Source organism: Bacillus cereus group sp. BfR-BA-01330 (assembly GCF_022663885.1).
GTDB lineage: Bacteria > Bacillota > Bacilli > Bacillales > Bacillaceae_G > Bacillus_A > Bacillus_A cereus.
Genome location: NZ_JAKUGK010000015.1, coordinates 1 through 57358 on the forward strand (window position 1 = coordinate 1; position 57358 = coordinate 57358).

The following is a 57358-nucleotide window of genomic DNA, read 5'->3' on the forward strand; positions in this document are numbered from 1 at the left end:
TTTGTCTAGCATCTAAAATAAAAATTGACGTTTCACGTTGTTTGTTTCGTTCAGTTTTCAAAGAACTACTTGGTCGCTCATTTGCGACTTCCTTATGTTAACATCTTCGTTAGTTAATGTCAACTAAGTTTTTCAATTTCTTTTTGTCGTTTTCTGCGTTTCCGCATCAGCGACGGTTATTAATTTAACATATACAAACTATTAACGTCAACACTTTTTAATAAAAAATTCTTTTTCTTACATAACGAATACATTCTTCTGTGTTAGCTACTCTCCGGAATAAACAGAAAATGATTTTATATCTTTCTTCCATAGCTTTTTTTACAACTTCATGAATACGCTCATCTTCAAAATCAAATAAAAGTTCCTCTAATTCTCTCTTCAATATGTATTCCATTTCTTTTCTCTCTTCTTTTGTCAACATCAGCCCAAGCAAACAATCACCTCAATAATTCCTTACGCAACAATAAACGTTCCGCTCATTTTCAATTATCACAATCCTATCATCCATTATATCCACTACTTACGATATTAATCCTTTGTTCTCTTTTTTATATTTCCAGCATATATGTAACTGAAAAGGATTGGACAAAGGGGCGTAATATTATGTTTTTCTTTTTTATTACGAGTAAGAGAAATTTTAAACACATTAGCTTAATAGTAATACTGTCCTTATTTACAGCATGGCTACTCTTTTTAAAAACATATTCACATGAATCTGCTTTTTCAACTGCTACAGGCCCTAAAGTAATTTACAAGGGAGACACCGCTAAAAAGCAAGTTGCATTTACGTTTGATATTAGTTGGGGAGACAAAAAAGCAATTCCAATCCTAGATACTCTTAAAGAAAGAGAAATTAAGAATGCAACCTTCTTCCTTTCTGCTGCATGGGCCGAAAGACACCCTGATATTGTAGAGCGCATCATGAAAGATGGACACGAAATCGGTAGTATGGGGTACAATTACACATCCTATACTTCTCTAGAGACAAATGAAATAAGACGAGACCTTTTACGAGCACAAGATGTTTTTACGAAACTTGGTGTAAAACAAGTCAAGCTGTTACGTCCACCTAGTGGCGAATTTAACAAAGCAACCCTTAAAATCGCAGAATCACTTGGATACACCGTCGTGCATTGGAGTAATAATTCAAACGATTGGAAAAACCCAGGTGTAAATAACATCGTTTCTACTGTTTCTAATAATTTGAAAGGTGGAGATATCGTCTTATTACACGCATCCGATTCTGCCCTTCAAACAAATAGAGCTTTACCGTTGCTCCTGCAAAAAATAAAAAGTGATGGATATGAGCAAATATCCGTATCACAACTTATTTCCAACACAAGTACGAAAAGTGAAGATGTGAAGTAGCTTCTTCCCTACTACTCTTCACGCATAAAAAGCTCTACTACCTTTCAAGAAGGTGGTAGAGCTTTTTTAATCATACCATTTACAACATTATAACTGCTGTTGTATAAAACCTCTCTATTAAGCTGATTTACTTGTTTTTCCGATTAAACGATGTAATACAAGTAATTGATATGCATTACATAACAATAGCGGTATAACCATTAAATATAACCAATCTGTATCATTAATCCGAAGCGCCGGTACCCATTCAAGAATCGTTACAACAACCATAAAGAACAGAGCTGGCACAAATGCTTTTTTATTTGTTTCTTTACTTTTTACATAAGCAACAATTGCTCCAAACACAAATAACATTCCAGCAACAAGTATATTATTCCCTAACGAGACTTCCCCATTTGCAATAAGTACAGATCTTAAATACACAAAATCAAATAATACGAATGCAATAAAGAAGAGCTGGACTGCATTCCATAAAGAAGATGAGCGAAACATCCCTAGTCCAAAACGGTGGATTGTTAAATATGCAAAGAATCCCATTTGACTTATAACACTAAAAATAAATCCTACACCCATCAGCCAGAAAGATACTGCTAAAATCTCCTTACCGTCGAAATTTTGAAAAAATTTATTGTACTTGTCCCACTCCAAAACAAAACCAATAATGACTGTGCTAATCCCACCAAGAAACAACGTCGTTAAAAATAGTCGTACCCACTTGCGGCTATTCACAACACATCCCCCATTATCCTTATATTTCTAATTAAATTGTATCAATGACAATTTCAAAAAGCTAGCCATGTTCATGTATAAATTCCTTAAAGATATTTATATTAAAAAGAGAGAACTGTGCTGAAAGGAGTTCCAACTTATGAAACGGATGCTATTCATTTTCGTTTCTTCTTTTCTACTTATCGCACTTGCAGCATGCGCACAAGGAAAAGAAACGAAATCCGAACTAGATTACGATCAAACAAAGAAAATGATTGTTGATATTTTAAAAACAGATCAAGGTAAGAAAGCTATTCAAGATGTATTAACTGATGAAAAAATGAAACAAGCACTCATACTAGATGAAACAGTAGTAAAGAAAACGATTGAAGATGCCATGGTATCCGATAAAGGGCAACAATTCTGGGAAAAGCTCTTTAAAGATCCTGAGTTCTCATCAAAATTTGCTAAAAGTATGGGGAAAGAACAAACTCAATTAATGAAAACCTTATTAAAAGACCCTGAATACCAAGCAGGCGTTATAGAAATTATGAAAAATCCTGAAGTAGAAAAAATGATGTTACAAACAATGAAGAGTAAAGAATACCGTCAATATCTACAACAAGTACTAACAGAAACTGCTGAAAGTCCACTCTTCCAAGCCAAGATGATTGATATCATTAGTAAAGGTGTGCAAAAAGCTGAAAAAGGCGGATCTGGTAAGAAAGAAGCAGGCGGTGACGGTGGTTCTCAAGGCGAGAAGAAGGAAGAACAGTAAAAAATAATAACTATAATAACGAGTGGACAATTTATATATTGTTCACTCGTTATTACTTTATCTTGCTATTAACACACAAAATGGCCCCCTCTAATTAAGCGAAAGGTTTACTAGCAACAAAAGCCTTATTGTTGTCAGTAACAGGTGAACCCCACTGATTAAAGTTTCACTTTATTTTTGTGTAACAGCTGTTTTATCAATTACTGTTTCAGCTATTTTACTATAAATAATACCCGTTGTATGTGTATCTTCATATACTGAAGGAGCAAAGTCTTCTTTATTCCAATCGGGTTGTTGCAGTGGAATACGACCAAGAACATTCGTTTGTAATTCGGTAGCTAACTTATCTCCCCCGCCTTTTCCAAATACATATTCTTTCTCACCAGTTACCTTACTTTCAAAATATGCCATATTCTCAACAACACCAAGAATACTATGTTCAGTGCGCAATGCCATCGCTCCAGCACGCGCTGCTACAAACGCAGCTGTTGGATGAGGCGTCGTTACAATAATCTCTTTGCAAGATGGCAACATTGAGTGCACATCTAACGCAACATCACCTGTGCCTGGTGGCAAATCTAGTACTAAATAATCTAAATCGCCCCATTCTACTTCTGTGAAGAAGTGGTTTAACATTTTCCCAAGCATAGGTCCTCTCCAAATAACTGGTGCATTATCCTCTACAAAGAAGCCCATTGAGATTACCTTTACACCTAAACGTTCCACCGGAATTATCTTGTCACCTCTTACGATAGGACGTTTTTCTATCCCCATCATGTCTGGCACACTAAAACCGTAAATGTCCGCATCAATAATACCAACTTTTTTTCCTAAACGAGCTAAAGCAACTGCAAGGTTAACGGAAACAGTTGATTTTCCCACGCCACCTTTTCCACTCGCTACTGCTAAGAATGTTGTTTTTGAATTAGGTGACAATAAAGATTCACTTTGCTCTTCTTCTTGTTCCGGTGCAAACTGAGCTAATTCCTCTTCTGTAAATTCTGCAAAACGAAGTCCAACTGTTGCTGCCCCAAGTTCTTTTACTAACTTTACAATTCCAGACTGCAACTGCATTTGTTCCGCTGTACCGGTTTTTACGATTGCAATTTTGACACTCACATGTTCCTTCTCTGGCTTGACTGTTACCTCTTTAATTGCACTTGTTTCTTTTAATGTTTTATGTAAAAACGGATCTACAATCCCTTCTAACGCTTCAACCACTTGCTCTTTCGTTACCATAATTAGCCCAGCCCCCTGTATGAAAAATAACGTAATGTTAATTGAATTTATCTCTGCTTATCCATGAAATAAATGCGTTTACATTTCCAGTATAACATATTTTCCGAAAACTTCGTTAACGAGAGAAGCTCAAAAAAATCCTCCTTATTCTGGAGGATTTCCTTTTTCCGTGAAATAACGTAATATACCACGGTATATTGCAGCTGCTACCTTTTGCTGATATTTCTCCGAATTTAACATATACCTTTCGTTCACATTCGATAAAAAGCCAGCTTCAATTAAAGCACCTGGTGTTTTAGAATACTTTAATAAATATACATGCGAAATTGTCTTAGCAGAACGATTCGTGTTCTCTAAACTTGTTCTCAATTCAGCCTGTATAAATTTTGCAGCACGTTCATTTTCAATCGAAGAGCGGTAATAGAACGTTTGTGCGCCTTTCGATCCACTACTAGTTAAAGCATTTAAATGAATACTTGCAAAAAAATCTACATCAGGTTTATTGATGATTTCTACACGTTTTTTTAAATCCTCTGCTTTACGTCTACTATATGACTTTGTATCTTTGTTAGCTAAATCATAATCTCCCTCACGCGTTAAAATAACTAGTGCACCTTGTTCTTGTAAATAGTCTTGTACCTTTTTTGTAATTTCAAGCGTAATATCCTTTTCTATAATATCCTTTCCACCAACAGCCCCTCCATCTGGTCCACCATGCCCAGCATCTAATACAATTACTTTCCCTGATAAGGGTAAATTCCAAGCTCGCCACGATTTTGTAATTTGAAATTCTTGCTTGACTAAAAAAAACAATACAACCGCAGCGAGTGCAAAAGAGATAATTCGAATTCTCTTCATACCTTTCCTCCTCCAGCTAGTCCCTCTAATTACTTATATGGGACAAGAGGAAAGTTTATGCTTGTCTTAATGAAGCTTTAATCGATATCTTCTTTCACCTTTTTCATACCCTTCTTGCCACCACAATCCTATAAACTGCTGACAAGATTCAAAAAGTAACTCCTCATCTTTCAACTTTATTTCTCGCATAGTCATACTCGTTAAAAATTGAAATAGCGTTTCAGTTAATTGTTGTTCTTCTTCTAAAGCTCTATATTTCACATCAAAAAACGATTCACCATAATAACCAAATTTACTGTATCTCGCTCCTAATAAATAAGATTCTATCCCTAATTCAATACAGTAATCTTCATACTGACGATGAAGCTCTTGCATTTGAAAGGCATCACGAATATTTGAACGCAATGTTTTTAATGATAATTCCCGCAACATCTTCCGCTCGTATTTTAACTGCTTTTCTTTTTGTTTTTCTTGTAAGCTGACAATGACATTCATAGTACATATAAACCTCCCTAATACGTATTAGTCTAAACTTCTAAAGAAGAAGCATACGCGCGGCGGTAGCACTAAAATATTCCAAGCTATAAAAATTGCAAAAGAGGAATGAAACATAAAAAAACCCCAACCAAAATGGTTGGGGTTTGTAGTTCGCAAAAATTAACGTTTTGAGAACTGAGGTGCACGACGTGCGCCTTTAAGACCGTATTTTTTACGCTCTTTCATACGTGCGTCACGAGTTAATAGACCTGCACGTTTTAGTGTTAGACGGTATTCTGGATCAGCTTTTAATAAAGCGCGAGAAATACCGTGACGAATAGCACCAGCTTGACCAGTGTATCCACCACCATTTACGTTTACAAGTACATCGTAGTTACCTAAAGTTTCTGTTGCAACTAGAGGTTGTTTCACTACTTCACGTAATGCAGCAAATGGGATATAGTTTTCAAAATCACGACCGTTAATGATAACGCGTCCTTCGCCTGGAACTAGGCGTACGCGCGCTACTGAACTCTTACGACGTCCAGTGCCATAGTATTGAACCTGTGCCAAAGTAAGCCCTCCTTTAATTAATTATCCGCGAAGTTCGTAAACTTCTGGTTTTTGTGCTTGGTGTGGATGCTCTGCTCCAGCATACACGTTAAGTTTCTTAGAAACTTGACGGCCTAAGCGTCCTTTTGGAAGCATGCCTTTAATTGCAAGCTCTAACATTTGTACAGGGTAGTTTGTACGCATTTCAAGAGCTGTTCTTTGCTTAAGTCCACCTGGGTGGTTAGTGTGACGGTAGTAAATTTTATCGTTTAATTTATTACCTGTTAAATGAATTTTCTCAGCGTTAATAATAATTACATGATCACCCGTGTCAACGTGTGGTGTAAATGTAGGTTTGTTTTTACCACGTAAAATGGATGCTACTTCACTAGCAAGGCGACCTAAAGTTTGACCTTCAGCATCAACCACATACCATTTACGCTCAACTTCGTTAGCTTTTGCCATAAAAGTCGTACGCATGTGTTTCCCTCCTCGTTATCTTTTCCATAGAAAAAATCTATTGTTTATCTTAAACACGATTTCCTTCCGGGGCTAATCGTGGTTTTAGAAACAATACCATATGTTATGATATACTTTTGAGTTTCTAATGTCAAGCAAATGTTACACCAGGATTAGTTGTTATAGTTTACCTCCCATAAGTAAAGCCCATGACCTGGAGCCATCTTTCCAGCAAACTGACGATTTTGTTTCGCTAAAATCTCTGGAATGCTATCAGGATCAAGCTTTCCTTGCCCTACGCTAAGTAACGTACCAACAATAATTCTGACCATATTATATAAAAATCCATTACCTACAAAACGAAAAATTATTTCATCATCTTGTTCAATTAACTCGATTTCATAAATTGTTCGCACTTTATCTTTTTTGTCAGTTTTTGCCGAACAAAAAGAAGTAAAATCATGCGTTCCAATAAAATAAGGAATTGCTTTTCTTATAGAGTTGATTTCGAGCGGGTATGGATATTGATATACGTAATTTCTACGGAATACATCCGCAGTCTTTGATAATAATACACGATAACGATATTCTTTTTTCTCAACACCGTAACGTGCATGAAATTCTTCTGTTTTTTTCTCTACTTGCCTAATAACAATATCATCTGGCAACATTGTGTTTAAAGCATTACTCCATTGCCACTCTTCAAGAGACAAAGGAGTATCAAAGTGTATTACTTGTCCTTTTGCATGAACTGTAGAATCTGTTCTACCAGATGCCTGAACACGAACAAGTTCTCCCTTATGCAATTTCTGCAATGCTTTTTCTATCTCCTGTTGAACAGTACGATGGTTCGGCTGAATTTGATAACCACAAAAATGCATGCCATCATATGCAACCGTACATTTTATTCTATCCATTTCTCTATTCTCCATTACGATCGCACCCATGCCAAAATACAAGCTAAACAAAATAAGCTGACAATCGTTACTGTATCGCTTGTTTTCCAGCGTAGTTGCCTAAATTTAGTACGTCCTTCACCACTTTGATATCCACGAGCTTCCATCGCAATGGCTAAGTCCTCTGCACGCTTAAAAGCACTGATAAACAGAGGAACGAGCAGTGAAATAATAGCTTTCATTCTATCTTTTATCGGTCCCCCGGCAAAATCAATACCACGTGACGCTTGTGCTTTCATTATTTTACTCGTTTCATCCATTAATGTCGGGATAAAACGAAGAGAAATTGACATCATTAATGCGATTTCATGAACAGGAACCTTTATACGCTTCAACGGCTTTAATAACGTCTCCAAACCATCTGTAATTTCAATAGGTGTCGTCGTTAACGTTAATAATGTCGTCATTAAAATAATAACGAAGAATCGTACAGAAATGTATATCCCTTGCTCTAATCCTTTTTCATATATCGAAAACCAACCAAGCTGGAATAGTACATCCCCCTCTTTATTTGTAAAAATATGCAGGAAAAATGTAAAAAGAAAAATCCATAAAATTGGTTTTAAGCCCGAAAGTACATAACGAATCGGCACTTTTGCAAAAAATAAAGCAATGAGTGCATATAAAAATAAAAATCCATATGAAATCGCATTATTTGCTAAGAAAACAACAAATACATATAAAAAGACAATCAGCAGCTTCGTACGTGGATCAAGTTGATGAATAAGTGAATTCCCCGGGATATATCTCCCAATAATCAACTGCTGCATGATTCATGACCACCTTTTCGTAACACCTGCACAACTTCATGAGTAAGATCCTCTAAAGATAAGGTAGCCTTTGGAATTGAAATACCAAACTTCTCTTCAATTGCACGTTTATACTTTAATGACATAGGAAGATCCACACCAATTTTCTCTAGTTCATCAGCATGTGAAAATACTTCCTCTGCACTTCCTTGCAAAAAGACCGTTCCTTTATGCATAACTACAATCTGCTCCGCATACTGAGCAGCATCCTCCATATTATGCGTTACAAGGATGACTGTAAGACCCTTCTCCTTGTGCAGCTTATAAAACATCTCCATAAGTTCGTTCTGCCCTTTTGGATCTAGTCCTGCTGTAGGTTCATCTAATACAAGCACTTCAGGTTCCATTGCCAGTACACCCGCTATAGCAACACGTCTCATTTGTCCACCACTTAATTCGAACGGAGAACGTGTTAACAGTTCTGGTTCTAGCCCTACAAGTTCCATTGCCTTTCTAGCCTTTTGCCTTGCTTCGTCTACAGATACTCCAAAATTAGTAGGGCCGAAACAAATATCTTTCTCCACAGTCTCTTCAAACAACTGATGTTCTGGAAATTGAAAGACAACCCCTACTTTTTTACGTAGTGGCTTTAGCTTTTTTTCTTTCTTTCCTGCCGAAATCAAATGTTCACCAATTTGAACTGTACCATTTGTCGGCTGCAATAAACCATTTAAATGTTGAATCATCGTCGACTTTCCTGAACCAGTATGACCGATAATGGCATAATAGCCCCCACTTGGAAACGACACGTCTACATCATAAAGTGCGCGTCTTTCAAATGGAGTTTTATATTGATAACGATGTTCTACTTTTTGGAATGTAATCTCCAAAGTTCGTTCACCAAGCTTTCCATTGTAAGATGCGTATTTTGCAAGAGAATTTCATTTCTTTTTAATAATTCTGCTATTTTCACCGAAAACGGTACATCTAAGCCAATTTCTTGGAGCATATGAGAGGATTTGAAAATTTTTTCTGGAGTCCCTTCCTCTAATATTTCTCCCTTATTTAAAATAATGACACGATCTGACTGTGCCGCTTCTTCTAAATCGTGCGTAATTGATAACACGGTAATACCTTTTTGAGTAACAAGTTGTCTAACCGTTTCTACTACTTCACGTCTCCCTTGAGGGTCTAACATTGACGTTGCTTCATCTAATATTAAAATAGATGGTTGAAGTGCTAAAACGCCTGCTATTGCCACTCGCTGCTTTTGCCCACCAGATAAGGAATGAGGCTCATCATTAAGAAAATCTTCCATACGGACAAGTTGCAAGGCCTGTTCTAATCTTTCAATCATTTGTTCTCTTGGCATTCCGATATTCTCCAAGCCAAATACAACATCATCTTGCACTGTCGTTCCAACAAATTGATTATCTGGATTTTGAAATACCATTCCAATTTGTTTTCGAACATCCCATACCGTTTCCTCTGATAAAACCATTGTATCATTTACTGTAATAGTCCCTGCTTCTGGCAAAAACAAACCATTCAATAATTTTGCAAGTGTAGACTTTCCTGAACCGTTTTGTCCAATAATAGATACCCATTCTCCCTCATATAAGGAAAATGAAACATCTTTTAATGCATAAGTGGCTGCCCCAGGATATTGAAATGATATATTTTCTATCCGAAGTTTCTCTTTTTTCAATAGAAGGCACCCTTTCCTTCGCCAAGTTAGCCTATTTTTATATTTAAAAAAAAGGGCCATGACCAGTTTCTTGAAAAGAACTGTCCTGCCCTTTTAATTATCATTATACTAACTCGATAATTACCATTGGTGCTGCGTCTCCGCGACGTGGACCAATTTTTGCAATACGAGTGTATCCGCCTTGGCGCTCAGCATAGCGTGGAGCTACATCAGCGAATAGTTTTTGAAGTGCATCTTGACCAGTCTCAGCGTTAGCTACTTCATTGCGAATGAAAGCTGCTGCTTGACGACGAGCATGAAGATCTCCGCGTTTACCTAAAGTGATCATTTTTTCCACTACAGAACGAAGTTCTTTTGCACGAGTTTCTGTCGTTTGGATGCGCTCGTTGATAATTAAATCAGTAGCTAAATCACGTAACATAGCTTTACGTTGCGCACTTGTACGGCCTAATTTTCTGTATGCCATTCGTAGTTCCCTCCTTTGTTGATGGGTTTAAATCCTCAGTCGTCTTTACGTAAACCTAAACCTAATTCCTCAAGTTTATGTTTAACTTCTTCTAAGGATTTACGTCCTAAGTTACGAACTTTCATCATATCTTCTTCTGTTTTGTTCGCAAGCTCTTGTACAGTATTAATTCCTGCACGTTTTAGGCAATTATAAGAACGAACAGAAAGGTCTAGTTCTTCGATAGTCATCTCAAGAACTTTCTCTTTTTGATCTTCTTCCTTCTCGACCATAATCTCAGCATTTTGTGCTTCATCAGTTAAACCAACAAAGATATTTAAATGCTCAGTTAAGATTTTGGCACCTAAAGAGATAGCTTCTTTTGGCCCGATGCTTCCATCCGTCCATACATCAAGCGTAAGCTTATCATAATTAGCCACTTGTCCGACACGTGTCTTTTCCACTTGGTAAGTCACACGTGATACTGGAGTATAAATAGAATCAATAGGAATTACTCCTATTGGTTGATCTTCGCTTTTATTTGCATCAGCTGGCGTATACCCACGGCCACGCTTTGCAGTTAAACGCACGCGGAAATGCGCATCTTTTGCTAACGTTGCAATGTGTAAATCTGGATTTAAGATTTCTACATCACTATCGTGAGTAATATCAGCAGCTGTGACAATACCTTCGCCCTGTACATCAATTTCCAACGTCTTCTCTTCTTCAGAGTAGATTTTAAGAGCTAACTTTTTCAAGTTTAAGATGATCGTCGTAACGTCTTCTACTACGCCCTCAACTGTTGAAAATTCATGTAATACGCCATCGATTTGGATAGCAGTAACAGCGGCACCAGGGAGTGAGGATAAAAGAATACGACGTAAGGAGTTACCCAAAGTAGTACCATATCCACGCTCAAGCGGTTCAATTACGAATTTACCATATTTAGCATCTTCGTTAAGTTCAACCGTTTCGATTTTCGGCTTTTCGATTTCAATCATTAACTAAACCCTCCTTCAAAACGTCGAAACCCCGGTTAAACAAAGGTATAACCCCTGTCTAACCGAAAGTCCCCCTTAGGCAGTTCCCGATTGTGCACAACAAGCGATGTTTCTGTACGAAATTTCTCGATAATGCATCATATCCATTATAGACAAAAGGGAAAATTCTATACAGAAAAATTACACACGACGACGTTTTGGTGGACGACATCCATTATGAGGAACTGGAGTAACATCTCTAATTGCTGTTACTTCTAGACCTGCAGCTTGAAGAGCACGAATTGCAGCTTCACGACCAGCACCAGGACCTTTAACAGTAACCTCTAAAGTTTTTAAACCGTGTTCCATTGCAGCTTTAGCAGCAGTTTCAGCAGCCATTTGCGCAGCGAATGGAGTAGATTTACGAGATCCACGGAAACCAAGTGCACCAGCACTAGACCAAGAAAGTGCGTTACCGTGAGTATCTGTAAGTGTTACGATTGTGTTGTTGAAAGTAGAACGAATATGAGCTATACCAGCTTCAATATTCTTTTTCACACGTTTTTTACGAGTGTTTGTTTTACGTGCCATTGTTAGTTCAACCTCCTTTACTTATTATTTCTTTTTATTTGCTACTGTACGACGTGGACCTTTACGTGTACGAGCATTGTTTTTAGAGTTTTGACCACGAACTGGTAAACCACGACGGTGACGAAGACCACGGTAAGAACCGATCTCCATTAGACGTTTGATGTTAAGAGATACTTCACGACGAAGGTCTCCCTCAACTTTAATACGATCGATGATATCACGGATACGTCCTAATTCGTCTTCCGTTAAATCACGAACTCGTGTTTCTTCAGAAATACCTGCTTCAGCAAGAATTTTTTCAGCAGTTGTGCGACCAATGCCGAATACGTAAGTTAAAGAAATAACAACGCGTTTGTCTCGAGGAATATCTACACCTGCGATACGTGCCATTACGAATGCACCTCCTTCTGATTAACCTTGTTTTTGTTTATGTTTAGGGTTTTCACAAATAACCATTACTTTTCCACGTCTACGAATAACTTTACATTTTTCGCAGATTGGTTTAACTGACGGTCTTACTTTCATGTCTCGAACCTCCTTAAAGATTACGGAGTGCTATATTATTTAAAACGGTACGTAATACGACCACGATTTAAATCGTACGGAGATAATTCTACCGTAACTTTGTCTCCTGGTAAAATACGAATGAAGTTCATACGGATTTTACCAGAAACGTGAGCCAATACGACATGCCCATTCTCTAATTCTACTTTGAACATAGCATTTGGCAACGTTTCAAGAACGGTACCTTCGACTTCAATTACATCATCTTTAGCCATTCAATAGTTCTCCCTTCTTCAAATCAGTAACATTTTACACTGCTCTGAAATCCCGGAGAGCCAGCTACTTATAAAGTGGTAAGGATTTCGTATCCTGCTTCTGTAAGAGCAATCGTGTGCTCAAAATGGGCACACCATTTACCATCTACCGTTACCACTGTCCAGTCATCAGATAGTGTTTTTACATATCGTCTTCCTTGATTCACCATCGGCTCAACACAGATGACCATTCCCGGCTTTAATCTAGGGCCTCTATTTGGTGGACCATAGTGCGGGATTTGAGGGTCCTCATGTAAGTCTTGCCCGATTCCGTGACCAACATACTCCCTAACGATCGAGAATCCATTCTCTTCAGCATGGGTTTGAACCGCATGTGAGATATTTGATAATCTCTCGCCTGGTTTTACTTGTTCTAGACCAAGATACAACGATTTTTCTGTGACATCAAGTAGCTTTTGAACAGATTCAGAAATGTTTCCAACTGGATACGTCCATGCAGAATCTCCATGGTACCCATTGTATTTCGCACCAATATCGATACTGATGATATCGCCCTCTTTGAGCTTGCGCTTCCCTGGAATTCCGTGTACAAGCTCTTCATTTACAGAAGCACATATGCTCCCCGGAAATCCGTTGTATCCTTTAAAAGATGGCGTAGCACCATATTTTTGAATCGTCTTTTCCGCTATTTGATCGAGCTCTTTCGTTGTAATTCCTGGAGTAATGTGCTGTTTCAACTCTTGATGAGTCAAAGCAACGATCCTGCCAGCTTCTCGCATGATTTCTATCTCGCGAGGAGTTTTGCAGATTATCATTACGCTAAGCCTCCGATGAGAACATCGATATCAGCAAATACTTTATTGATATCTTGCTCACCATTAATGCTTTGTAAGTAACCAAGCTCTTCGTAGAAATCAAGCAAAGGTTTTGTTTGCTTAATATTTACATCTAAACGATTTGCTACAGTTTCTTCATTGTCATCAGAGCGTTGATATAATTCGCCACCACATTTATCGCACACATCAGCTTTTGCTGGTGGATTGAATTCTAAGTGGTAAGTCGCACCGCACTCTTTACAAATGCGACGGCCTGTAAGGCGTTTTAATAACAACCCTGAATCCACATTAATGTTTAAAACATAGTCGATTTTTTTGCCAAGATCTTTCATAATTTCTTCAAGAGCTGATGCTTGTGCAACAGTTCGTGGGAAACCGTCTAGTAAGAAACCTCTTACGCAGTCGTCTTGACTTAAACGTTCACGAACGATTCCGATTGTAACTTCATCTGGAACAAGTGCACCTTTATCAATAAAAGATTTTGCTTGTAGACCCATTTCAGTTTCAGCCTTCATAGCTGCACGGAACATGTCTCCTGTTGAAATGTGAGGGATGTTATACTTGGCAACAATCTGTTCGGCTTGTGTACCTTTACCAGCACCAGGAAGCCCCATTAAAATTAAGTTCATCCTTGTTCCCCCTCAGAGTACATGAGCATGTAGGGAAGACAATTCTTCCCACTTACTCACTGCTTGATAAACCCTTTGTAATGGCGTTTTACCAGTTGGCTTTCTAGCTGCTTCATTGTTTCTAAAGCAACGCCGACAACGATTAACATACTCGTTCCACCGATCTGTGCAGATGGAGGAAGATTTCCCAATTTCGTAAAGATAACTGGTAAGATTGCAATCGCTGCTAGGAAAATTGATCCTACAAAGGTCAAACGATACAAGATTTTTGTTAGATATTGTTCCGTATTCTTACCCGGACGAATACCTGGAACATATCCACCTTGCTTGTTTAGATTCTCTGACATTTGCTCTGGATTAACCTGAACAAATGCATAGAAATATGTGAAGGCTACAATGAGCGCAACATATATGATCATTCCCACTGGGTGAGAATAGTTAAAGTTTGCAATAATCCACTGCGATACATCATGTTTCGGGAAGAACTGTGCAATAGTCGGAGGCGTAATTAAGAATGAAACAGCAAAAATTACTGGAATAACACCAGCACTATTTACCTTAAGCGGTAAATGTGTGTTTTGTGCTCCAGCATAACCACCATTTCCTCCTGTTACACGCTTCGCATATTGAATTGGGATCTTTCTAACAGCCTGTTGAATGAAAATAACACCCACAATAACTGCTAGCACAGCTAGTAAAATCAATGCAACTTTAACGATACTCATGAACAATTGATCTCCGATATTTTGAAACTGTTGCTGATACACTTGAGATATAACACTTGGGATCGCTGCGGCAATACCGCCAAAGATAAGGATGGAAATACCATTACCTACACCTTTAGCTGTAATCTGTTCACCTAACCACATTAAAAATGCAGTACCAGCAGTCAGTACCGTAGCAATGTATAAATAAGTGCTCCAACCTGGATTCAAAATTAATTGTCCACCTACCATACCGTTAAAACCGATTGACATACCAAACCCCTGAATAAACGCAAGAACAATTGTAAAGTAACGCGTGAATTGCGTTAATTTACGACGGCCCATTTCACCTTGCTTCGACCATTCCGAAAATTTAGGAACAACATCCATCTGCAATAATTGCACGATGATGGATGCTGTAATATACGGCATGATTCCCATCGCAAAGATGGAGAAGTTTTTCAAGGCTCCACCGCCAAATGTATTTAGAATACCTAAAGCATTTAATTGATCTTGTGCCTTCAGTACGTCTCCATTTGTAAATGGCACGGGGATAAACGTGCCAATCCTGAATACGATTAACATCGCTAAAGTGAATAATATTTTACGTCTTATCTCAGCAACGCGCATAAAGTTGGAGATTGTACGAAACATTAGATCACCTCAACTGATCCGCCAGCTGCTTCAATTGCTTCTTTAGCACTTGAAGAGAACTTGTGCGCTTTAACAGTTAGTTTTTTCTCTACTGCTCCGCTTGCAAGAACTTTAACACCGTCGTTTAACTTGCTGATAACGCCAGTTTCCAGCAATAATTCAGGTGTTACTTCTGTACCATCTTCAAAACGATTTAACGTTGATAAGTTTACAATAGCAAACTCTTTACGGTTAATGTTTGTGAAGCCGCGTTTTGGTAAACGACGGAATAATGGAGTTTGACCACCTTCGAAGCCAAGACGAACACCGCCGCCAGAACGTGCGTTTTGTCCTTTATGACCTTTACCAGCAGTTTTACCGTTACCAGAACCGATACCACGACCGACACGGTTACGTACTTTACGAGAACCTTCTGCAGGTTTTAATTCATGAAGTTTCATTCCCAGGCACCTCCTTATATTAATGAGTTATCCTTAAGCTTCTTTTACAGTTACAAGGTGAGAAACTTTGTTGATCATACCAAGAATAGCAGGAGTTTCTTCCTTAACTACAGTTGAATTCAACTTTTTAAGACCTAAAGCTTCTACCGTCGCACGTTGATCTTGTGGACGACCAATTACACTACGAGTGAGGGTAATTTCTAACTTTTTCGCCATTTGTTTTCCCTCCTTAACCTAGTAGCTCTTCTACAGATTTACCGCGTAATTTTGCAACATCTTCAGCGCGCTTAAGTTCGCTTAATCCGTTCACAGTAGCGCGAATCATGTTGATTGGTGTGTTAGAACCAAGAGATTTCGAAAGAATATCTTGTACACCAGCTAATTCAAGGACCGCACGAACAGGTCCACCAGCAATAACACCAGTACCCTCAGCAGCAGGTTTTAAGAATACTTCACCAGCGCCAAAATGACCGTTGATTGTGTGTGGAATTGTTGTACCAACTAATGGTACAGCGATTAAGTTTTTCTTAGCGTCTTCGATAGCTTTACGGATTGCGTCTGGTACCTCTTGTGCTTTACCAGTACCGAATCCAACATGACCGTTTTTATCGCCAACTACAACTAGTGCAGCAAAGCGGAAACGACGACCACCCTTAACAACTTTCGCGACACGATTTATCGTAACTACACGTTCTTCAAGTTCTAATTTACTTGGGTCAATGCGATGCATCAATTTTCCCTCCTTTGACCATTAAAATTGTAATCCAGCCTCACGAGCAGCTTCAGCTAGAGCTTTAACACGGCCATGGTATAAGTAACCACCGCGATCAAATACTACTTCTTTAACGCCTTTCTCTACAGCACGCTTAGCAACTGATTCTCCAACTTTCGTAGCAGCTTCAATATTGCTAGTACCGTTAAGAGCAAGGTCTTTATCAAGAGTAGATGCACTTACTAACGTTACACCATTCACATCATCAATAACTTGAGCGTAAATATGTTGGTTAGAACGGAACACGTTTAAACGTGGACGCTCTGCAGTACCAGTAAGTTTAGCACGTACACGTGCATGTCTTTTCTTACGAGTCGCATTTTTATCAGCTTTAGTGATCATTCTTGTCACTCCTTTCTCTCACCTAACGGGTTTACTTAGCAGTTTTACCTTCTTTACGACGAACAACTTCGCCTTCGTAACGAATACCTTTACCTTTGTAAGGCTCAGGAGCACGTACAGCACGGATGTTAGCAGCGAATTCGCCAACACGTTGCTTGTCGATACCTTTAATTACGATCTTAGTTGGTGCAGGTACTTCAACTTCAAGACCTGCTTCCGGAGTCATTTCTACTGGATGAGAATAACCTACGCTTAATACAAGTTTATCACCTTGTTTTTGAGCACGGTAACCAACACCGACTAATTCAAGTCCGCGTGCGAAACCTTCAGTTACACCTTCAACCATGTTTCCGATTAAAGCACGAGTTGTACCGTGTAATGCACGGTGTTCCTTCTGTTCAGATGGACGCTCAACTGTTAATGTATTCTCTTCAATTTTGATAAGCATATCAGCATTGAAAGTACGAGTTAATTCACCTTTAGGGCCTTTTACTGTTACAGTATTGTCTTCTGCAACTGTAATAGTAACACCTGCAGGGATTTCAAGAATCTTTTTACCAATACGAGACATGTGGTCACACCTCCGTTCGTTTTAAATATATATTACCAAACGTATGCTACTACTTCTCCACCAGTTTGTAATTGACGAGCGTCTTTGTCTGTCATTACTCCCTTAGATGTAGAAACAAGAGCGATACCTAATCCGTTAAGTACACGTGGTACTTCGTCAGCTTTAGCGTAAACGCGTAAGCCAGGTTTACTGATACGTTTTAATCCAGTGATTACACGTTCATTGTTTGCACCATATTTCAGGAAAATACGAAGGATACCTTGTTTGTTATCCTCGATGTATTCTACATCACGAATGAAACCTTCACGTTTTAAAAGTTCAGCGATCTCTTTTTTGATTTTAGAAGCAGGAACCTCTAATTTCTCATGACGTACCATGTTCGCATTACGGATGCGAGTAAGCATGTCTGCAATTGGATCTGTCATCACCATGTGTTTTACCTCCTTCCCATTTGTGGGTTTTACCAACTAGCTTTTTTAACACCAGGAATTTGACCTTTATATGCAAGTTCACGGAAACAAATACGGCAAAGTTTAAATTTGCGGTATACAGAATGCGGACGACCGCAGCGTTCGCAACGTGTATACTCTTGTACTTTAAACTTAGGAGTACGCTTTTGTTTCGCTATCATAGATTTTTTAGCCACGTTTTCGCCTCCTCTACTTAGCGTTGGCTTCCATTATTTTTGGAATGGCATACCGAATTGTGTTAAAAGTTCACGAGCTTCTTCATCAGTTTTCGCTGTAGTAACGATTACGATGTCCATACCGCGGACTTTGCTTACTTTATCATAATCAATCTCAGGGAAAATAAGTTGCTCTTTAACACCTAATGTATAGTTTCCACGACCATCGAATGATTTCTTAGAAACACCACGGAAATCACGTACACGTGGTAAAGAAACTGATACTAATTTGTCGAAGAACTCATACATTTGCTCGCCGCGTAAAGTTACTTTCGCACCGATTGGCATACCTTCACGAAGACGGAAACCAGCGATTGATTTTTTAGCACGAGTTACAACAGGTTTTTGACCTGTGATTTGTGTTAATTCTTCTACTGCGTTGTCTAACGCTTTTGAGTTAGATACCGCGTCACCAACACCAGTGTTGATTACGATCTTTTCGATTTTTGGTACCTGCATTACAGATTTATAGTTAAACTTGCTCACTAGAGCAGGAGTAATTTCCTTTTGGAACTTCTCTTTAAGGCGATTCAATGAAGTGACCTCCTTTCTTAAGAAAATTATTTATCTAATAATTCACCAGATTTTTTTGCAATACGAACTTTTTTACCATCTTCTACTTTGAAGCCTACGCGAGTAGGTTCACCTGTTTTCGGATCTAAAATCATAACGTTAGAAACGTGAATAGGTGCTTCTTTAGTAATAATTCCACCTTGTGGATTTAATTGAGATGGCTTAGAGTGCTTCTTAACGATATTGACACCCTCAACGATAACACGGTTTTGCTTTGGGAAAGCCACAAGGATAACGCCTTGTTTTCCTTTGTCTTTACCAGTGATTACCTGTACTTTATCACCTTTTTTTACATGCATCTTAATTCTGCACCTCCTTAGCAAGGCAATACCTTAAATTATAGAACTTCTGGAGCTAAAGAAACGATCTTCATGAAGTTGCTATCACGTAATTCACGAGCTACTGGTCCGAAGATACGAGTACCACGTGGGCTCTTATCGTCTTTAATGATAACCGCTGCGTTTTCATCAAATTTGATGTAAGAACCGTCCGGACGACGAGCTCCGCTCTTCGTACGTACTACTACTGCTTTAACAACGTCACCTTTTTTAACAACGCCACCTGGTGTTGCTTGTTTTACCGTAGCAACGATAATGTCACCAATGTTAGCATATTTACGACCAGAGCCGCCTAATACTTTAATTGTTAAAAGTTCACGTGCACCAGAGTTGTCAGCAACTTTCAAACGAGATTCTTGTTGGATCATGTTATGAAACCTCCCTTCGGACTAAAAATTCCGATTCGTCTATTTAGATAATAACCGCTTCTTCAACGATTTCAACTAAACGGAAACGCTTAGTAGCAGAAAGCGGGCGAGTTTCCATGATTTTAACGATATCGCCAAGTTTCGCTTGGTTTTGCTCATCATGGGCTTTGTACTTCTTAGAATACTTAACACGTTTTCCGTACAAGGAATGAGTTTTGTAAGTTTCAACTAAAACTGTAATCGTTTTGTCCATTTTGTCAGACACTACACGACCAGTATAAACTTTGCGTTGGTTACGTTCGCTCACTATGCAAACCTCCCCTCAATTTATCGATTAATTCCGATCTCTCTTTCACGAACTACAGTTTTCATACGAGCAATTGCTTTACGCACTTCACGAATGCGAGTTGGATTCTCTAATTGTCCTGTAGCAAGTTGGAAGCGAAGATTAAACAACTCTTCCTTTAAAGCTTTAACTTTTGTTTCGATTTCGGCAGTGGTTAATTCACGAATATCATTAGTTTTCATTAGATTCACCACCATTTTCTTCACGTTTTACGAATTTACATTTCACAGGTAACTTGTGAGCTGCAAGACGTAATGCTTCGCGTGCTACCTCTTCAGATACACCCGCGATTTCGAACATAATTTTCCCAGGTTTTACTACTGCTACCCAGCCTTCTGGTGCCCCTTTACCGGAACCCATACGTACTTCTAGAGGTTTTGCAGTGTAAGGTTTAGAAGGGAAAATTTTAATCCATACTTTACCGCCACGTTTCATGTAACGAGTCATTGCACGACGAGCAGCTTCGATTTGACGGTTTGTAATCCATGAAGCAGCTTGTGCTTGTAAACCGAATTCACCGAAAGCAATTTCAGTTCCACCTTTAGCACGACCACGCATTTTACCACGATGCTCTCTACGATATTTTACGCGTTTTGGCATTAACATATTATTTTCCTCCTTCCTCAGAAGCTTTCTTTTTTGTAGGAAGGACTTCTCCACGGTAGATCCATACTTTTACGCCTAATTTACCGTATGTTGTATCAGCTTCAACTGCTGCATAGTCAATATCAGCGCGAAGTGTATGAAGTGGAACAGTTCCTTCACTGTAAGATTCTGCACGAGCGATATCAGCTCCGCCAAGACGACCAGAAACCTGTGTTTTAATACCTTTAGCACCTGCACGCATAGCACGTTGAATAACTTGCTTTTGTGCACGACGGAATGATACACGGTTTTCTAATTGACGAGCGATGTTTTCGCCTACTAATTTAGCGTTAAGATCAGCTCTCTTAACTTCTAAAATGTTGATGTGTACACGCTTGCCTGTTAATTGGTTAAGAGCTTTACGAAGTGCTTCAACTTCAGTACCACCTTTACCAATTACCATACCAGGTTTTGCAGTGTGAATTGTAACATTTACACGATTTGCTGCACGTTCGATTTCTACTTTAGCAACAGCAGAATCTTTTAAGCGTACATTAATGTACTCACGGATTTTGATGTCTTCATGTAATAATGTAGCGTAATCTTTCTCAGCGAACCAACGAGATTCCCAGTCACGGATAACGCCGACACGAAGACCAATTGGATTAACCTTTTGACCCATCGATTATCCCTCCTTCTTTTCTGATACCACAACTGTGATGTGGCTTGTGCGTTTGTTAATTTGGCTTGCACGACCCATTGCACGTGGACGGAAACGTTTTAACGTTGGACCTTCGTCAACGAAAACTTTTTCTACAACTAGGTTGTTAATGTCCATCTCATAATTGTGCTCTGCATTTGCGATTGCAGATTTTAAAACTTTTTCTACAACTGGAGAAGCAGTTTTTGGTGTGTGGTTAAGGATAGCAATCGCTTCACCCACTTGCTTACCTCGGATTAAGTCTACTACTAAACGAACTTTACGAGGAGCAATACGAACTGTTCTCGCTACTGCTTTAGCTTGCATTGAAGTGCCTCCTCTCATTATCTTCTAGTTTTCTTATCGTCAGCAAGGTGACCTTTGTACGTACGAGTTGGTGCGAATTCACCTAACTTATGGCCAACCATATCCTCAGTGATGTACACAGGTACGTGTTTACGACCATCATATACAGCGATTGTGTGTCCGATGAACTGAGGGAAGATTGTTGAACGGCGAGACCAAGTTTTAACAACTTGTTTTTGCTCAGATGCAACTAATTTTTCCATTTTGCTCATTAAGTGATCATCGACAAATGGTCCTTTTTTTAAGCTACGAGCCATTTTGGTGCCTCCCTTCGTGATTGGCGTACGGTTCTAGAAATGAACCGTACTACAATCCCATTATTTTTTACGACGACGAACGATAAATTTGTCAGACGCTTTGTTTTTCTTACGAGTCTTGAATCCAAGAGTTGGTTTACCCCATGGAGACATTGGAGACTTACGTCCGATTGGAGAACGTCCTTCACCACCACCGTGTGGGTGATCAACAGGGTTCATTACAGAACCACGAACTGTTGGGCGTTTACCTAACCAGCGAGAGCGACCTGCTTTACCGATTTTGATAAGTTCGTGTTGTTCGTTACCTACTTGACCGATTGAAGCGCGACAAGCAGATAATACAAGACGTACTTCACCAGAAGTTAAACGTACAAGTACGTATTTACCTTCTTTACCAAGTACTTGAGCAGATGTACCAGCAGAACGAACTAATTGTCCGCCACGACCAGGCTTAAGCTCGATGTTATGAACAACAGTACCTACTGGAATGTTGATTAATGGTAATGCGTTACCGATTTTAATGTCAGCTTCTGGGCCAGACATAACTTCCATACCTACTTCTAAAGATTTAGGAGCAAGAATGTAACGTTTTTCACCGTCAACGTAGTTAATTAATGCGATATTCGCAGAGCGGTTTGGATCGTATTCGATCGTAGCAACGCGTCCTGGAATTCCATCTTTGTTACGCTTAAAGTCGATGATACGGTATTGACGCTTATGTCCGCCACCTTGATGACGTACAGTGATTTTACCTTGGTTATTACGACCAGCCTTCTTGCTTAAAGGAGCAAGTAATGACTTTTCGGGTCTATCAGTCGTGATTTCAGCGAAATCATTCGTAGTCATATTACGACGACCGTTAGTAGTTGGATTATACTTTTTGATTCCCATCTCAATTTCCCTCCTTCTTTAGTAAGAATTAAACGCCTTGGAAGATTTCGATTTCTTTGCTGTCAGCAGTTAGCTTAACGATTGCTTTACGACGACGGCTAGTAAAACCAGCGTGACGACCAACGCGTTTTGCTTTCGGCTTGTAGTTCATGATGTTCACTTTTTCTACTTTAACACCAAAGATCGCTTCAAGAGCATCTTTAACTTCTGTTTTATTAGATTTAACGTCCACATCGAACGTGTATTTTTTTTCAGCCATCATTTCCATAGAACGTTCAGTGATAACTGGGCGCTTAATGATATCACGAGGATCTCTCATTATGCAAGCACCTCCTCTACTTTTTCCACTGCCGCTTTTGTCATGATTAGCTTATCATGATGAAGCACGTCTAAAACGTTTACGCCATCAGCAGTGATTACTGTTACTCCAGGGATATTGCGAGCAGATAACTCTACAGATTCGTTTGCATCAGCAGTTACGATAAGAGCTTTCTTCTCAACAGTTAATCCTTTAAGTACTGCTAGCATGTCTTTTGTTTTTGGTGCATTTAACACTAGGTCTTCAAGAACTACAATGTTGTTCTCAACTACTTTAGTAGCTAATGCAGATTTGATTGCTAAACGACGAACTTTCTTAGGAAGTTTGTACGCATAGCTTCTTGGTGTAGGTCCGAATACCGTACCACCACCACGCCATTGAGGAGAGCGGATAGACCCTTGACGAGCACGTCCAGTTCCTTTTTGACGCCATGGTTTACGACCACCACCGCGAACTTCAGAGCGAGTTTTTACTTTGTGTGTACCTTGACGTAAAGATGCACGTTGCATCATTACAGCTTCGAAAAGTACAGCTTCATTTGGTTCGATACCGAAAATAGCTTCAGCTAATTCGATTTCACCAACCTGTGAACCAGTTTGGTTATATACAGTAACTTTTGGCATTGGAATTCCTCCTTCCTATTGTGAATTATTTGCTAACCTTCACAGCGCCTTGAACAACTACAAGAGATTTCTTAGCACCTGGAACGTTACCTTTTACTAGTAATAAGTTGCGCTCAGTGTCAACTTGAACGATTTCTAAGTTTTGGATAGTAACTTGGTCTCCACCCATACGTCCAGCAAGTTTTTTGCCTTTGAATACACGGTTCGGAGCAACTGGGCCCATTGAACCTGGACGACGGTGATAGCGAGAACCATGAGACATAGGTCCGCGAGATTGTCCGTGGCGTTTGATAACACCTTGGAAACCTTTACCTTTAGAAATTCCTGTTACATCAACGATTTCACCTGTAGCAAATACGTCAACTTTTACCTCTTGACCAACCTCTAATCCGTCCACGTCTGCATCGCGGATTTCGCGAATGAAGCGCTTAGGAGTTGTAGATGCTTTAGCAGTGTGGCCTTGTTCAGGTTTGTTAGTTAACTTTTCACGTTTATCTTCAAATCCTAACTGGATTGCATTGTAGCCATCAGTTTCAGTTGTTTTCTTTTGAAGAACAACGTTTGGATTAGCAGCGATAACTGTTACTGGGATTAACTCACCGTTCTCAGCAAATACTTGAGTCATACCGATCTTTCTTCCTAAGATTCCTTTGGTCATGAGTTACACCTCCTACATTTTTAAGTTATATAAATTATAGTTTGATTTCGATATCTACACCAGATGGTAAGTCTAAACGCATTAATGAATCTACTGTTTGTGGAGTAGGACTCACGATGTCGATTAGACGTTTGTGCGTGCGCATTTCGAATTGCTCACGAGAATCTTTGTACTTATGAACAGCACGAAGAATTGTGTAAACAGTTTTTTCAGTTGGTAATGGGATCGGACCAGAAACTGTTGCCCCAGAACGCTTAGCTGTTTCTACAATTTTCTCAGCTGACTGATCAAGAATACGGTGATCGTAAGCTTTTAAACGGATACGAATTTTTTCTTTTGCCATTATTTTCCCTCCTTCGTTCGCCTATTTCTAAAATAGACCTTCTCCATGGAAATTTCCCCACACCATGCCATGGCAAAGCGGCCGGGTGTGTCAGCAACCTTCCACTTCATCGCAGTCAAAGACCAACATTGTCTATTATACAATGTTATTCGTCTAGATGCAAGCATCTTTTTGTTTGCATCTGCTTTTCTCTACTTTTGCTATTATACATGGCACTTTAAAGAATTTCAAGTTTTCATCTAACAGAATTCATTTTACAGTTTCTGGATTATCTTTTGTCGTTTTTATAATACTATAGAAGAAACTCGTCAAAACAAAAAACACCCTCTTCTTCCTTATATAAACGCAAACAAAAAACCTAAGGGAAAATCCCTTAGGTTTTTTTATATCAGTTAAGATTACTCAACGATAGTAGCAACTACACCGTAACCTACTGTACGTCCACCTTCACGAATAGAGAATTTAGTTCCCTCTTCGATAGCGATTGGAGCGATAAGTTCGATAGTCATTTCGATGTTGTCACCAGGCATTACCATTTCAGTACCTTCTGGTAATTGGATGATACCAGTTACGTCAGTTGTACGGAAGTAGAACTGAGGACGGTAGTTAGCGAAGAATGGAGTGTGACGTCCACCTTCTTCTTTAGATAATACGAAAACTTCAGCTTTGAATTTAGCGTGAGCTTTTACAGAACCGCTTTTTGCAAGTACTTGTCCACGTTGGATGTCTTCACGAGCAACCCCACGAAGTAAAGCACCGATGTTGTCTCCAGCTTGAGCTTGGTCAAGAAGTTTACGGAACATCTCTACACCAGTTACAGTTGTAGAAGCATTTTCTTCAGCAAGACCGATGATTTCTACTACGTCACCAACTTTAACGATACCGCGCTCAACACGACCAGTAGCAACTGTACCACGACCTGTGATAGAGAATACGTCCTCTACAGGCATTAAGAATGGTTTGTCAGTTTCACGTTCTGGAGTTGGGATGTAAGCATCAACTTCAGCCATTAATTCAATGATTTTTGCTTCCCAATCAGCTTCTCCTTGAAGAGCTTTAAGAGCAGAACCTTTGATTACAGGAATGTCGTCGCCTGGGAATCCGTATTCAGATAATAGGTCGCGAACTTCCATTTCTACTAATTCTAATAATTCTTCGTCATCTACCATGTCGCATTTGTTTAAGAATACAACGATGTAAGGAACACCTACTTGACGAGAAAGAAGGATGTGCTCACGTGTTTGAGGCATTGGGCCATCAGCAGCAGATACTACTAAGATACCGCCGTCCATTTGAGCAGCACCAGTGATCATGTTTTTAACATAGTCAGCGTGACCTGGGCAGTCAACGTGTGCATAGTGACGAGTTTCAGTTTCGTACTCAACGTGTGCAGTTGAGATTGTGATACCGCGCTCTCTTTCTTCTGGAGCAGCATCGATTTGATCGTATCCGCGTGCTTCAGCACCACCAGCTTTTGCAAGAACTGTAGTGATCGCAGCAGTTAATGTAGTTTTACCATGGTCAACGTGGCCGATTGTACCGATGTTAACATGGGGTTTAGAACGTTCGAATTTAGCTTTAGCCATTCTAAATTCCTCCTTAGTTTATATAGGTTATTTTATATTTAGACTAGAAAGTGAAACTTACGTCCCACTTTCTAAGCTTACATAAGTAGTTATACTTGAACAATCGATAAAAATCAATTATTCACCTTTATTTTTTTTGATAATTTCTTCAGAAACAGACTTTGGTACTTCTTCATAGTGGTCAAACACCATAGAGAATGTTCCGCGTCCTTGAGTGTTAGAACGTAATGACGTTGCATAACCGAACATTTCAGAAAGTGGAACCATAGCGCGAACAACTTGTGCGTTACCGCGAGCTTCCATACCTTCTACACGTCCACGACGAGATGTTACGTCACCCATAATGTCACCCATGTACTCTTCAGGAATTACAACTTCAACTTTCATCATTGGCTCAAGAATTACTGGGCTACATTTAGAAACCGCAGCTTTAAGTGCCATAGATGCAGCGATTTTGAACGCCATCTCAGATGAATCGACATCATGGTAAGATCCGTCAACTAATGCAGCTTTAATGTCAACTAGTGGATAACCAGCTAGTACACCATTTTTAAGTGCATCTTCAAGACCTGCTCCAACAGCTGGGATGTATTCACGAGGAACTACACCACCGACGATCTTGTTTTCGAATTCGAATCCTTTACCTTCTTCGTTAGGTTCAAACTCAATCCAAACGTGACCGAATTGTCCACGACCACCAGATTGACGAGCGAACTTACCTTCAACTTTCGCAGCAGCGCGGAAAGTCTCACGGTATGCTACCTGAGGAGCACCAACGTTTGCTTCCACTTTGAATTCACGGCGCATACGGTCAACGATGATATCAAGGTGAAGTTCACCCATACCAGCGATGATAGTTTGGCCAGTTTCTTGGTCAGTGTGAGCACGGAATGTTGGATCTTCTTCAGAAAGCTTAGATAATGCTGTACCCATTTTATCTTGGTCAGCTTTAGATTTTGGTTCGATAGCTACAGAGATAACTGGCTCTGGGAATTCCATAGACTCAAGGATAACAAGGCTCTTCTCGTCACAAAGAGTATCACCAGTAGTAGTATCTTTTAAACCTACAGCAGCAGCGATATCACCAGCATAAACTGTTGAAATCTCTTCACGGCTGTTAGCGTGCATTTGTAGGATACGACCTACACGCTCACGCTTACCTTTAGTTGAGTTTTTCACGTATGATCCAGAGTTTAACACACCAGAGTACACACGGAAGAACGTTAACTTACCAACATAAGGGTCAGTCATGATTTTGAATGCTAAAGCTGCGAATGGTTCTTCATCGCTAGACTTACGTTCTACTTCTTCATCTGTATCCGGTAGAGTACCTTTAATAGCAGGTACATCTAGTGGAGATGGAAGGTAGTCGATAACTGCGTCTAACAGAATTTGAACACCTTTGTTTTTGAATGCAGAACCACAGATTACTGGGAAGAATTCTACAGAAGTTGTAGCCTTACGGATACCAGCTTTAAGCTCTTCTACAGTGATTTCTTCACCTTCTAGGTACTTCATCATCATTTCTTCATCAAGCTCAGCTACCGCTTCAATAAGTTTTCCACGGTATTCTTCAGCTAATTCTTTGTGCTCTTCAGGAATTTCAACACGTTGAATGTCTGTTCCTAAATCGTTACCGTACATGTAAGCACACTCTTCAACAAGGTCAATGATACCATTGAACTCATCTTCAGCACCGATTGGTAACTGAATTGGATGTGCGTTTGCTTGTAAACGATCGTGGATTGTTCCTACAGAGTATAAGAAATCTGCACCAATCTTATCCATTTTGTTAACGAATACGATACGAGGTACGCCGTAAGTAGTAGCCTGACGCCAAACAGTTTCTGTTTGTGGTTCTACACCAGATTGCGCATCAAGTACTGCTACAGCGCCATCAAGTACGCGTAAAGAACGTTCTACTTCTACTGTGAAATCTACGTGTCCTGGAGTATCAATGATGTTTACACGATGACCTTTCCATTGTGCTGTAGTTGCAGCAGAAGTAATTGTGATACCACGCTCTTGCTCTTGCTCCATCCAGTCCATCTGAGATGCACCTTCGTGAGTTTCACCGATTTTATGAATACGTCCTGTGTAGTACAGAATACGCTCAGTTGCTGTTGTTTTACCAGCATCGATGTGAGCCATGATACCAATATTACGAGTGTTTTCTAAAGAGAACTCTCTTGCCATTTGGTGTCTTGCTCCTTCCATATATGGATTGGATTTTTTTATTTTAAGTAGCAAAAAAGCCACTTTATATTGTTACACATGTCAGTATGTCCAGTACTCTCATTATGTAAAACGAGCGCCCGATGAAAGGGAGAGGCATTCTCCCTCTCCACACTTCCATAAGCGACAAATAAAGCGGTTTATGCTTACATTTATTTTACGTTGAATCCTACCAACGGTAATGAGCAAATGCTTTGTTAGCTTCTGCCATTTTATGAGTGTCTTCACGTTTCTTAACAGATGCACCAGCGTTGTTAGCTGCATCTAAGATTTCGTTAGCAAGACGCTCTTCCATAGTTTTTTCACCACGAAGACGAGCGTAGTTTACTAACCAACGAAGACCTAAAGTTGTACGGCGTTCTGGACGAACCTCAACTGGAACTTGGTAGTTAGCACCACCAACACGACGAGCGCGTACTTCAAGAACAGGCATGATGTTCTTAAGAGCTTGCTCGAATACTTCCATTGGCTCTTTACCAGTACGTTCGTTTACGATATCGAACGCATTATAAAGAATTGTTTGAGATTTACCTTTTTTACCGTCAACCATCATTTTGTTGATAAGGCGTGTTACTAGCTTCGAATTGTACATTGGATCTGGTAACACGTCACGTTTCGCAACAGGTCCTTTACGAGGCATATTGAGTTCCTCCTTTCATTTTAAAGTTATTATTTTTTAGCAGGTTTTGGTCTCTTAGTACCATATTTAGAACGTCCTTGCATACGTTTGTCAACACCAGCTGTGTCAAGCGCACCACGAACGATGTGGTAACGTACCCCCGGTAAATCCTTTACACGACCACCGCGAATTAATACTACGCTATGCTCTTGTAGGTTATGACCGATACCTGGGATGTAAGCTGTAACCTCGATACCGTTTGTTAAACGTACACGAGCGTATTTACGTAACGCTGAGTTAGGTTTCTTTGGAGTCATTGTACCAACACGAGTACATACACCACGTTTTTGAGGTGCAGAGATATCAGTTGATTTTTTCTTTAAAGAGTTAAAACCTTTGTTTAACGCAGGTGATTTAGATTTCCATACTTTATCAGTACGACCATTTCTCACTAATTGGTTAATAGTAGGCATTTGATTATCCTCCCTTCGCATGTTTGTATGACCACATATCCAGGTGGTTCATTATTAGTTGAAAACAAAGTTTTTGCAAGGAAGAGCAAATGCTCTCTCCTCACAAAAACAGTTTTAACTTATTATTCCTATTGCTGAAGCTCCCACTTGAATCCCCGAAGCTTTACCAAGCTTACGAACTGATTCAACTTTTGTTATGGGCACGTTATATTGCATTGCAATACGAATGATAGCATGGGTTAACCGCATGTCAGCATCCTCTGCGATGACAACTTCTTTAACTGTACCATTTTTGATTGCTTCCAATGTGCGTTTATGACCAACGACTACATTTTCAGCAGTTGATACTTTTTGATAAGACATATAAATATCCTCCAAAGCATCGTTCAGGAGCAACCTTGATTATAGTAACATTTTGACTCATACAATGTCAACTAAGATTAATTGTTTTTATACAAAATTTATGACGAAAAATTTTACTGTTCCACATAAACCTCATCGTTTTCTACGTTCATGTCATCTTGTGTTGTTTTTACAAGATCCACTTTGCGATAACGATTCATACCTGTTCCAGCAGGAACAAGTTTACCGATAATAACATTTTCTTTTAATCCTAGAAGTTCATCGCGTTTACCCTTAATTGCTGCATCAGTTAAGACACGAGTTGTTTCTTGGAACGATGCTGCAGATAAGAATGAATCTGTTTCAAGTGAAGCTTTTGTAATACCAAGTAGAACAGGTCTAGCTGTTGCTGGTTGCTTACCTTGCAGTAAGACCTTAGCATTCGCATCAGTAAACTGATGGATATCTAGTAATGTTCCTGGTAATACATCTGTTTCACCTGCATCACTTACACGAACTTTACGTAACATTTGACGTACCATTACCTCTACGTGTTTGTCACCAATTTCTACCCCTTGCATACGGTATACTTTTTGAACTTCACGTAATAAGTATTCTTGAACCGCCGTAATGTCCGTTACTTTTAGTAATTCTTTCGGATCAATAGAACCTTCTGTTAACTCTTTACCGTGGCTAATTGGCTGTCCTGGAGTTACTTTCAGACGAGCACCGTAAGGAATAGCATACGTACGAGCTTCAACTTCACCCTGTACAACTACTTCTTGGCGATCTTTAACGTCGTTGATCGCTGCGATAACACCGTCGATTTCACTGATAACTGCCTGACCTTTCGGATTACGAGCTTCGAAGATCTCTTGGATACGAGGTAAACCTTGAGTAATATCATCTCCGGCAACCCCACCTGTATGGAATGTACGCATCGTTAACTGTGTACCTGGCTCACCGATAGATTGAGCTGCGATAATACCTACCGCTTCTCCTACTTCTACGTCTGTTCCAGTTGCTAAGTTACGACCGTAACACTTCTTACATACACCGTGGCGAGTGTTACACGTAAACGCTGAACGAATGTTTACAGTTTCAACACCCGAATTTTCAACGATATGAGCGATATCTTCAGTAATTAATTGATTTTCAGCAACTAATACTTCACCTGTTTCAGGATGTTTTACAGTTTTTCTTGCAAAACGTCCAACAAGACGATCATATAATGACTCGATAACTTCATTACCCTCTTTAATCGCACCAATTAATAAACCGCGATCTGTTCCACAATCATCTTCACGAACGATTACATCTTGTGCAACGTCAACAAGACGACGTGTTAAGTAACCAGAATCGGCAGTTTTAAGTGCTGTATCGGCAAGACCTTTACGCGCACCATGCGTAGAGATGAAGTACTCAAGTACTGTTAAACCTTCACGGAAACTCGATTTGATTGGAAGTTCGATGATACGACCAGATGGATTGGCCATAAGACCACGCATACCAGCAAGCTGAGTAAAGTTAGATGCGTTACCACGGGCACCTGAGTCACTCATCATGAAGATTGGGTTGCGTTTATTCAAGGATTTCATCAGTTTTCCTTGGATAACATCTTTTGCATTACTCCAAATAGAGATAACGCGATCGTAACGTTCTTCTTCCGTGATTAAACCGCGACGGAATTGTTTAATTACATTATCTACTTTTGCTTGTGCTTCGTGGAGAATTTCATCTTTTTCGCCTAATACAAGAATGTCAGATACCCCAACTGTAATACCAGCTTTTGTAGAGTACTTGAATCCTAAGTTTTTCATACGGTCAAGCATGCGAGACGTTTCTGTAATTTGGAAACGTTTGAACACTTCCGCAATGATGTTACCAAGTATCTTCTTGCTAAATGGCGCCACTTCTTCGCGACTAGCAATAATTTCTTTAATGTTCGCACCTTTTTCAACGAAATATTTCGCTGGTGTTTCTTTTTCAAGGTTTGAATTTGTTGGTTCATTAATATAAGGGAACGACTCTGGTAAGATTTCGTTAAATATTAATTTACCAACTGTTGTTAATAGAAGCATACTCTTTTGCTCTTCAGTAAATGTTGCGTTGTTTACTGCACTTGCAGCTACTGCAACACGTGTATGAAGATGAACATATCCATTTTGATATGCAAGCAATGCTTCATTTGCATCTTTGAAGACCATACCTTCACCGATTGCACCTTCACGCTCAAGTGTTAAGTAATAGTTACCTAATACCATATCCTGAGATGGAGTAACAACTGGTTTACCGTCTTTCGGGTTCAAGATGTTTTGTGCCGCTAACATAAGAAGACGAGCTTCAGCTTGAGCTTCTGATGATAAAGGTACGTGAACGGCCATTTGGTCACCGTCAAAGTCCGCGTTGTATGCAGTACATACAAGTGGGTGAAGACGGATTGCGCGACCTTCTACTAATGTAGGTTCAAACGCCTGGATACCAAGACGGTGAAGTGTTGGTGCGCGGTTTAGAAGTACTGGATGTTCTTTAATCACAGACTCTAAAACGTCCCAAACTTCAGGTTGTACACGCTCGATTTTACGTTTCGCACTCTTAATGTTATGTGCTAATCCTTTTTCAACTAACTCTTTCATTACGAAAGGTTTGAACAGTTCAAGCGCCATTTCTTTTGGCAATCCACATTGATACATCTTTAAGTTCGGTCCTACAACGATTACAGAACGACCAGAGTAGTCAACACGTTTACCTAATAAGTTTTGACGGAAACGTCCTTGTTTACCTTTAAGCATGTGAGATAGTGATTTTAATGGACGGTTACCTGGCCCAGTAACTGGACGGCCACGACGACCATTATCGATTAATGCGTCTACAGCTTCTTGTAACATACGTTTTTCGTTTTGAACAATGATGCTTGGTGCACCTAAGTCCAATAGACGTTTTAAACGGTTGTTACGGTTAATTACACGACGGTATAAGTCGTTTAAGTCAGAAGTAGCAAAACGTCCACCGTCTAACTGTACCATTGGGCGTAGTTCTGGTGGGATTACTGGTAGAACATCTAAGATCATCCAAGACGGTTCATTTCCAGAGTTACGGAATGCTTCTAATACTTCTAGACGTTTAATAGCACGAGTACGGCGTTGTCCTTGTGCTGTTTTTAATTCTTCTTTTAAGAAGTCTACTTCTTTATCTAAATCGATGTCTTGTAGTAGCTTTTTAATTGCTTCTGCACCCATAGCAGCTTGGAATGTGCTACCATATCGATCACGATATGCACGGTATTCTTTTTCAGAAAGTAATTGCTTCTTATCAAGTGGTGTATCTCCACTTTCTGTTACAACATAAGAAGCGAAATAAATTACTTCTTCAAGCGCGCGAGGGGACATGTCTAAGACAAGTCCCATGCGGCTCGGGATACCTTTGAAATACCAAATATGAGATACAGGAGCAGCTAATTCGATATGACCCATACGTTCACGACGTACTTTTGCACGCGTTACTTCAACGCCACATCGATCACAAACTACACCTTTATAACGTACACGTTTGTATTTTCCGCAATGACATTCCCAGTCCTTTTGTGGTCCGAAAATACGCTCACAGAATAAGCCATCTTTTTCAGGCTTTAACGTACGATAGTTAATAGTTTCTGGTTTCTTAACTTCACCGTATGACCAAGAACGAATCTTGTCAGGTGAAGCAAGTCCAATCTTCATATATTCAAAGTTATTTACATCTATCAAGGGGCCTACCTCCCTTTTAGTCTACAGGTTATCCCAATTATTCCTTAGTTGTCTCAACTTCGACATTCAATTTATCTGCTGATTGATGATCATCGTCATCTTCTGTATCACGCATTTCAATTTCTGTATCGTCGCTAGACATCATTTTAACGTCCATACCTAAACTTTGCAGCTCTTTAATCAATACTTTGAATGATTCAGGAACGCCTGGTTCTGGAACATTTTCGCCTTTAACAATTGCTTCATAAGTCTTAACACGTCCAACAACATCATCAGACTTCACTGTTAAGATTTCTTGAAGAGTATAAGCAGCACCGTAAGCTTCAAGTGCCCAAACCTCCATCTCACCGAAACGCTGTCCACCGAACTGAGCTTTACCTCCAAGAGGTTGCTGCGTTACAAGTGAGTATGGTCCAGTAGAACGAGCATGAAGTTTATCGTCAACCATGTGCGCAAGTTTGATCATATACATGACACCAACAGATACGCGGTTATCGAATGGTTCACCAGTACGTCCGTCATACAGGATTGTTTTCGCGTCATTTGCCATACCAGCTTCTTCAATTGTGCCCCAAACATCTTCCTCACGAGCACCATCGAATACTGGTGTTGCAATGTGAATGCCAAGGTATCTTGCTGCCATACCAAGATGAAGCTCTAATACCTGACCGATATTCATACGAGATGGTACCCCTAATGGGTTTAACATGATATCGATTGGCGTACCGTCTGGTAGGTAAGGCATATCTTCTTCTGGTAAAATACGAGAAATAACACCTTTGTTACCGTGACGTCCGGCCATCTTGTCACCTTCAGAAATTTTACGTTTTTGAACGATATATGCACGTACAAGTTGATTCACGCCCGGTGGCAATTCATCGCCATCTTCACGGTTGAATACTTTTACGTCTAAGATAATACCGCCACCACCGTGTGGTACACGTAGTGATGTATCACGTACTTCACGCGCTTTTTCTCCAAAGATAGCATGTAATAGACGTTCTTCAGCTGTTAATTCTGTTACACCTTTAGGTGTTACTTTACCAACAAGTAAATCTCCATCTTTTACTTCAGCACCAACGCGAATGATACCGCGCTCGTCAAGGTTACGTAATGCGTCTTCCCCAACGTTTGGAATGTCGCGTGTAATTTCTTCTGGTCCAAGCTTCGTATCACGAGCTTCTGATTCATATTCTTCAATATGAATAGAAGTGTACACATCATCTTTTACAAGGCGCTCACTCATGATGATCGCATCCTCGTAGTTATAACCGTCCCAAGTCATGAAGCCAACAAGCACGTTACGTCCAAGTGCTAGTTCACCTAATTCCATAGAAGGACCATCCGCAAGGATTTCACCTTTTACAACTTCATTTCCAACACTTACGATTGGACGTTGGTTGTAACAAGTTCCTTGGTTAGAACGAATGAATTTTTGCATTTTGTAGCGATCTAAGTCGCCTTTTACTGTTTGACCGTCAACTTCTACATAGCGACGTACCCAAACTTCACGTGCTTCTACGCGCTCAACAACCCCAGGATGTTTACAGATTACTGCAGCACCTGAGTCTTTTGCTGATACGTACTCCATACCTGTACCTACAATCGGAGATTCCGGATTCATTAACGGAACCGCCTGACGTTGCATGTTCGCTCCCATAAGTGCGCGGTTAGAGTCATCGTTTTCTAAGAACGGAATACAAGCTGTCGCTGCCGACACTACTTGTTTTGGAGATACATCCATGTAGTCGATGCGTTCTCTATTTGTGACAATGTTTTCACCACGGAAACGAGCTACGATATCTTCACTTAGGAATTCACCTTCGTCAGATAATTTCATATTCGCTTGGGCTACAACATAGTTATCTTCTTCATCTGCTGTTAAGTAATCAACATGCCCTGTTACAAGACCAGTTTCTGGGTCAACACGACGGTATGGTGTTTCAATGAAACCAAACTCATTTACTTTCGCGAACGAAGATAATGAGTTAATCAAACCGATGTTTGGTCCCTCTGGTGTTTCAATCGGACACATACGACCGTAGTGAGAGTAATGAACGTCACGCACTTCAAAGCCTGCGCGCTCACGCGTTAAACCACCAGGTCCTAATGCAGATAGTCTTCGTTTGTGAGTTAACTCTGCTAATGGGTTTGTTTGGTCCATAAACTGAGATAACTGAGAACTTCCGAAGAACTCTTTAATAGATGCAATAACAGGACGAATATTAATTAGTGCCTGTGGTGTAATTGCATTTGTATCTTGGATCGACATTCTCTCACGAACAACACGTTCCATACGAGAAAGACCGATACGGAATTGATTTTGTAACAGTTCTCCAACAGAACGCAGACGACGGTTTCCTAAATGGTCAATATCATCTGTATCCCCTACTTTGTATAGTAGGTTGAAGAAGTAACTGATAGAAGCAAGGATATCACCTGGTGTAATGTGTTTCACATCACGAGTAATGTTTGCATTACCAATTACATTAATTACGCGTTCGCCTTCCGACTCAGGAGCATAAATCTTAATAGATTGCAGCTCAACATCGCCTTCTACCACTCCACCCATTGGTTTCGCTGTTTTGAATCCAATGTTTTTCTCTAAGTAAGGTAAAATGCGATCAAGTGTACGACGATCTAAGATTGTTCCTTCTGCCGCTAAAATTTCACCAGTTTCTGGATCCACTAATGTTTCAGCTAAACGTTGATTAAACAATCTGTTTTTAATGTGTAACTTCTTGTTGATCTTATAGCGACCTACATTTGCTAAATCGTAGCGCTTTGGATCAAAGAAACGAGACACAAGTAAGCTCTTAGCATTTTCTACCGTTGGTGGTTCACCAGGACGTAGACGCTCATAAATTTCAAGCAATGCTTTTTCTGTGCTATCTGTGTTGTCTTTTTCTAATGTGTTGCTTAAGTATTCGTTATCACCTAAAAGCTCGGTGATTTCTTGATCAGAGCCAAACCCTAATGCGCGTAACAAAACAGTTACAGGAAGTTTACGCGTACGGTCAATACGCACATATACAACATCCTTAGCATCTGTCTCATACTCTAACCAAGCTCCGCGGTTTGGAATTACAGTAGCAGTAAAACCACGTTTTCCGTTTTTATCCACTTTGCCACTATAGTATACGCTTGGAGAGCGAACTAACTGGGAAACGATAACACGTTCTGCACCGTTAATTACGAATGTTCCAGTCTCTGTCATGAGTGGGAAATCTCCCATGAACACATCTTGTTCTTTTACTTCACCAGTTTCCTTGTTGATTAGACGCACTTTTACACGAAGTGGTGCTGCATACGTCACATCACGCTCTTTGCATTCGTCTACAGAGTATTTAGGTTCACCTAAGCTGTAGTCGATAAATTCAAGCGATAGATTTCCCGTAAAGTCTTCAATCGGAGAAATGTCTTGGAACATTTCTCGCAAACCCTCATCAAGAAACCACTGATAAGAAGAGGTTTGAATTTCGATAAGATTTGGTAACTCTAATACTTCACTAATACGGGCATAACTTCTTCGTTGGCGGTGGCGTCCGTATTGAACTAGTTGACCTGTCAACTGCTTCACCCCTCAAATCATGAGTATTATAAATGCACAAAAAAATTTGTGCAAAATCACAAATAAATACAACTACTGCTATTAGCGTAGTCTCTTTCTCTTAAAGATAAATACGTTGAGTCTTTCTACCTGCTCAAAAAAGAAAAATGGCTTCTATAAGAAAACCATCATTCTGTTTCATAATCTGCTGATTTTACTATCTTTTCCAAGAGAAACAAAAATATACATCTTTCTCAACGCAGAAAATCATATATTGGCATTGTATAATGTTAACATAGCCAAAAATAACCGTCAACGTTTTTTTGATTTTATGATATAATATCCTTTTTTCTTTTCTACAACCTCAACCTCAGAAAATACTTCTTCTAGTTTTTTTAGCGCAGACGGTGCACCTTGTTTCTTTTGAATAACAATCCAAAGTTCTCCACCTGGAACTAAATACTCCACAGCTTTTTCTAAAATCTCATGTACGATATCTTTACCCGCACGAATTGGAGGGTTAGATAGAATAGCAGCATACTTACCATCTACATTTTCATAGACGCTACTTTGAAAAATACGTATATTCTCGATTTTGTTATTAGCGGCGTTTTCTTTCGCAAGCCCAAGTGCCCTCTCATTCACATCCACCATGTGAACTTCACGACCTTGAAACTCTTTCGCTAACGACAAACCAATAGGACCGTATCCGCAACCTACGTCTAATATATTACCTTTAATATCTGGCATTTGAAACGCTTCAATTAAAAGACGGGAACCAAAGTCCACTTCGTTTTTCGAGAACACCCCATGGTCAGATAAGAAAGTAAATCGAGATCCACGAAGGTCAAACTCCCATCGCTTACGATCACTTTTACTAGAAGGGTCGTTAGAAAAATAATGGTCTGCCATATGGCCACCCCTTTTCTTTACAGTTAAAAAAAAAGCTCGCATGAGAGCGAGCTTTTTTTAAAGCATCAAAAGTTAATTACTTAACTTCTACAGCAGCGCCAACTTCTTCAAGTTTAGCTTTGATTTCTTCAGCTTCTTCTTTAGCAGCAGCTTCTTTGATTACTTTTGGAGTGTTGTCAACTAATTCTTTAGCTTCTTTTAAGCCAAGACCAGTGATTTCACGAACAACTTTGATAACTTTGATTTTTTGTGCACCAGCGCTAGTTAGTTCCACATCAAATTCAGTTTTCTCAGCAGCAGCTTCTCCAGCGCCACCAGCAACAGCTACAGGAGCAGCAGCAGTTACGCCGAATTCTTCCTCGATAGCTTTTACTAAGTCGTTAAGTTCTAATACAGTCATAGATTTAACTGCTTCAATGATTTGTTCTTTAGTCATTGTAAATATCCTCCCTTAAATAGGTTTGTATTGTTTTATCGATAATACGTAATTATCTTTTAAAAAATTAAGCGCCCTGCTCTTCCTTTTGGTCTGCAACTGCTTTAGTAGCAAGTGCAAGGTTACGGATTGGAGCTTGAAGAACGCTAAGAAGCATAGAAAGTAAGCCTTCACGTGATGGAAGAGTAGCGATTGCTTTAACCTCATCAAGTGTTACAAGTTTACCTTCGATTACGCCCGCTTTAATTTCTAAAGCTTCATGATCTTTAGCGAAGTCGTTTAATACTTTCGCAGGAGCAACTACATCCTCGTTACTGAACGCGATTGCGTTTGGTCCTGTTAAGAATTCATTTAACTCAGCCATTTCAGCAGATTCTGCAGCACGACGAGTTAGAGAGTTTTTGTAAACTTTGAACTCAACGCCAGCTTCACGTAATTGCTTACGTAATTCTGTTGCTTCAGAAACTGTTAAACCACGGTAGTCAACAACGATTGTAGATTTACTAGCGCGAAGTTTGTCCGCGATTTCAGTTACAACTTGTTGTTTAGTTTCGATTACTTTGCTCATGTTATTACACCTCCTGTAGATTATATAGAAGATGTACCGAAAGTGCACTAAAAACCTCCATGCCCAACTTGTAGACATGGAGGCATATAGTCACAGAAAAAAGATTCCGCTTCGTATATTAACACCTAGGTAGGAAATTAAGTCTATTGACACCTACTGTCTACGGTACACTAATTAAATTCACAACATAAATAATTATATTAAAACTTCTTTATGAAGTCAACTTCCAAAATTTACGCTAATGTAGAAACGTCTACACGTACGCCAGGTCCCATTGTAGAAGCAACTGTTACGTTCTTCATGTAAGTACCTTTTGCAGCAGCTGGCTTAACTTTTTGTAAAGTGTCAGCAATTGTTTTGAAGTTTTCTACTAATTTAGCATCTTCGAAAGATACTTTACCGATTGGAACGTGGATGTTACCAGCTTTATCAACGCGGTATTCAACTTTACCAGCTTTGATTTCGTTAACAGCTTTAGTTACATCGAAAGTAACTGTTCCAGTTTTAGGGTTTGGCATTAAACCTTTAGGTCCTAATACGCGACCAAGTTTACCAACTTCACCCATCATGTCAGGAGTTGCTACTACTACATCGAAATCGAACCAACCTTGTTGGATTTTACCGATGTAATCAGTATCGCCTACGAAGTCAGCTCCAGCAGCTTCAGCTTCTTTAGCTTTTTCACCTTTAGCAAATACTAATACACGTTGTACTTTACCAGTACCGTGCGGAAGAACAACTGCGCCACGGATTTGTTGGTCAGCTTTCTTAGGGTCAACACCTAAACGGAATGCAGCTTCTACAGTTGCATCAAATTTAGCTGTGTTTGTTTTCTTTACTAATTCTACTGCTTCTGTTGCAGAGTAAGCAGCTGCACGATCAACAAGCTTTGCAGCTTCTACGTACTTTTTACCTCTTTTAGCCATTTTTATTTCCTCCTCGAATGTGGTTTTAGCGGAATAACCTCCCACGTTTACGCCTGTTTTCAGGTATAACCTGAGGATGAGCGCCATCCATTTATTTAAAAACGATAATCATTTACGATAATAAAGGTTGCGAATTGGAATTCCAGACCCGCAACCTTTTTTAAAACAAATCGAATTAGTCTTCGATAACGATGCCCATACTGCGTGCAGTACCTTCAACCATACGCATTGCAGCTTCTACGCTAGCAGCGTTTAGGTCAGGCATTTTAGTTTCAGCGATTTCGCGTACTTTATCACGCTTAACAGTTGCCACTTTATTACGGTTTGGTTCACCAGAACCAGACTCAATACCAGCTACTTTCTTAAGAAGAACAGCAGCAGGAGGAGTTTTAGTAATGAAAGTGAATGAACGGTCCTCAAATACCGTAATTTCAACAGGGATGATAAGACCAGCTTGATCTGCTGTACGAGCGTTAAACTCTTTACAGAAGCCCATGATGTTAACACCTGCTTGTCCTAATGCTGGACCAACTGGTGGAGCTGGGTTAGCTTTACCTGCAGGAATTTGAAGCTTTACCATTTTAATTACCTTTTTAGCCACGAGACACACCTCCTTAAGTCCGTGATGTGGTCAATTGGACAGTGATTTGCCCTCCCACGTCATATTTTATCTGTAAGGATAAAATCTTTCAAAAAACGTCTCCGATAACGAAGACGTACTGACTTAAAAGATATTATCACTTTTTACAATTCATTTCAAGTTTCATTTTATAATTTTTCAATTTGATGGAAGTCAAGTTCAACTGGAGTCTCGCGACCAAACATGTCCACAAGCACGCTAACCTTTTTCTTCTCCACATCAATTTCTTCAATAGCACCTGTATAATCTGCGAATGGCCCCTCATTTACACGTACTGTCTCATGAAGTTCAAAGTCGAAATCAACCACTTCGTTGTCCATTCCCATATGTTTCATAATGGTAACAACTTCCTCTTCTAATAGAGGTGATGGTTTAGATCCAGAACCAGAAGAACCAACGAACCCAGTTACACCCGGCGTGTTACGTACAACATACCAAGAGTCATCAGTCATGATTAATTCTACTAATACATAACCTGGGAACACTTTTCTTTTCATTAATTTTTCTTTTCCGTTTTTCATTTCTACTTCTACTTCTTCCGGGACAACAACACGGAAAATTTTATCTTGCATACCCATTGATTCTACACGTTTCTCTAGGTTTGCTTTTACTTTATTTTCATATCCAGAATAAGTATGGACAACATACCAACTTTTTTCCATTCATTTAGGACGAGCGTCCTTCCCTCCCTGACGTACATTTTTTTGCGCAAATGAAAAAACCCGTTCACCGGGCTTTTACACAGTTCTTATAAATAACATTATATCATGGATAAGTGCTTCTTATTCAAGAATTAACCAAGAATTAACCGAATTAAAGAAGAAATGCCCATATCAACTACTGCGAAGAAAATCGCAAAGAACACAACTGTAGCAACAACAGTCGCTGTTGAGCGGAGTAATTCATCTTTTTTAGGCCAACTTACTTTTTTCATTTCGCGACCTACATCGCCGAAAAAGTTCGTTAAACGCATCTGCGGGACCTCCAGTGTATTATTTCAATTATTTATTTTGTTTCCTTGTGAACTGTATGCTGATTGCATGTTTTACAAAACTTTTTTATTTCAAGTCGCTCTATTGAGCTCGTATCTTTCATAGTAGAGTAGTTTCGATTTTTACACTCTTCACATGAGAGTACAACTTTTTTCCTCATTAGTTACACCAACCTTGTAACATTATGTCCCTAAAAATGTATCATACAATAAAAGACAATGTCAATGACATGCATTTTGTACTCTCTACAAAAGAAAACAGGTGATTTATTTTACACCTGTAGCACTTGTTACTTCTTATGAATTTAAAGTTGTACTTTCTCTCATTTCCATATATCGTTCCAATTTTCTCTTTACTCTTTGTAAAGCGTTATCAATAGATTTCACATGCCTGTTTAACTGTTCTGAAATCTCTTGATAAGAACGACCATCTAAATATAAAGAAAGCACTTTCCTTTCTAAATCGCTTAATAATTCAGATATTTTTGATTCTATGTCTGTATATTCTTCCTGGCTAATGATCATCTCTTCAGGATCAGTCACCTTCGCTTCAGAAATAACATCCAATAACGTTCGATCAGATTCCTCATCGTAAATCGGCTTATCTAAAGACACATACGAATTTAAAGGAATATGTTTTTGTCTTGTTGCCGTTTTAATAGCGGTAATAATTTGTCGAGTGATACATAGTTCAGCAAATGCTTTGAATGAAGACAGCTTGTCCTCTTTATAATCACGAATTGCTTTAAACAACCCTATCATACCTTCTTGAACAATGTCTTCTCGATCGGCACCCACTAAAAAGTAAGATCTTGATTTCGCACGAACAAAGTTCTTATACTTGTGAATTAAATATTCTAGAGCGTCAGTATTACCTTTTCGAACTAACTCAACGATTGCCTCATCCTCTAAATCACGAAATGTAACGTCGCCTATACTTACGAAGCCTGCTTCCACCTTGATCCCTCCGACCGCTATTTATTTAGCAATATTATACAGTAAAAAGATAAAGAGCGTCAATGCTTCAACGCTCTCCTCTTCTTAATTTTTCTAATTTTTCTGTAATATCTTTACTAAATATCTTTCGCATGGCGGGCTGCTGTTCTTTCGTATCTTTTGTGCGCCTTCTTACTTGTTGTTCCATCGCTTGTACTTCCAACTCTAATTCACGCGCAGATTTTCGAAGGGCACCTTGCCCAAATATAACCCATTGTTCTGTATAATCAGAAGTCGCAACATATATTTGTGTATTTATATTTCTAAGCTCTATCGCAAGTTGCTCTATCTTTTCGTCTGCAGTTTGATTCTTTCGTGTGAATATTACTTCTACACGAGATTGTTTCATCTTTTTTTCAATACCATGGACTGTATAGGCATCAAAGACTATCATCACTTTTATACCTGTATAACCTTGATAATCCGCCATCTTATCAATAAGCGCATCTCTTGATGATTGTAAATCTACATCCCGCAGTTTCTTCAAATCTCCCCAAGCTCCGATAATGTTGTAACCGTCAACGATTAAAATATCGTTCATTTTTTATTTACCAATTTCGTGACGTTTACGATATACCTCATACATTAACAAACTTGCGGCTACTGAAGCATTTAAGGATGTAACTTTACCAACCATCGGTAAAGTGATTAAGAAATCACACTTTTCACCAATAATACGACTCATACCTTTTCCTTCACTACCAATTACTAACCCAATCGGCATTGTACCATCTAAATTACGGTAATCCGTTTTCCCTTTGGCATCTGTACCAGCAATCCAAAGTCCACGCTCTTTTAATTCATCAATTGTACGAGATAAGTTTGTTACGCGCGCAACAGGAATGTATTCAATCGCTCCTGTTGATGCTTTCGCAACTGATGCTGTAAGTCCCACAGCTCTTCTCTTCGGAATAATAATTCCATGAGCTCCTGTTGCATCAGCAGTACGCATAATAGAACCTAGGTTATGCGGATCTTCAATCTCATCTAAAATCAAGAAGAATGGATCTTCATTACGTTTTTCTGCCACTTTGAATAAATCTTCTAACTCTGCATACTGATATGCAGCTACTTGAGCAATTACACCTTGATGATTACCCTCAACTAATTGATCTAACTTTTTCTTTGGTGCATGTTGTAAAATAATCTTATTTTCTTTCGCTAACGCTAGTACAATTTGTACTTGTCCTTTGGCAGCACCTTCTGCGATCCAAATTTTATTAATATCTCTCCCTGATCTTAACGCTTCAATTACAGGGTTACGTCCGATAATATATTCACTAGTCATGATGATGTGCCCCCTTCCTTTTCTTCTAAAACTGCAATTGCCTTATATACAATTTCGTCTAATCTTTCACGATTATTTAATAAATGATGATAACCAATTAGCGCTTCAAAGGCTGTACTATGTCGATATGTTTGTACATCCGTATTTTTCGGAACTGTACCTGAATTTGCATTACGCCCTCTTCTTAATACCGCCTCTTCTTCCTCTGTCAAAAATGCCGTCTCTAATAAATGATAAACAACTTTCGCCTGTGCTTTTGCTGAAACAAAGCTCGTCCCTAAGCGGTGTAATTGATTAGGGCGAACTTTTCCTTTTTGAAGGAGGTGATAGCGGATATATTGTTCATATACCGCATCACCCATATACGCTAACGCCAAGCTGTTTAATTGCTTTGCATCGATCATCCTTATCCTCTTTTCCATCTTGTACCTTGAGCAGTATCTTCTAAAATAATATTACGTTCTTTTAAATCGTCACGAATTTGATCAGACAATGCAAAATCACGATTTTTACGAGCTTCAATGCGCTTTTGGATAAGCTCTTCAATTTCTTCATCCAGTAATTCTTCTTTTGATAATTCTAATCCCAAAATATCAAATAACGTTTCCAGTTGTTTTACGTATGCTTCAATCACAACTTTAGATGTATGCTCTTCAAGTAAATATTGATTTGCATGATTTGCTACGTTGTATAATTCGGTAATTGCATTTGCAGTGTTAAAGTCATCATTCATTGCCTCTTCAAATGCAGTCTGGAATTTCTCTATTTCAGCTAACCATTTCTCATTATGGTCCGTTAAATCCGTACTACTCTCCATACGATGCTTTAAGTTTCCATAAGCTGTTTTAATTCTTTCCAGTCCATTATTCGTACTTTGTAATAACTCTTCACTAAAGTTAATCGGGTGACGATAGTGTACTGATAACATAAAGAATCTAATTAACTGCGGGTCGTATTGCTTAATAATATCGTGAACTAAAATAAAGTTACCAAGCGATTTAGACATCTTCTCATTGTTAATATTAATATATCCATTATGCATCCAGTAACGTGCAAACGTTTTTCCAGTCAATGCCTCTGACTGCGCAATTTCATTTTCATGATGTGGGAAAGCCAAGTCTTGACCACCAGCATGAATGTCAATTGTATCCCCTAAGTACTTACGCGCCATTGCTGAGCATTCAATATGCCATCCTGGACGTCCTTGCCCCCAAGGGCTTTCCCAGAAGATTTCTCCTTCTTTCGCAGCTTTCCATAAAGCAAAATCAAGAGGGTCTTGTTTCTTTTCCCCTACCTCAATACGAGCACCGTGACGTAAATCTGCGATTGGTTGATGTGATAATTTACCGTAACCTTCGAATTCCTTCGTCTTAAAGTACACATCACCCTCTGATTCATATGCATACCCTTTATTCACAAGTTCTTGAATAAATTCAATAATGATATCCATATTTTCTGTTACACGAGGATGAACTGTTGCGTGTTTGCAACCTAGTGCTGTTACATCTTCAAAGTACGCTTCAACAAAACGATCAGCAATTGTCGGTACATCTTCACCTAATTCATTTGCCGCTTTAATTAATTTATCATCTACATCCGTAAAGTTAGATACATATTGCACATCGTATCCTTTGTATTCTAAATAACGACGCACTGTATCGAATACCATAGGAGGCCTTGCATTCCCAATATGAATGTAGTTATAAACTGTAGGTCCGCATACATACATCTTTACCTTATTTTCTTCTAATGGAACAAACTCTTCTTTTTGACGTGTTAACGTATTATAAATGTGAATAGTCATTTTTATCCTTCCTTTCTACCTTTAATTCCAATTGTTTCTTCAATTTATCAAGTTCTACTTCCATAGCCTTTAATTTATCAAAAATCGGATCCGGAAGGTCAGAGTGATTTAATTCTTGACCAATCTTTACTCCATTTTGAATAACGACACGGCCAGGTATACCTACAACTGTAGAATGTGCAGGAACTTCTTTTAATACGACAGACCCTGCTCCGATTTTAGAATTCTCTCCCACAGTAATAGAACCAAGAACTTTAGCACCCGTCGCAATTAATACATTATCCTGAATTGTTGGATGCCTCTTTCCTTTTTCTTTTCCTGTACCACCTAATGTAACCCCTTGATAAATCGTTACATTATCACCAATTTCACAAGTTTCTCCGATTACAACTCCCATTCCATGATCTATGAAAAAACGTCGACCAATTGTTGCTCCTGGATGGATCTCAATGCCAGTAAAAAAGCGGCTCACTTGTGAAACAAAACGTGCAAGAAAGAAAAAATTTCTTTTATAAAAAGCATGTGCAATTCGATGGGCCCAAACTGCATGTAATCCAGAGTAAGTTAAAATGACTTCGAAATAACCTCTTGCCGCTGGATCCTGTTCAAAAACGACTTCAATATCTTCCCGAAGCCTCTTAAACATCGGTGTTCCCTCCCCTTTATGGGCTGCTTTTTTGTCGAGCGAACTAACTCCCCTAACTCATCACTTCTCCCCTAATTCTTTATATAAGGAGATAAATTCTATATTCATATCTATTTACACGGTATAAAAAAAAGGCGTCTCTGTCATATTGACAGAGACGCCTTTTAAGCGCGGTTCCACTCTGTTTAGGCTTAAAAAAGCCTCAAACTCATCCATGATAACGGTGTAAACCGCTTCTGCTTACTTTGCGGCCTAAGACATCCCACGAAGCAATTCGCTGTTCAGCAGAAGACTCGAAGGGGCATTTCAAAAATCCGCTTATAAACCACTCCCAGCCTAAAGGTGGTTCTCTCTGTAAAAAGCCTGATTTTCTACTTCTCCTTCTCGTCGCTTTTCCTTATTAGGTTTTAGGTATACTTATTATATTTCTAAACCTAGAAAATGTTAACCAATTACTTTTTGAAGACGATTTAAAACTTTTTCTTTTCCAAGAAGTGCAATAGCATTCGGAAGCTCTGGACCATGCGTTTGTCCTGTAGTTGCAACACGGATTGGCATAAATAAATTTTTACCTTTATGTCCTGTTTCCTTTTGAACTGCTTTAATCGCTGCCTTAATTGCTGCTGGCTCCATTGCTTCTAGAGCTTCTATTTGACCAGCAAATGCACGAAGTACTTCAGGTACTTGTTCACCATTTAATACTTCTTGTCCTTCTTCTTCATAATCAACATGATCTTTAAAGAACATTTCAGAAAGCTCTACAATTTCAGCTCCAAAACTCATTTGTTCATGGTATAAAGCAATTACATCACGAATCCAAGCTTGGTCTTGTTCGCTTAAAGTTTCTCCCACACGTCCAGCTTTCACTAAATGCGGTAAGCTTAACTCTACAACCGTATCTAAATCTTGCTTTTTCATATACTGGTTGTTCATCCATTTTAGTTTTTGAGAATCAAATAATGCAGGTGATTTTGATAAACGAGCTGCATCGAACATTTTGATAAACTCATCTTTAGAGAAGATTTCTTCTTCTCCTACCGGAGACCAACCTAGTAGTGCAATAAAGTTAAAGATTGCTTCTGGAAGATACCCAAGCTCTTTATATTGCTCAATAAATTGAATAATAGATTCATCACGCTTACTTAACTTTTTACGACTTTCATTAACAATTAGAGTCATATGACCGAATTGTGGAATATCCCAGCCGAAAGCTTCATAAATCATCATTTGTTTCGGTGTATTTGAAATATGATCATCACCACGAAGTACATGTGTAATTTCCATTAGATGATCATCTACTGCTACTGCAAAGTTATAAGTTGGAATTCCATCCTTTTTCACAATAACAAAATCACCGAAATCATTTGAATGGAACGCAACTTCATCTTTTACAATATCTTTGAATGTGTAGTCACGATCAGCTGGTACACGGAAACGAATACTTGGAATACGTCCCTCAGCTTCAAATTCTTTCACTTGTTCTTCAGTTAATTCACGGTGGTTACCTGCGTAACGAGGTGTTTCACCGCGAGCGATTTGTCCTTCACGCTCTGCTTCTAGCTCTTCTTCTGTCATATAACATTTATAAGCTAGACCACGCTCTAATAAATCTTCATATAATTTTTTATAAATATCTAAACGCTCTGTTTGGCGATATGGTCCAAATTCACCACCAACATCAACACCTTCATCCCAGTCCATACCGAGCCATTTCAAGTATTTTAATTGGCTTTCTTCTCCACCAGCCACGTTACGTTTTACATCAGTATCTTCAATACGAATAATAAATTTGCCATCTAAATGACGAGCAAATAAATAATTAAATAATGCCGTACGCGCATTTCCGATATGTAAGTGTCCTGTTGGACTTGGCGCGTAGCGCACTCTCACTTGCTTTTCCATAATTGGTACACCTTCCATTCTTAATGTCAACACATTCTATAATTGTACACCAAAAAAATGTGATTATCCATCTTACGAATTAAAAACCATTATTTTTTCTGTAATAAAACAACCGCTTGAGAAGCAATCCCTTCTTCTCTACCTGTAAATCCTAATTTTTCTGTTGTTGTTGCCTTTACATTAATGTTATCGATAGACGTTTCTAACAGTTCACTAATGCGCTTACGCATACTCTCAATATGTGGTGCCATTTTTGGTTTTTGAGCAATAATTGTACAATCTAAATTTCCTAACTCGTAACCTTGTTCACGCACAAATTCCCAAACTTTTTGTAACAATACAGCTGAATCTGCATCTTTAAAAGCTGGGTCTGTATCAGGAAAATGCTTTCCGATATCTCCTGCTGCAATCGCACCTAAACATGCATCAGCAATCGTATGTAACAATACATCTGCATCTGAATGGCCGATTAATCCTTTCTCGTGTGGAATTGTAATTCCACCGATAATCAACGGGCGCCCTTCCGCAAATTCATGTACATCAAAACCTTGTCCAATTCGAAACATCCTTACTTCCTCCTTAAGCTAAACTACTGAGCTTTATGACTCTATATTATATCGCTATCCTTATAAAGAAAAGCCCGGCTGTTGCCGAGCTTTTCTTTATTAACACGTCATCAATGTTATTTCTTTTGAACACGTAGGAAACTTTCAGCAATTAATAGATCTTCCGGAGTCGTCACTTTAATATTATAGTAACTCCCCTCTACTACACCTACTTGCTTCCCAACACGTTCTACGAGACTTGCATCATCTGTGCCAAGAAAACAACTTTGCTTTGCGCTTCTATGAGCTTCTAGCAAAAGAGAAACAGAGAATCCTTGTGGTGTTTGTACAGCGTTAAGTTGAGATCGCTCTACCGTTTCTACAACAACACCCTGCTCTACTTTCTTAACAGTATCTTTTACTGGCACTGCACAAATGGAAGCTCCATATTTTTCTGCTGCAGTTAATACATCGCGAATCACTTTATTCGTTACGAACGGGCGCGCCCCGTCATGCACAAGAACATATTCGACACCACTCGCATACTGAAGTGCGTTATAGACGCTATCTTGTCTTTCGGCTCCACCCTGAATGAATTGTACGTGCTTTTCAATCTGGTACTTCTGCAATAACTCTTCAAAATACGGGCGTTCTTCTTCGTTAATTGCCATAATAATACTTTTGCACGCTTTATCTTTTTCAAAAGCACGCAATGTGTGCACAATAATTGGTACTTCATCTATAAGTAAAAATAACTTATTTTTACCAGCACCCATTCGTTTTCCTTGGCCTGCTGCCGGAATAATTAATGTATACATATTAATAATCCTCTACTTATAATGCTTTTTCTAGCAATTTACGTTTTGCGAAAATCATACGACCAGCCGATGTTTGTAATACGCTAGTAACAAGTACGTCAAGTTGTGAACCCACATACTCTCTACCATCTTCTACTACAATCATCGTACCATCATCTAAGTATGCAACACCTTGATTTTGTTCTTTACCATCTTTCACAACATAAACACTTAATTCTTCACCAGGGAGTACGACTGGTTTAATCGCATTAGCTAAATCATTAATGTTTAACACCGTAACCCCTTGTAATTCAGAAACTTTGTTTAAATTGAAATCGTTTGTTACTACAGTTCCACCAGTGATTTTTGCCAACTTTACAAGCTTGCTATCTACTTCTTGGATATCATCGAAATCGCCTTCATAAATTTCTACCGGAATTGGCATCTCCTTTTGAATACGATTTAAAATGTCTAGCCCTCTGCGGCCACGATTACGCTTTAAAGCATCTGAAGAATCGGCAATATGCTGAAGCTCTTCTAATACGAATTGCGGAATGACAATTGTTCCTTCTAAAAACTTTGTTTGGCAAATATCTGCAATACGTCCGTCAATAATTACACTCGTATCGAGAATTTTCCAATGAGTCGTAGATTTTTCTGCTTCGACCTCTACCTCTTCATTCTCACTATTGTTTTTCTTCTTACCTCCGCGTTGGGGTAATGTAAATAATCCTAGCAATTCATTCCTTTTTTTAAATCCTACTTGGAATCCTAAATATCCAAGTAAAAGGGTGAAGAACACTTGCAACACCGTACTAATAACTGGAATTGTAAATTCACGAATTGGTATCAAAATTAAATATGCAACAATAAGACCAGAGATTAATCCTAATGTACCAAATAAAACATCTGCTACAGGCGCCTTTACAAGAGCCTCTTCAATATGCTTAATAAGTTGAACAATATAATCTACAAGCCAAAATGTTGTTAAAAATAAAATAATTGCACCAATAATTGCACGAACATACGATCCTTCCAACAAAGGAACCGCACCGATATCTAATACATTAATAATTTTGGGGATTAAGTAAATCCCTAACGCTCCCCCGATCACTAAAAAGAAGAGCTGTACAATCCGTTTTAACATCCAACCACCTCCTACTCATTATTAACCATTGTTTCGCTAATCAAAACGCCGAATGCAAAAGCGGACGTGTTTTTTTGTAAATAGTTTTATTTACCAATATATCATATCATATACCAAAAATGTTCTAGTGTCGTTATATTATAGAATCAATGTAATATTCTTAATTGTGTCTACTCATATAGAGATGCTCTTGAATTCTTTTTAGACCTTCTCGTATTTTCTTCGCTCTCACTTCTCCAATTCCTTCCACATCATCCAATTCATTAATAGTTGCTCGGCAAACACCTTGCAATGTTTTAAATCGATTAATTAAATTCTCGATAATAAGTGGCGGAACACGAGAAATCTTGCTTGTGATTCGGTACCCTCTAGGTGTCACACTTTCTTCTAAACTTGTTTGTCCTGGATAGCCAAGCAATTTAACTAAATCACTATCCTCTAAAAGTTGTGTATTTGCAAGATCTTGTAACTTTTTCAAGATTTGATGATGGTCTTGTGTTTTCTCCTGGTGATAATCTTTAATTAACAATGCTGCCTCTGCCTCTAAATCAGCTAGTAATTCTGTAAGCTGTAAACGAATTAACCTACCTTCTGTTCCTAACTCATGAATATAGCTCAATATTTCATTTTTAATACGCAGCACCATTTCAACACTATGTAAAACGTGAACCACCTCGGACATTGTAACGACCTCTTCAAATTCTAGAATACCCAAATTCGTAATGCCGTCATTCCATACAGCCTTATATTTTTCTAGCGTTTGAATTGCTTGATTTGCCTTCGTTAAAATGACACCTATATCTTTTAATGTATAACGTAAGTTCCCTTGATATAGCGTAATTACATTACGTCTTTGTGAAATGGCCACAACCAGGCTGCCCGTCTGCTTTGCTACACGCTCTGCTGTTCGGTGACGCATACCTGTTTCAATAGAATCAATAGATGAATCTGGAACTAACTGTGCGTTTGCAATTAAAATTTTACTTCCAGTTTCATTTAAAATAAGTGCTCCATCCATTTTTGCTAATTCATATAAACTAGCAGGAGAGAATGCGCAATTAATATGAAAACCACCATCAACAATGCTTTTAATCTGCTCATTATACCCAAGAACAATTAGTCCCCCCGTTTGTGCGCGAAGTACATTATCTATCCCTTCGCGCAGTGGTGTTCCTGGGGCCACGAGCTGTAAAATGTTAATCATACTTTTGACACGTTGCTTATTTTCTTCCATAGCCTAGCCTCCTAATGTCAAACGAAGCGCTTCTCCCAAATTAGAAACACCTACAACCTCAATCCCCTCTGGAATTGTCCATCCCCCTAAATTTTTTCTAGGAATGATAGCACGTTGAAATCCTAATTTAGCTGCTTCTTGTACACGTTGTTCAATTCTTGATACTCTTCTTATTTCTCCAGTTAATCCAACTTCTCCTATTACCGCATCAGTTGGTGCCGTAGATTTATCTCTAAAACTTGAAGCTATACTTAAGGCGACAGCTAAATCAATTGCCGGTTCGTCTAATTTCAAACCACCAGCTACTTTTAAATACGCATCTTGATTTTGTAATAGTAAACCTGTTCTTTTCTCTAGTACCGCCATAATAAGCGAGACACGATTATGATCAATTCCTGTCGCCATTCTTCGAGGATTTCCAAAACTAGTAGGGGAAATTAATGCCTGTATTTCTACTAAAACTGGTCTTGTTCCTTCCATTGAGGCAACTACTGTTGAACCTGCAACTCCAACTGGTCTTTCCTCAAGGAAAATTTCAGAAGGATTTAAGACTTCTGCAAGGCCAAGTTCTTTCATTTCAAAGATACCCATTTCATTCGTAGAACCAAAACGATTCTTTACAGCTCGTAAAATACGATATGTATGGTGTCGATCTCCTTCAAAGTAAAGAACTGCATCAACCATATGTTCTAGCATACGCGGTCCCGCAATTGCACCTTCTTTTGTCACATGTCCTACGATGAAAATTGGGATTCCCTTTGTTTTTGCAAGTTTCATTAATTCTGCTGTACATTCACGTACTTGCGCCACACTACCAGGAGCTGATGTTACCTCAGGTAAATGTATCGTTTGAATAGAATCAATAACAACAAAAGCAGGATTCATCTCTTCAATATGTGCTGCAATACGCTGTAAATCTGTCTCTGATACAACAAATAGATTACTACCATTTACATGTAAACGATCTGCACGAAGTTTAATCTGCTTTGCTGACTCCTCACCTGATATATACAATACATCATATGAAGCATCTGCTAATTGCGAGGAAATCTGTAATAATAACGTTGATTTTCCAATCCCAGGGTCCCCACCAATAAGTACTAAAGATCCATCTACAATTCCGCCACCTAGTACACGGTTAAACTCTTGAAATTTTGTTTCAATACGTGCCTCAGACTTTGTTTCTACTTCTGTAAGACGTCTTGGTTTTGTTACTTCTGTTTGAATTGCATTTGCATAATTTAGGCGTCTGGATGATACAACGGGTTCCATCTCTTCAACAAGCGAATTCCATTGACCACACCCTGGACATTTACCCATATATTTTGGTGATTGATAACCACACTCTTGACATGTGAATTTTGTTTTCTTTTTAGCCATATCTTTTTATATTTCACTTCGCTTTCATCTATAAACATTTGACCTTCTCGTACAAGAAAGAGGGCTATCTCGTAGCCCTCTTAGTTTGTCTATACTTATTTTACCTTTTCAGCACTATGAATGACAAATGTTTCCCCTTCTACATCAAAGATAACTTTTTGACCTTTCTCAATAGCACCTTTTAAAAGTTCTTCCGATAGTCTATCTTCTACATGCTTCTGAATTGCTCTACGTAGTGGACGAGCACCATATTCACGATCAAACCCTTTATCAGCAATAGCTGCAATCGCTCCTTCTGTTAAGTGCAATTCAATTTCTTGTTCTTTTAAGCGATTCACTAACTGATTTACCATAAGAGTCACAATTTCTTGAATATGTTTTTTCTCAAGCATATGGAATACGATAATTTCATCAATACGGTTTAAGAATTCTGGACGAAATGCCTTTTTCAGCTCATCCATTACTTTACCTTTCATATCCGAATAATCACGGCTTTCATCTTGTACGTTAAATCCAAGATGTTTGTTACGTTTTAACGCCTCAGCACCAACGTTAGACGTCATAATAACAATCGTATTACGGAAATCAACTGTACGTCCTTTAGAATCAGTTAAACGACCATCTTCCAATACCTGTAGTAGAATATTAAATACATCAGGATGTGCCTTCTCTACTTCATCTAATAGGACAACTGAATAAGGCTTACGACGAACCTTCTCTGTTAATTGTCCGCCTTCTTCATACCCAACATATCCTGGAGGAGAACCAACTAAGCGAGAAGTTGAATGTTTCTCCATATACTCAGACATATCAATGCGAATCATTGCATCCTCATCACCGAACATAGATTCTGCCAATGCTCTTGCTAATTCTGTTTTACCTACACCTGTTGGCCCTAAGAAAATAAATGAACCAATTGGACGTTTCGGATCTTTCAATCCTGCTCTTGCACGACGAACAGCTTTCGCTACAGCCACTACAGCTTCATCCTGACCGATGACACGATCATGAAGAATGGATTCTAAGTTTAATAATTTATCAGTCTCTGTTTGTGCAAGTTTAGAAACAGGGATACGTGTCCATGTAGAAACGACATTTGCAATATCTTCTACCGTAACCTCTGAATTTTCTTTTCCTTGTTGTTCTTTCCACTGACGTTTTGTATCTTCCAATTTCTCACGTAAGCGTTGTTCCATATCACGTAAGGAAGCAGCCTTTTCAAACTCTTGACTTTGTACAGCCGCATCTTTTTCTTTTCGAATTTCCTCAAGCTTCACTTCAAGCTCTTTTAAGTTTGGTGGTGTTGTATAAGAACGCAAGCGAACTTTTGAAGCAGCTTCATCAATTAAATCAATTGCTTTATCTGGTAAGAAACGATCCGTAATATAACGATCTGAAAGTTTTACAGCTGCATCAATTGCATCATCTGTAATAGACACACGGTGATGCGCCTCATAACGATCGCGTAATCCTTTCAAGATTTGAGTTGATTCTTCTAGACTCGGCTCATCAACATGAATTGGCTGGAAACGTCTCTCTAAAGCTGCATCCTTTTCAATATATTTACGATACTCATCTAAAGTTGTCGCACCAATACATTGTAATTCTCCGCGTGCTAAAGATGGTTTTAAAATATTCGATGCATCGATTGCACCTTCTGCTCCACCTGCACCGATTAATGTATGAAGTTCATCAATAAATAGAATAATATTCCCTGCTTGACGTATTTCATCCATTACTTTCTTTAAACGATCTTCAAACTCACCACGATATTTCGTCCCAGCTACCACTGTTCCCATATCTAGTGTCATAACACGCTTATCTCTTAACGTTTCAGGAACTTCATTATTTACGATTTGCTGTGCTAACCCTTCAGCAATTGCTGTTTTACCTACACCAGGCTCTCCAATTAACACTGGATTGTTTTTTGTTCTACGGCTTAACACTTCAATTACACGTTGAATTTCTTTACTACGTCCAATAACAGGATCCAAACGATTCTCACGTGCAACAACTGTTAAGTCGCGCGCTAAACTGTCTAGTGTCGGTGTATTTGCATTTGTCGATGAACCACCTTGGTGACCTGAACTTGCTTCGTTACTTCCAAGAAGTTGTAACACTTGTTGTCTTGCTTTGTTGAGGCTTACACCTAAATTATTTAATACACGTGCCGCTACACCTTCACCTTCACGGATTAAGCCAAGTAAAATATGTTCTGTTCCAACGTAAGAATGTCCTAGCTTACGCGCTTCATCCATAGACAATTCAATAACTTTTTTAGCACGAGGTGTATAATGTACAGTTTGAGAAGCTTCTGTTCCACGTCCAATTAACGCTTCTACCTCTTTTTGCACTTTCTCCGGGCTCAATCCAAGAGCAATTAACGCTTTTGCTGCAATTCCTTCACCTTCGCGTACAAGCCCAAGTAAAATATGTTCTGTTCCAATGTTATTATGCCCAATGCGAATTGCTTCCTCTTGAGATAAAGCTAATACTTTCTGTGCTCTTTCTGTAAATCTTCCAAACATCATAGAAATCGCCTCCTACTTGCGCTTAGTTTTTTTCAATACGTAATCGCTCACGGATTAAGGTTGCTCTTCGATAATCTCTTTCTTCTGGTCCTAAAGGTCCTCCTGCATATTGTTGTAAAATACCAGGTTGCGTAAGAACCATTAGCTCAGTCAAAATATTTCTCGATATACCTTTTATATATCCTAGATCAATACCGAGTCGTACATCCGATAAGCAAGTTGCCGCTTCTGCAGATTGAATTAAACGACTGTTTGCTAGTATACCGTAAGAACGATAAACCTTATCTTCAAGCTCAATGCTCGAATTTTGTACAATTAATTCTCTGGCCAATTTTTCTTGTTGTATAATTTGCTGCATGACACTCTTTAAATCTGCAATAATATCTTCTTCGGATTTCCCTAACGTCATTTGATTTGATACTTGAAATATATTACCTAACGCTTCGCTACCTTCACCGTATATTCCTCTTACTACTAAACCTAATTTTTGAATTACTTGTATAATACGGCTAATTCTTTTTGTTAAAACCAGCCCTGGTAAATGAATCATTACAGAAGCTCTTAATCCTGTACCAACGTTAGTAGGACAACTCGTAATATATCCAAGTGATTCATCAAAAGCATATTCAACCTCTTTCTCAATCCAATTATCTATTTGATTGGCGCTTTGAAGCGCCTTTGATAACTGTAGTCCTGGAAATAGGCACTGAATCCTAATGTGGTCTTCCTCATTAAGCATCACACTAATGTGTTCGCTTTCTGATAACAGACATGCTCCATATTCGGTCCCTGCTAGATTTGGACTAATTAAATGCTTTTCGACTAAAACTCTCCTTTGAAGAGGAGTTAGTTCATTCATTTTTAATAGTCCAAACTTCCCAAAGGGCTCTACCGCTTTATTTATAAATTTCTTTTTAAATAATTCTTGAACCTTTTGAGCTTCCTCTTCGTTTTGCATAGTAGAAAATTGATATTGCTTAAAATTACGAGCCAAACGAATTCGACTACTTAAAACAATATCAGAATCAGGGCCATCCCCCTTCATCCATGGACTAATCGCTTCATTCATAATTTTGTCCAGTGACATAGAACTACTCCCCCTCTCTATGCTCACTAAGCTGAGTTTCAAGCCCTCGAATTTCATCTCTTACCTCAGCAGCTTTCTCAAACTCCTCATTCTGTACATATTGTTTCAGAATAAGTTTTAGTTCATCTAATTCTTTCTTTAAGTGGATATTTCCTTCCATTCGTTCCGGAATTTTTCCACAATGTTCTGTATGTCCACCATGAAGTCGCTTTAACAATGGGTTTAAGTGTCCTTTAAATGTATCGTAACAAGAAGCACAACCAAAGCGTCCCACTTTTGTAAAATGTTCATATGTCATCTTACAATCTGGACATCTTACTGTATTTG

73 protein-coding genes and 2 other annotated features (1 of these 75 cut by a window edge) are annotated in these 57358 nt (G+C 38.9%); of the genes, 2 read left to right on the forward strand and 71 right to left on the reverse strand.

The annotated features are described in order from the left end of the window. Nucleotides 1-217: 217 nt before the first annotated feature. The gene (locus MR112_RS27465) at nt 218-436 is read right to left on the reverse strand and encodes a hypothetical protein (RefSeq protein ID WP_000901147.1); all 219 of its coding nucleotides are present in this window, start codon (nt 434-436) and stop codon (nt 218-220) included. Between the two features lie 170 nt (nt 437-606). Between MR112_RS27465 and pdaB the strand changes: the two genes are divergently transcribed. Further along, entirely contained in the window at nt 607-1371 is a 765-nt protein-coding gene (pdaB, locus tag MR112_RS27470) for a polysaccharide deacetylase family sporulation protein PdaB (RefSeq protein WP_000464705.1), read from the forward strand. Between the two features lie 117 nt (nt 1372-1488). Here the strand turns inward: pdaB and kbaA are convergent, their stop codons facing one another. Beyond that, on the reverse strand, nt 1489-2100 hold the full coding sequence (gene kbaA / locus MR112_RS27475; protein ID WP_001088527.1) for a KinB signaling pathway activation protein KbaA: 612 nt from the start codon (nt 2098-2100) through the stop codon (nt 1489-1491). 139 nt (nt 2101-2239) lie between these two features. On the opposite strand from kbaA, the gene gerD reads away from it, so the two are divergent. Continuing rightward, complete coding sequence (gene gerD / locus MR112_RS27480; RefSeq protein ID WP_000827295.1) at nt 2240-2857, forward strand: spore germination lipoprotein GerD; 618 nt, start codon at nt 2240-2242, stop codon at nt 2855-2857. A gap of 171 nt (nt 2858-3028) precedes the next feature. Here the strand turns inward: gerD and MR112_RS27485 are convergent, their stop codons facing one another. The 69 genes from MR112_RS27485 to MR112_RS27825 all read right to left on the reverse strand — a co-directional run. Beyond that, on the reverse strand, nt 3029-4096 hold the full coding sequence (locus MR112_RS27485) for an Mrp/NBP35 family ATP-binding protein (RefSeq protein WP_000256628.1): 1068 nt from the start codon (nt 4094-4096) through the stop codon (nt 3029-3031). A gap of 144 nt (nt 4097-4240) precedes the next feature. Then, nucleotides 4241-4954, reverse strand: coding sequence for an N-acetylmuramoyl-L-alanine amidase CwlD (gene cwlD / locus MR112_RS27490; protein ID WP_000822439.1), 714 nt, complete (start codon nt 4952-4954; stop codon nt 4241-4243). A gap of 66 nt (nt 4955-5020) precedes the next feature. After that, nucleotides 5021-5449, reverse strand: a complete 429-nt coding sequence (locus MR112_RS27495; protein WP_001101005.1) for a DUF2521 family protein — start codon at nt 5447-5449, stop codon at nt 5021-5023. 162 nt (nt 5450-5611) lie between these two features. After that, on the reverse strand, nt 5612-6004 hold the full coding sequence (gene rpsI, locus MR112_RS27500) for a 30S ribosomal protein S9 (RefSeq protein ID WP_000079986.1): 393 nt from the start codon (nt 6002-6004) through the stop codon (nt 5612-5614). 21 nt (nt 6005-6025) lie between these two features. After that, nucleotides 6026-6463, reverse strand: a complete 438-nt coding sequence (gene rplM, locus MR112_RS27505) for a 50S ribosomal protein L13 (protein ID WP_001260793.1) — start codon at nt 6461-6463, stop codon at nt 6026-6028. Between the two features lie 152 nt (nt 6464-6615). After that, nucleotides 6616-7359 carry a tRNA pseudouridine(38-40) synthase TruA gene (truA, locus tag MR112_RS27510; RefSeq protein WP_002164804.1) on the reverse strand — a complete coding sequence of 248 codons (744 nt, stop codon included), beginning with the start codon at nt 7357-7359 and terminating at the stop codon, nt 6616-6618. A 14-nt stretch (nt 7360-7373) separates the two neighbouring features. After that, entirely contained in the window at nt 7374-8168 is a 795-nt protein-coding gene (locus MR112_RS27515) for an energy-coupling factor transporter transmembrane component T family protein (protein ID WP_001186526.1), read from the reverse strand. After that, nucleotides 8156-9037, reverse strand: a complete 882-nt coding sequence (locus MR112_RS27520) for an energy-coupling factor ABC transporter ATP-binding protein (RefSeq protein ID WP_242245860.1) — start codon at nt 9035-9037, stop codon at nt 8156-8158. Before MR112_RS27520 ends, MR112_RS27515 begins: the two co-directional genes overlap by 13 nt. Continuing rightward, entirely contained in the window at nt 9013-9855 is an 843-nt protein-coding gene (locus MR112_RS27525) for an energy-coupling factor ABC transporter ATP-binding protein (RefSeq protein ID WP_000711757.1), read from the reverse strand. Before MR112_RS27525 ends, MR112_RS27520 begins: the two co-directional genes overlap by 25 nt. 103 nt (nt 9856-9958) lie before the next feature. After that, nucleotides 9959-10321, reverse strand: coding sequence for a 50S ribosomal protein L17 (rplQ, locus tag MR112_RS27530; RefSeq protein ID WP_000331490.1), 363 nt, complete (start codon nt 10319-10321; stop codon nt 9959-9961). A 35-nt stretch (nt 10322-10356) separates the two neighbouring features. Continuing rightward, nucleotides 10357-11301, reverse strand: coding sequence for a DNA-directed RNA polymerase subunit alpha (locus MR112_RS27535; protein WP_000569643.1), 945 nt, complete (start codon nt 11299-11301; stop codon nt 10357-10359). Between the two features lie 180 nt (nt 11302-11481). Next, entirely contained in the window at nt 11482-11871 is a 390-nt protein-coding gene (rpsK, locus tag MR112_RS27540; protein ID WP_000101798.1) for a 30S ribosomal protein S11, read from the reverse strand. Nucleotides 11872-11895: 24 nt separating this feature from the next. Then, entirely contained in the window at nt 11896-12261 is a 366-nt protein-coding gene (gene rpsM / locus MR112_RS27545) for a 30S ribosomal protein S13 (RefSeq protein WP_000090788.1), read from the reverse strand. A 21-nt stretch (nt 12262-12282) separates the two neighbouring features. After that, entirely contained in the window at nt 12283-12396 is a 114-nt protein-coding gene (gene rpmJ, locus MR112_RS27550) for a 50S ribosomal protein L36 (RefSeq protein WP_000868344.1), read from the reverse strand. 35 nt (nt 12397-12431) lie between these two features. Next, the gene (infA, locus tag MR112_RS27555; RefSeq protein ID WP_001029884.1) at nt 12432-12650 is read right to left on the reverse strand and encodes a translation initiation factor IF-1; all 219 of its coding nucleotides are present in this window, start codon (nt 12648-12650) and stop codon (nt 12432-12434) included. A gap of 68 nt (nt 12651-12718) precedes the next feature. Next, nucleotides 12719-13465 carry a type I methionyl aminopeptidase gene (map, locus tag MR112_RS27560; RefSeq protein WP_000582539.1) on the reverse strand — a complete coding sequence of 249 codons (747 nt, stop codon included), beginning with the start codon at nt 13463-13465 and terminating at the stop codon, nt 12719-12721. Further along, entirely contained in the window at nt 13465-14115 is a 651-nt protein-coding gene (locus MR112_RS27565) for an adenylate kinase (RefSeq protein ID WP_001048989.1), read from the reverse strand. Before MR112_RS27565 ends, map begins: the two co-directional genes overlap by 1 nt. A gap of 56 nt (nt 14116-14171) precedes the next feature. Beyond that, nucleotides 14172-15473 (reverse strand): preprotein translocase subunit SecY, encoded by a 1302-nt coding sequence (gene secY, locus MR112_RS27570; protein WP_000490117.1) that lies wholly within the window; start codon nt 15471-15473, stop codon nt 14172-14174. Continuing rightward, nucleotides 15473-15913 carry a 50S ribosomal protein L15 gene (gene rplO / locus MR112_RS27575; protein ID WP_000766081.1) on the reverse strand — a complete coding sequence of 147 codons (441 nt, stop codon included), beginning with the start codon at nt 15911-15913 and terminating at the stop codon, nt 15473-15475. Before rplO ends, secY begins: the two co-directional genes overlap by 1 nt. Nucleotides 15914-15946: 33 nt before the next feature. Then, complete coding sequence (rpmD, locus tag MR112_RS27580; protein ID WP_001085234.1) at nt 15947-16129, reverse strand: 50S ribosomal protein L30; 183 nt, start codon at nt 16127-16129, stop codon at nt 15947-15949. Nucleotides 16130-16142: 13 nt separating this feature from the next. Then, nucleotides 16143-16643 (reverse strand): 30S ribosomal protein S5, encoded by a 501-nt coding sequence (gene rpsE / locus MR112_RS27585; protein WP_000554646.1) that lies wholly within the window; start codon nt 16641-16643, stop codon nt 16143-16145. 21 nt (nt 16644-16664) lie between these two features. Then, complete coding sequence (rplR, locus tag MR112_RS27590; protein WP_000628816.1) at nt 16665-17027, reverse strand: 50S ribosomal protein L18; 363 nt, start codon at nt 17025-17027, stop codon at nt 16665-16667. A gap of 31 nt (nt 17028-17058) precedes the next feature. Then, complete coding sequence (gene rplF, locus MR112_RS27595; RefSeq protein ID WP_000086558.1) at nt 17059-17598, reverse strand: 50S ribosomal protein L6; 540 nt, start codon at nt 17596-17598, stop codon at nt 17059-17061. 32 nt (nt 17599-17630) lie between these two features. Beyond that, the gene (gene rpsH, locus MR112_RS27600; RefSeq protein ID WP_000245511.1) at nt 17631-18029 is read right to left on the reverse strand and encodes a 30S ribosomal protein S8; all 399 of its coding nucleotides are present in this window, start codon (nt 18027-18029) and stop codon (nt 17631-17633) included. Nucleotides 18030-18058: 29 nt separating this feature from the next. Then, the gene (rpsN, locus tag MR112_RS27605; protein WP_001085700.1) at nt 18059-18244 is read right to left on the reverse strand and encodes a 30S ribosomal protein S14; all 186 of its coding nucleotides are present in this window, start codon (nt 18242-18244) and stop codon (nt 18059-18061) included. A 33-nt stretch (nt 18245-18277) separates the two neighbouring features. Beyond that, a complete protein-coding gene (gene rplE, locus MR112_RS27610) occupies nt 18278-18817 on the reverse strand; it encodes a 50S ribosomal protein L5 (RefSeq protein WP_001080831.1) in 540 nt (179 codons plus the stop codon). Nucleotides 18818-18843: 26 nt separating this feature from the next. Continuing rightward, nucleotides 18844-19155 carry a 50S ribosomal protein L24 gene (gene rplX / locus MR112_RS27615; RefSeq protein WP_000558200.1) on the reverse strand — a complete coding sequence of 104 codons (312 nt, stop codon included), beginning with the start codon at nt 19153-19155 and terminating at the stop codon, nt 18844-18846. A gap of 38 nt (nt 19156-19193) precedes the next feature. Continuing rightward, nucleotides 19194-19562 carry a 50S ribosomal protein L14 gene (gene rplN / locus MR112_RS27620; protein WP_000615912.1) on the reverse strand — a complete coding sequence of 123 codons (369 nt, stop codon included), beginning with the start codon at nt 19560-19562 and terminating at the stop codon, nt 19194-19196. Between the two features lie 43 nt (nt 19563-19605). Next, the gene (gene rpsQ, locus MR112_RS27625) at nt 19606-19869 is read right to left on the reverse strand and encodes a 30S ribosomal protein S17 (protein WP_000004106.1); all 264 of its coding nucleotides are present in this window, start codon (nt 19867-19869) and stop codon (nt 19606-19608) included. A 20-nt stretch (nt 19870-19889) separates the two neighbouring features. Continuing rightward, nucleotides 19890-20090, reverse strand: coding sequence for a 50S ribosomal protein L29 (gene rpmC, locus MR112_RS27630; protein WP_000855718.1), 201 nt, complete (start codon nt 20088-20090; stop codon nt 19890-19892). Then, nucleotides 20080-20514 (reverse strand): 50S ribosomal protein L16, encoded by a 435-nt coding sequence (rplP, locus tag MR112_RS27635; RefSeq protein WP_000928969.1) that lies wholly within the window; start codon nt 20512-20514, stop codon nt 20080-20082. The genes rpmC and rplP overlap by 11 nt, the downstream gene beginning before the upstream one ends. 1 nt (nt 20515) lies before the next feature. Then, on the reverse strand, nt 20516-21175 hold the full coding sequence (gene rpsC / locus MR112_RS27640) for a 30S ribosomal protein S3 (RefSeq protein WP_000529956.1): 660 nt from the start codon (nt 21173-21175) through the stop codon (nt 20516-20518). 3 nt (nt 21176-21178) lie between these two features. Then, nucleotides 21179-21520, reverse strand: a complete 342-nt coding sequence (gene rplV / locus MR112_RS27645) for a 50S ribosomal protein L22 (RefSeq protein ID WP_001148024.1) — start codon at nt 21518-21520, stop codon at nt 21179-21181. Nucleotides 21521-21537: 17 nt separating this feature from the next. Beyond that, nucleotides 21538-21816: a 30S ribosomal protein S19 gene (rpsS, locus tag MR112_RS27650; protein WP_000124454.1), complete on the reverse strand. Its 279-nt coding sequence runs from the start codon at nt 21814-21816 to the stop codon at nt 21538-21540. Between the two features lie 60 nt (nt 21817-21876). After that, nucleotides 21877-22707: a 50S ribosomal protein L2 gene (gene rplB, locus MR112_RS27655; protein ID WP_000511583.1), complete on the reverse strand. Its 831-nt coding sequence runs from the start codon at nt 22705-22707 to the stop codon at nt 21877-21879. A 28-nt stretch (nt 22708-22735) separates the two neighbouring features. Further along, the gene (gene rplW / locus MR112_RS27660) at nt 22736-23026 is read right to left on the reverse strand and encodes a 50S ribosomal protein L23 (RefSeq protein ID WP_001205558.1); all 291 of its coding nucleotides are present in this window, start codon (nt 23024-23026) and stop codon (nt 22736-22738) included. Beyond that, complete coding sequence (gene rplD / locus MR112_RS27665; RefSeq protein WP_001127258.1) at nt 23026-23649, reverse strand: 50S ribosomal protein L4; 624 nt, start codon at nt 23647-23649, stop codon at nt 23026-23028. Before rplD ends, rplW begins: the two co-directional genes overlap by 1 nt. A gap of 25 nt (nt 23650-23674) precedes the next feature. After that, nucleotides 23675-24307 carry a 50S ribosomal protein L3 gene (gene rplC, locus MR112_RS27670; RefSeq protein WP_000160207.1) on the reverse strand — a complete coding sequence of 211 codons (633 nt, stop codon included), beginning with the start codon at nt 24305-24307 and terminating at the stop codon, nt 23675-23677. A gap of 34 nt (nt 24308-24341) precedes the next feature. Beyond that, nucleotides 24342-24650 carry a 30S ribosomal protein S10 gene (rpsJ, locus tag MR112_RS27675; RefSeq protein WP_001040596.1) on the reverse strand — a complete coding sequence of 103 codons (309 nt, stop codon included), beginning with the start codon at nt 24648-24650 and terminating at the stop codon, nt 24342-24344. Nucleotides 24651-25048: 398 nt separating this feature from the next. Further along, the gene (tuf, locus tag MR112_RS27680; RefSeq protein ID WP_001029614.1) at nt 25049-26236 is read right to left on the reverse strand and encodes an elongation factor Tu; all 1188 of its coding nucleotides are present in this window, start codon (nt 26234-26236) and stop codon (nt 25049-25051) included. A 117-nt stretch (nt 26237-26353) separates the two neighbouring features. Next, nucleotides 26354-28432, reverse strand: coding sequence for an elongation factor G (gene fusA / locus MR112_RS27685; RefSeq protein WP_000090370.1), 2079 nt, complete (start codon nt 28430-28432; stop codon nt 26354-26356). Nucleotides 28433-28640: 208 nt separating this feature from the next. Further along, nucleotides 28641-29111, reverse strand: coding sequence for a 30S ribosomal protein S7 (rpsG, locus tag MR112_RS27690; protein WP_001137491.1), 471 nt, complete (start codon nt 29109-29111; stop codon nt 28641-28643). A gap of 29 nt (nt 29112-29140) precedes the next feature. Further along, complete coding sequence (rpsL, locus tag MR112_RS27695) at nt 29141-29563, reverse strand: 30S ribosomal protein S12 (RefSeq protein WP_001142341.1); 423 nt, start codon at nt 29561-29563, stop codon at nt 29141-29143. Between the two features lie 114 nt (nt 29564-29677). Continuing rightward, the gene (locus MR112_RS27700; protein WP_000121836.1) at nt 29678-29926 is read right to left on the reverse strand and encodes a 50S ribosomal protein L7ae-like protein; all 249 of its coding nucleotides are present in this window, start codon (nt 29924-29926) and stop codon (nt 29678-29680) included. 113 nt (nt 29927-30039) lie between these two features. After that, nucleotides 30040-33651 (reverse strand): DNA-directed RNA polymerase subunit beta', encoded by a 3612-nt coding sequence (rpoC, locus tag MR112_RS27705; protein WP_000567939.1) that lies wholly within the window; start codon nt 33649-33651, stop codon nt 30040-30042. 37 nt (nt 33652-33688) lie between these two features. Further along, the gene (gene rpoB / locus MR112_RS27710) at nt 33689-37222 is read right to left on the reverse strand and encodes a DNA-directed RNA polymerase subunit beta (protein WP_000147553.1); all 3534 of its coding nucleotides are present in this window, start codon (nt 37220-37222) and stop codon (nt 33689-33691) included. 291 nt (nt 37223-37513) lie between these two features. Beyond that, on the reverse strand, nt 37514-38113 hold the full coding sequence (locus MR112_RS27715; protein WP_000763268.1) for a class I SAM-dependent methyltransferase: 600 nt from the start codon (nt 38111-38113) through the stop codon (nt 37514-37516). Between the two features lie 76 nt (nt 38114-38189). Further along, nucleotides 38190-38549 (reverse strand): 50S ribosomal protein L7/L12, encoded by a 360-nt coding sequence (rplL, locus tag MR112_RS27720; protein WP_000159736.1) that lies wholly within the window; start codon nt 38547-38549, stop codon nt 38190-38192. 67 nt (nt 38550-38616) lie between these two features. Beyond that, nucleotides 38617-39117 carry a 50S ribosomal protein L10 gene (rplJ, locus tag MR112_RS27725; protein WP_000048716.1) on the reverse strand — a complete coding sequence of 167 codons (501 nt, stop codon included), beginning with the start codon at nt 39115-39117 and terminating at the stop codon, nt 38617-38619. 39 nt (nt 39118-39156) lie between these two features. Beyond that, nucleotides 39157-39301 (reverse strand) — a sequence feature (ribosomal protein L10 leader region). Between the two features lie 49 nt (nt 39302-39350). After that, nucleotides 39351-40043 carry a 50S ribosomal protein L1 gene (gene rplA, locus MR112_RS27730; RefSeq protein ID WP_001987630.1) on the reverse strand — a complete coding sequence of 231 codons (693 nt, stop codon included), beginning with the start codon at nt 40041-40043 and terminating at the stop codon, nt 39351-39353. Between the two features lie 175 nt (nt 40044-40218). Beyond that, nucleotides 40219-40644, reverse strand: coding sequence for a 50S ribosomal protein L11 (gene rplK / locus MR112_RS27735; protein ID WP_001085872.1), 426 nt, complete (start codon nt 40642-40644; stop codon nt 40219-40221). A gap of 167 nt (nt 40645-40811) precedes the next feature. After that, nucleotides 40812-41345: a transcription termination/antitermination protein NusG gene (gene nusG / locus MR112_RS27740; protein ID WP_000415794.1), complete on the reverse strand. Its 534-nt coding sequence runs from the start codon at nt 41343-41345 to the stop codon at nt 40812-40814. Between the two features lie 131 nt (nt 41346-41476). After that, nucleotides 41477-41656 (reverse strand): preprotein translocase subunit SecE, encoded by a 180-nt coding sequence (secE, locus tag MR112_RS27745; RefSeq protein WP_001241323.1) that lies wholly within the window; start codon nt 41654-41656, stop codon nt 41477-41479. A gap of 32 nt (nt 41657-41688) precedes the next feature. Next, nucleotides 41689-41835, reverse strand: a complete 147-nt coding sequence (gene rpmG / locus MR112_RS27750) for a 50S ribosomal protein L33 (RefSeq protein WP_014481927.1) — start codon at nt 41833-41835, stop codon at nt 41689-41691. 136 nt (nt 41836-41971) lie between these two features. Further along, nucleotides 41972-42631, reverse strand: coding sequence for an RNA polymerase factor sigma-70 (locus MR112_RS27755; RefSeq protein ID WP_000387193.1), 660 nt, complete (start codon nt 42629-42631; stop codon nt 41972-41974). Nucleotides 42632-42698: 67 nt separating this feature from the next. Further along, nucleotides 42699-43211 carry an NYN domain-containing protein gene (locus tag MR112_RS27760; protein WP_000997876.1) on the reverse strand — a complete coding sequence of 171 codons (513 nt, stop codon included), beginning with the start codon at nt 43209-43211 and terminating at the stop codon, nt 42699-42701. 3 nt (nt 43212-43214) lie between these two features. Next, on the reverse strand, nt 43215-43958 hold the full coding sequence (gene rlmB, locus MR112_RS27765) for a 23S rRNA (guanosine(2251)-2'-O)-methyltransferase RlmB (RefSeq protein WP_000200237.1): 744 nt from the start codon (nt 43956-43958) through the stop codon (nt 43215-43217). Further along, nucleotides 43955-44362, reverse strand: a complete 408-nt coding sequence (locus MR112_RS27770) for a Mini-ribonuclease 3 (RefSeq protein WP_000564261.1) — start codon at nt 44360-44362, stop codon at nt 43955-43957. The genes rlmB and MR112_RS27770 overlap by 4 nt, the downstream gene beginning before the upstream one ends. A gap of 2 nt (nt 44363-44364) precedes the next feature. Then, a complete protein-coding gene (gene cysS, locus MR112_RS27775; protein WP_000152276.1) occupies nt 44365-45762 on the reverse strand; it encodes a cysteine--tRNA ligase in 1398 nt (465 codons plus the stop codon). Then, the gene (gene cysE, locus MR112_RS27780; protein WP_000476497.1) at nt 45743-46408 is read right to left on the reverse strand and encodes a serine O-acetyltransferase; all 666 of its coding nucleotides are present in this window, start codon (nt 46406-46408) and stop codon (nt 45743-45745) included. Before cysE ends, cysS begins: the two co-directional genes overlap by 20 nt. A gap of 150 nt (nt 46409-46558) precedes the next feature. Beyond that, nucleotides 46559-46805, reverse strand: a binding site (T-box leader). Between the two features lie 47 nt (nt 46806-46852). Beyond that, nucleotides 46853-48310: a glutamate--tRNA ligase gene (gltX, locus tag MR112_RS27785; RefSeq protein ID WP_000415143.1), complete on the reverse strand. Its 1458-nt coding sequence runs from the start codon at nt 48308-48310 to the stop codon at nt 46853-46855. A gap of 89 nt (nt 48311-48399) precedes the next feature. Further along, the gene (ispF, locus tag MR112_RS27790; RefSeq protein WP_000488386.1) at nt 48400-48876 is read right to left on the reverse strand and encodes a 2-C-methyl-D-erythritol 2,4-cyclodiphosphate synthase; all 477 of its coding nucleotides are present in this window, start codon (nt 48874-48876) and stop codon (nt 48400-48402) included. Nucleotides 48877-48992: 116 nt separating this feature from the next. After that, entirely contained in the window at nt 48993-49673 is a 681-nt protein-coding gene (gene ispD, locus MR112_RS27795) for a 2-C-methyl-D-erythritol 4-phosphate cytidylyltransferase (protein ID WP_226368333.1), read from the reverse strand. Nucleotides 49674-49689: 16 nt separating this feature from the next. After that, nucleotides 49690-50799, reverse strand: a complete 1110-nt coding sequence (locus MR112_RS27800) for a PIN/TRAM domain-containing protein (RefSeq protein ID WP_000919677.1) — start codon at nt 50797-50799, stop codon at nt 49690-49692. 160 nt (nt 50800-50959) lie between these two features. Further along, the gene (gene disA / locus MR112_RS27805) at nt 50960-52033 is read right to left on the reverse strand and encodes a DNA integrity scanning diadenylate cyclase DisA (RefSeq protein ID WP_000392163.1); all 1074 of its coding nucleotides are present in this window, start codon (nt 52031-52033) and stop codon (nt 50960-50962) included. 3 nt (nt 52034-52036) lie between these two features. Then, on the reverse strand, nt 52037-53413 hold the full coding sequence (gene radA, locus MR112_RS27810) for a DNA repair protein RadA (RefSeq protein ID WP_001085202.1): 1377 nt from the start codon (nt 53411-53413) through the stop codon (nt 52037-52039). A gap of 95 nt (nt 53414-53508) precedes the next feature. After that, nucleotides 53509-55944: an ATP-dependent protease ATP-binding subunit ClpC gene (gene clpC, locus MR112_RS27815; protein WP_000971183.1), complete on the reverse strand. Its 2436-nt coding sequence runs from the start codon at nt 55942-55944 to the stop codon at nt 53509-53511. A gap of 22 nt (nt 55945-55966) precedes the next feature. Beyond that, nucleotides 55967-57031 carry a protein-arginine kinase McsB gene (locus MR112_RS27820; RefSeq protein WP_000050842.1) on the reverse strand — a complete coding sequence of 355 codons (1065 nt, stop codon included), beginning with the start codon at nt 57029-57031 and terminating at the stop codon, nt 55967-55969. Between the two features lie 4 nt (nt 57032-57035). Continuing rightward, on the reverse strand, nt 57036-57358 hold the 3' portion of the coding sequence (locus MR112_RS27825) for a protein-arginine kinase activator protein McsA (RefSeq protein ID WP_000128399.1). 226 nt of this gene lie beyond the right edge of the window; the window shows 323 of its 549 coding nt (coding positions 227-549); the start codon falls outside the window, past its right edge — the gene reads right to left on this strand; it ends in the stop codon at nt 57036-57038.

Coding starts and splice junctions, on each gene's coding strand:
- MR112_RS27535 (WP_000569643.1), bottom strand. CDS start 11,301: ATGATTGAAATCGAAAAGCCGAAAATCGAAACGGTTGAACTTAACGAA.
- ispD (WP_226368333.1), bottom strand. CDS start 49,673: ATGTATACATTAATTATTCCGGCAGCAGGCCAAGGAAAACGAATGGGT.
- rpsS (WP_000124454.1), bottom strand. CDS start 21,816: ATGGCTCGTAGCTTAAAAAAAGGACCATTTGTCGATGATCACTTAATG.
- truA (WP_002164804.1), bottom strand. CDS start 7,359: ATGGATAGAATAAAATGTACGGTTGCATATGATGGCATGCATTTTTGT.
- rplO (WP_000766081.1), bottom strand. CDS start 15,913: ATGAAACTTCATGAATTAAAACCTGCAGAAGGTTCTCGTAAAGTACGT.
- rplX (WP_000558200.1), bottom strand. CDS start 19,155: ATGCATGTAAAAAAAGGTGATAAAGTACAGGTAATCACTGGTAAAGAC.
- rplJ (WP_000048716.1), bottom strand. CDS start 39,117: ATGAGCAAAGTAATCGAAACTAAACAACAAGTTGTAACTGAAATCGCG.
- rplM (WP_001260793.1), bottom strand. CDS start 6,463: ATGCGTACGACTTTTATGGCAAAAGCTAACGAAGTTGAGCGTAAATGG.
- rplF (WP_000086558.1), bottom strand. CDS start 17,598: ATGTCTCGTATTGGTAAAAAGATTCTTGAAATCCCTGCAGGTGTTACT.
- rpsJ (WP_001040596.1), bottom strand. CDS start 24,650: ATGGCAAAAGAAAAAATTCGTATCCGTTTAAAAGCTTACGATCACCGT.
- rpsH (WP_000245511.1), bottom strand. CDS start 18,029: ATGGTGATGACAGATCCAATTGCAGACATGCTTACTCGCATCCGTAAT.
- rpsC (WP_000529956.1), bottom strand. CDS start 21,175: ATGGGTCAAAAGGTTAATCCAATTGGTCTTCGTGTCGGCGTTATCCGT.
- cysE (WP_000476497.1), bottom strand. CDS start 46,408: ATGTTTAAGAGGCTTCGGGAAGATATTGAAGTCGTTTTTGAACAGGAT.
- rplB (WP_000511583.1), bottom strand. CDS start 22,707: ATGGGAATCAAAAAGTATAATCCAACTACTAACGGTCGTCGTAATATG.
- rpsL (WP_001142341.1), bottom strand. CDS start 29,563: ATGCCTACTATTAACCAATTAGTGAGAAATGGTCGTACTGATAAAGTA.
- MR112_RS27820 (WP_000050842.1), bottom strand. CDS start 57,031: ATGTCACTGGACAAAATTATGAATGAAGCGATTAGTCCATGGATGAAG.
- cysS (WP_000152276.1), bottom strand. CDS start 45,762: ATGACTATTCACATTTATAATACGTTAACACGTCAAAAAGAAGAGTTT.
- rlmB (WP_000200237.1), bottom strand. CDS start 43,958: ATGACTAGTGAATATATTATCGGACGTAACCCTGTAATTGAAGCGTTA.
- rpsG (WP_001137491.1), bottom strand. CDS start 29,111: ATGCCTCGTAAAGGACCTGTTGCGAAACGTGACGTGTTACCAGATCCA.
- rpsE (WP_000554646.1), bottom strand. CDS start 16,643: ATGCATCGCATTGACCCAAGTAAATTAGAACTTGAAGAACGTGTAGTT.
- fusA (WP_000090370.1), bottom strand. CDS start 28,432: ATGGCAAGAGAGTTCTCTTTAGAAAACACTCGTAATATTGGTATCATG.
- rplL (WP_000159736.1), bottom strand. CDS start 38,549: ATGACTAAAGAACAAATCATTGAAGCAGTTAAATCTATGACTGTATTA.
- rplV (WP_001148024.1), bottom strand. CDS start 21,520: ATGCAAGCTAAAGCAGTAGCGAGAACAGTTCGTATTGCTCCTCGTAAA.
- infA (WP_001029884.1), bottom strand. CDS start 12,650: ATGGCTAAAGATGATGTAATTGAAGTCGAAGGTACCGTTCTTGAAACG.
- rplA (WP_001987630.1), bottom strand. CDS start 40,043: ATGGCTAAAAGAGGTAAAAAGTACGTAGAAGCTGCAAAGCTTGTTGAT.
- gltX (WP_000415143.1), bottom strand. CDS start 48,310: ATGGAAAAGCAAGTGAGAGTGCGCTACGCGCCAAGTCCAACAGGACAC.
- MR112_RS27800 (WP_000919677.1), bottom strand. CDS start 50,799: ATGTTAAAACGGATTGTACAGCTCTTCTTTTTAGTGATCGGGGGAGCG.
- rplW (WP_001205558.1), bottom strand. CDS start 23,026: ATGAGAGATCCTCGTGATATCATTAAGCGCCCAGTTATCACTGAACGT.
- map (WP_000582539.1), bottom strand. CDS start 13,465: ATGATAATCTGCAAAACTCCTCGCGAGATAGAAATCATGCGAGAAGCT.
- secE (WP_001241323.1), bottom strand. CDS start 41,656: ATGCGTTTAACGAACTTTTTCGGCGATGTAGGTCGCGAAATGAAAAAA.
- disA (WP_000392163.1), bottom strand. CDS start 52,033: ATGGAAGAAAATAAGCAACGTGTCAAAAGTATGATTAACATTTTACAG.
- MR112_RS27700 (WP_000121836.1), bottom strand. CDS start 29,926: ATGTCTTATCAAAAAGTATCAACTGCTGAAAATGTAGTCGTTGGTCAT.
- rpmC (WP_000855718.1), bottom strand. CDS start 20,090: ATGAAAACTAATGATATTCGTGAATTAACCACTGCCGAAATCGAAACA.
- rpmJ (WP_000868344.1), bottom strand. CDS start 12,396: ATGAAAGTAAGACCGTCAGTTAAACCAATCTGCGAAAAATGTAAAGTT.
- MR112_RS27760 (WP_000997876.1), bottom strand. CDS start 43,211: ATGAACGATATTTTAATCGTTGACGGTTACAACATTATCGGAGCTTGG.
- secY (WP_000490117.1), bottom strand. CDS start 15,473: ATGTTTCGTACAATCTCCAACTTTATGCGCGTTGCTGAGATAAGACGT.
- gerD (WP_000827295.1), top strand. CDS start 2,240: ATGAAACGGATGCTATTCATTTTCGTTTCTTCTTTTCTACTTATCGCA.
- cwlD (WP_000822439.1), bottom strand. CDS start 4,954: ATGAAGAGAATTCGAATTATCTCTTTTGCACTCGCTGCGGTTGTATTG.
- rplC (WP_000160207.1), bottom strand. CDS start 24,307: ATGACCAAAGGAATCTTAGGAAGAAAGATCGGTATGACTCAAGTATTT.
- rpsK (WP_000101798.1), bottom strand. CDS start 11,871: ATGGCACGTAAAACAAACACTCGTAAAAAACGTGTGAAAAAGAATATT.
- MR112_RS27515 (WP_001186526.1), bottom strand. CDS start 8,168: ATGCAGCAGTTGATTATTGGGAGATATATCCCGGGGAATTCACTTATT.
- rplP (WP_000928969.1), bottom strand. CDS start 20,514: ATGTTAATGCCAAAACGCGTAAAATATCGTAGAGAGCATCGTGGTAAA.
- rplQ (WP_000331490.1), bottom strand. CDS start 10,321: ATGGCATACAGAAAATTAGGCCGTACAAGTGCGCAACGTAAAGCTATG.
- MR112_RS27565 (WP_001048989.1), bottom strand. CDS start 14,115: ATGAACTTAATTTTAATGGGGCTTCCTGGTGCTGGTAAAGGTACACAA.
- rpmD (WP_001085234.1), bottom strand. CDS start 16,129: ATGGCGAAAAAGTTAGAAATTACCCTCACTCGTAGTGTAATTGGTCGT.
- clpC (WP_000971183.1), bottom strand. CDS start 55,944: ATGATGTTTGGAAGATTTACAGAAAGAGCACAGAAAGTATTAGCTTTA.
- MR112_RS27770 (WP_000564261.1), bottom strand. CDS start 44,362: ATGATCGATGCAAAGCAATTAAACAGCTTGGCGTTAGCGTATATGGGT.
- tuf (WP_001029614.1), bottom strand. CDS start 26,236: ATGGCTAAAGCTAAATTCGAACGTTCTAAACCCCATGTTAACATCGGT.
- MR112_RS27485 (WP_000256628.1), bottom strand. CDS start 4,096: ATGGTAACGAAAGAGCAAGTGGTTGAAGCGTTAGAAGGGATTGTAGAT.
- nusG (WP_000415794.1), bottom strand. CDS start 41,345: ATGGAAAAAAGTTGGTATGTTGTCCATACTTATTCTGGATATGAAAAT.
- MR112_RS27495 (WP_001101005.1), bottom strand. CDS start 5,449: ATGAATGTCATTGTCAGCTTACAAGAAAAACAAAAAGAAAAGCAGTTA.
- rplR (WP_000628816.1), bottom strand. CDS start 17,027: ATGATCACTAAAGCTGATAAAAATGCGACTCGTAAGAAAAGACATGCA.
- pdaB (WP_000464705.1), top strand. CDS start 607: ATGTTTTTCTTTTTTATTACGAGTAAGAGAAATTTTAAACACATTAGC.
- rpsM (WP_000090788.1), bottom strand. CDS start 12,261: ATGGCACGTATCGCAGGTGTAGATATTCCTCGAGACAAACGCGTTGTT.
- radA (WP_001085202.1), bottom strand. CDS start 53,413: ATGGCTAAAAAGAAAACAAAATTCACATGTCAAGAGTGTGGTTATCAA.
- ispF (WP_000488386.1), bottom strand. CDS start 48,876: ATGTTTCGAATTGGACAAGGTTTTGATGTACATGAATTTGCGGAAGGG.
- rpmG (WP_014481927.1), bottom strand. CDS start 41,835: ATGAGGAAAAAAGTTGTACTCTCATGTGAAGAGTGTAAAAATCGAAAC.
- rplN (WP_000615912.1), bottom strand. CDS start 19,562: ATGATCCAACAAGAATCTCGTTTGAAAGTTGCTGACAACTCTGGTGCA.
- rplD (WP_001127258.1), bottom strand. CDS start 23,649: ATGCCAAAAGTTACTGTATATAACCAAACTGGTTCACAGGTTGGTGAA.
- MR112_RS27715 (WP_000763268.1), bottom strand. CDS start 38,113: ATGGCAGACCATTATTTTTCTAACGACCCTTCTAGTAAAAGTGATCGT.